Annotated in this window: 46 protein-coding genes, 1 pseudogene and 1 riboswitch (2 of these 48 only partly in view); of the genes and pseudogenes, 23 read left to right on the forward strand and 24 right to left on the reverse strand. The window is 62.0% G+C overall.

Features of this window, described 5'->3' with window-relative positions:
- On the forward strand, nucleotides 1–188 hold the final stretch of the coding sequence (locus tag ACJ8J5_RS15015) for a quinone oxidoreductase (protein WP_173889856.1). Its footprint begins 796 nt before the window's first position; 188 of the gene's 984 nt are visible here — the last part of the coding sequence; its start codon lies off the left edge, out of view; it ends in the stop codon at nucleotides 186–188.
- Between the two features lie 299 nt (nucleotides 189–487).
- On the opposite strand, the gene pspG is transcribed toward ACJ8J5_RS15015, so the two are convergent.
- Together pspG and dusA are read right to left on the reverse strand one after the other, a co-directional pair.
- The gene (gene pspG, locus ACJ8J5_RS15020) at nucleotides 488–706 is read right to left on the reverse strand and encodes an envelope stress response protein PspG (protein ID WP_033644411.1); all 219 of its coding nucleotides are present in this window, start codon (nucleotides 704–706) and stop codon (nucleotides 488–490) included.
- Between the two features lie 157 nt (nucleotides 707–863).
- Nucleotides 864–1874 carry a tRNA dihydrouridine(20/20a) synthase DusA gene (gene dusA / locus ACJ8J5_RS15025; RefSeq protein ID WP_042785464.1) on the reverse strand — a complete coding sequence of 337 codons (1011 nt, stop codon included), beginning with the start codon at nucleotides 1872–1874 and terminating at the stop codon, nucleotides 864–866.
- A gap of 202 nt (nucleotides 1875–2076) precedes the next feature.
- On the opposite strand from dusA, the gene ACJ8J5_RS15030 reads away from it, so the two are divergent.
- Together ACJ8J5_RS15030 and ACJ8J5_RS15035 are read left to right on the forward strand one after the other, a co-directional pair.
- Nucleotides 2077–2610: a tetratricopeptide repeat protein gene (locus tag ACJ8J5_RS15030; RefSeq protein ID WP_197770346.1), complete on the forward strand. Its 534-nt coding sequence runs from the start codon at nucleotides 2077–2079 to the stop codon at nucleotides 2608–2610.
- A gap of 18 nt (nucleotides 2611–2628) precedes the next feature.
- Nucleotides 2629–3174: pseudogene (locus ACJ8J5_RS15035) on the forward strand (RNA polymerase sigma factor).
- A 4-nt stretch (nucleotides 3175–3178) separates the two neighbouring features.
- On the opposite strand, the gene ACJ8J5_RS15040 reads toward ACJ8J5_RS15035, so the two are convergent.
- Nucleotides 3179–3751 carry a sugar O-acetyltransferase gene (locus tag ACJ8J5_RS15040; RefSeq protein ID WP_025304451.1) on the reverse strand — a complete coding sequence of 191 codons (573 nt, stop codon included), beginning with the start codon at nucleotides 3749–3751 and terminating at the stop codon, nucleotides 3179–3181.
- A gap of 245 nt (nucleotides 3752–3996) precedes the next feature.
- Here ACJ8J5_RS15040 and zur point away from each other — a divergent pair, with 245 nt between their 5' ends.
- Nucleotides 3997–4509: a zinc uptake transcriptional repressor Zur gene (zur, locus tag ACJ8J5_RS15045; protein WP_414104550.1), complete on the forward strand. Its 513-nt coding sequence runs from the start codon at nucleotides 3997–3999 to the stop codon at nucleotides 4507–4509.
- 102 nt (nucleotides 4510–4611) lie between these two features.
- On the opposite strand, the gene ACJ8J5_RS15050 is transcribed toward zur, so the two are convergent.
- From ACJ8J5_RS15050 to ACJ8J5_RS15065, 4 genes are all read right to left on the reverse strand, one after another.
- Nucleotides 4612–4821 (reverse strand): CsbD family protein, encoded by a 210-nt coding sequence (locus tag ACJ8J5_RS15050; protein WP_004936743.1) that lies wholly within the window; start codon nucleotides 4819–4821, stop codon nucleotides 4612–4614.
- A 315-nt stretch (nucleotides 4822–5136) separates the two neighbouring features.
- Nucleotides 5137–6474 carry an MATE family efflux transporter DinF gene (gene dinF, locus ACJ8J5_RS15055; protein WP_025304452.1) on the reverse strand — a complete coding sequence of 446 codons (1338 nt, stop codon included), beginning with the start codon at nucleotides 6472–6474 and terminating at the stop codon, nucleotides 5137–5139.
- A gap of 103 nt (nucleotides 6475–6577) precedes the next feature.
- Nucleotides 6578–7186, reverse strand: a complete 609-nt coding sequence (lexA, locus tag ACJ8J5_RS15060) for a transcriptional repressor LexA (protein ID WP_025304453.1) — start codon at nucleotides 7184–7186, stop codon at nucleotides 6578–6580.
- 102 nt (nucleotides 7187–7288) lie between these two features.
- The gene (locus tag ACJ8J5_RS15065) at nucleotides 7289–7657 is read right to left on the reverse strand and encodes a diacylglycerol kinase (RefSeq protein ID WP_015379225.1); all 369 of its coding nucleotides are present in this window, start codon (nucleotides 7655–7657) and stop codon (nucleotides 7289–7291) included.
- 148 nt (nucleotides 7658–7805) lie between these two features.
- Between ACJ8J5_RS15065 and plsB the strand changes: the two genes are divergently transcribed.
- Nucleotides 7806–10271 carry a glycerol-3-phosphate 1-O-acyltransferase PlsB gene (gene plsB / locus ACJ8J5_RS15070; protein WP_060434712.1) on the forward strand — a complete coding sequence of 822 codons (2466 nt, stop codon included), beginning with the start codon at nucleotides 7806–7808 and terminating at the stop codon, nucleotides 10269–10271.
- Between the two features lie 66 nt (nucleotides 10272–10337).
- Here the strand turns inward: plsB and ubiA are convergent, their stop codons facing one another.
- Complete coding sequence (ubiA, locus tag ACJ8J5_RS15075; protein ID WP_025304455.1) at nucleotides 10338–11210, reverse strand: 4-hydroxybenzoate octaprenyltransferase; 873 nt, start codon at nucleotides 11208–11210, stop codon at nucleotides 10338–10340.
- Nucleotides 11211–11228: 18 nt separating this feature from the next.
- Nucleotides 11229–11744, reverse strand: coding sequence for a chorismate lyase (gene ubiC, locus ACJ8J5_RS15080; RefSeq protein ID WP_025304456.1), 516 nt, complete (start codon nucleotides 11742–11744; stop codon nucleotides 11229–11231).
- A 392-nt stretch (nucleotides 11745–12136) separates the two neighbouring features.
- On the opposite strand from ubiC, the gene ACJ8J5_RS15085 reads away from it, so the two are divergent.
- From ACJ8J5_RS15085 to ACJ8J5_RS15095, 3 genes are read left to right on the forward strand one after another with little or no spacing between them, the layout of a single operon-like run.
- Complete coding sequence (locus ACJ8J5_RS15085) at nucleotides 12137–13519, forward strand: MFS transporter (RefSeq protein WP_414104551.1); 1383 nt, start codon at nucleotides 12137–12139, stop codon at nucleotides 13517–13519.
- Nucleotides 13520–13543: 24 nt separating this feature from the next.
- Nucleotides 13544–14545, forward strand: coding sequence for a LacI family DNA-binding transcriptional regulator (locus ACJ8J5_RS15090; RefSeq protein ID WP_025304458.1), 1002 nt, complete (start codon nucleotides 13544–13546; stop codon nucleotides 14543–14545).
- Nucleotides 14546–14566: 21 nt separating this feature from the next.
- On the forward strand, nucleotides 14567–15550 hold the full coding sequence (locus tag ACJ8J5_RS15095; protein WP_414104552.1) for a nucleoside hydrolase: 984 nt from the start codon (nucleotides 14567–14569) through the stop codon (nucleotides 15548–15550).
- A gap of 55 nt (nucleotides 15551–15605) precedes the next feature.
- On the opposite strand, the gene malM is transcribed toward ACJ8J5_RS15095, so the two are convergent.
- From malM to ACJ8J5_RS15115, 4 genes are all read right to left on the reverse strand, one after another.
- Nucleotides 15606–16511 carry a maltose operon protein MalM gene (gene malM / locus ACJ8J5_RS15100; RefSeq protein ID WP_025304460.1) on the reverse strand — a complete coding sequence of 302 codons (906 nt, stop codon included), beginning with the start codon at nucleotides 16509–16511 and terminating at the stop codon, nucleotides 15606–15608.
- Nucleotides 16512–16611: 100 nt separating this feature from the next.
- A complete protein-coding gene (locus ACJ8J5_RS15105) occupies nucleotides 16612–17901 on the reverse strand; it encodes a maltoporin (protein ID WP_414104559.1) in 1290 nt (429 codons plus the stop codon).
- Nucleotides 17902–17933: 32 nt separating this feature from the next.
- Nucleotides 17934–19043 carry a maltose/maltodextrin ABC transporter ATP-binding protein MalK gene (malK, locus tag ACJ8J5_RS15110; protein WP_025304462.1) on the reverse strand — a complete coding sequence of 370 codons (1110 nt, stop codon included), beginning with the start codon at nucleotides 19041–19043 and terminating at the stop codon, nucleotides 17934–17936.
- A complete protein-coding gene (locus ACJ8J5_RS15115; protein WP_414104553.1) occupies nucleotides 19036–20007 on the reverse strand; it encodes an alpha-amylase family glycosyl hydrolase in 972 nt (323 codons plus the stop codon). Before ACJ8J5_RS15115 ends, malK begins: the two co-directional genes overlap by 8 nt.
- A 358-nt stretch (nucleotides 20008–20365) precedes the next feature.
- Here ACJ8J5_RS15115 and malE point away from each other — a divergent pair, with 358 nt between their 5' ends.
- The 3 genes from malE to malG are packed head-to-tail and all read left to right on the forward strand — an operon-like array spanning nucleotide 20366 to nucleotide 24096.
- On the forward strand, nucleotides 20366–21559 hold the full coding sequence (malE, locus tag ACJ8J5_RS15120) for a maltose/maltodextrin ABC transporter substrate-binding protein MalE (RefSeq protein ID WP_025304464.1): 1194 nt from the start codon (nucleotides 20366–20368) through the stop codon (nucleotides 21557–21559).
- Nucleotides 21560–21616: 57 nt separating this feature from the next.
- Nucleotides 21617–23194, forward strand: coding sequence for a maltose ABC transporter permease MalF (gene malF, locus ACJ8J5_RS15125; protein ID WP_025304465.1), 1578 nt, complete (start codon nucleotides 21617–21619; stop codon nucleotides 23192–23194).
- A gap of 11 nt (nucleotides 23195–23205) precedes the next feature.
- Complete coding sequence (gene malG / locus ACJ8J5_RS15130) at nucleotides 23206–24096, forward strand: maltose ABC transporter permease MalG (RefSeq protein WP_025304466.1); 891 nt, start codon at nucleotides 23206–23208, stop codon at nucleotides 24094–24096.
- An 85-nt stretch (nucleotides 24097–24181) separates the two neighbouring features.
- On the opposite strand, the gene psiE is transcribed toward malG, so the two are convergent.
- Complete coding sequence (gene psiE / locus ACJ8J5_RS15135) at nucleotides 24182–24589, reverse strand: phosphate-starvation-inducible protein PsiE (protein ID WP_015379238.1); 408 nt, start codon at nucleotides 24587–24589, stop codon at nucleotides 24182–24184.
- Nucleotides 24590–24814: 225 nt separating this feature from the next.
- Here psiE and ACJ8J5_RS15140 point away from each other — a divergent pair, with 225 nt between their 5' ends.
- Nucleotides 24815–26251, forward strand: coding sequence for a capsule assembly Wzi family protein (locus ACJ8J5_RS15140; protein WP_025304467.1), 1437 nt, complete (start codon nucleotides 24815–24817; stop codon nucleotides 26249–26251).
- Nucleotides 26252–26312: 61 nt separating this feature from the next.
- Here ACJ8J5_RS15140 and pgi read toward each other — a convergent pair whose 3' ends face one another.
- The gene (pgi, locus tag ACJ8J5_RS15145) at nucleotides 26313–27959 is read right to left on the reverse strand and encodes a glucose-6-phosphate isomerase (protein WP_004936690.1); all 1647 of its coding nucleotides are present in this window, start codon (nucleotides 27957–27959) and stop codon (nucleotides 26313–26315) included.
- Nucleotides 27960–28188: 229 nt separating this feature from the next.
- Between pgi and ACJ8J5_RS15150 the strand changes: the two genes are divergently transcribed.
- From ACJ8J5_RS15150 to ACJ8J5_RS15170, 5 genes are all read left to right on the forward strand, one after another.
- Nucleotides 28189–29997 carry a cation:proton antiporter gene (locus tag ACJ8J5_RS15150; RefSeq protein ID WP_414104554.1) on the forward strand — a complete coding sequence of 603 codons (1809 nt, stop codon included), beginning with the start codon at nucleotides 28189–28191 and terminating at the stop codon, nucleotides 29995–29997.
- A 52-nt stretch (nucleotides 29998–30049) separates the two neighbouring features.
- Nucleotides 30050–30244: riboswitch (Lysine riboswitch) on the forward strand.
- 108 nt (nucleotides 30245–30352) lie between these two features.
- Nucleotides 30353–31720, forward strand: coding sequence for a lysine-sensitive aspartokinase 3 (gene lysC, locus ACJ8J5_RS15155; RefSeq protein ID WP_060434723.1), 1368 nt, complete (start codon nucleotides 30353–30355; stop codon nucleotides 31718–31720).
- 142 nt (nucleotides 31721–31862) lie between these two features.
- Nucleotides 31863–32780 (forward strand): ketopantoate/pantoate/pantothenate transporter PanS, encoded by a 918-nt coding sequence (gene panS / locus ACJ8J5_RS15160; protein ID WP_043139645.1) that lies wholly within the window; start codon nucleotides 31863–31865, stop codon nucleotides 32778–32780.
- 384 nt (nucleotides 32781–33164) lie between these two features.
- Complete coding sequence (locus tag ACJ8J5_RS15165; RefSeq protein WP_043139641.1) at nucleotides 33165–34844, forward strand: ShlB/FhaC/HecB family hemolysin secretion/activation protein; 1680 nt, start codon at nucleotides 33165–33167, stop codon at nucleotides 34842–34844.
- A gap of 45 nt (nucleotides 34845–34889) precedes the next feature.
- Nucleotides 34890–39716: a hemagglutinin repeat-containing protein gene (locus ACJ8J5_RS15170; RefSeq protein ID WP_414104555.1), complete on the forward strand. Its 4827-nt coding sequence runs from the start codon at nucleotides 34890–34892 to the stop codon at nucleotides 39714–39716.
- Between the two features lie 47 nt (nucleotides 39717–39763).
- On the opposite strand, the gene ACJ8J5_RS15175 is transcribed toward ACJ8J5_RS15170, so the two are convergent.
- The 6 genes from ACJ8J5_RS15175 to ACJ8J5_RS15200 all read right to left on the reverse strand — a co-directional run bounded on the left by ACJ8J5_RS15175 (nucleotide 39764) and on the right by ACJ8J5_RS15200 (nucleotide 46145).
- On the reverse strand, nucleotides 39764–41413 hold the full coding sequence (locus tag ACJ8J5_RS15175) for a Na/Pi cotransporter family protein (protein WP_016930295.1): 1650 nt from the start codon (nucleotides 41411–41413) through the stop codon (nucleotides 39764–39766).
- A 207-nt stretch (nucleotides 41414–41620) separates the two neighbouring features.
- Nucleotides 41621–42613, reverse strand: a complete 993-nt coding sequence (locus ACJ8J5_RS15180; protein ID WP_149570348.1) for an ABC transporter ATP-binding protein — start codon at nucleotides 42611–42613, stop codon at nucleotides 41621–41623.
- Between the two features lie 4 nt (nucleotides 42614–42617).
- Nucleotides 42618–43403, reverse strand: coding sequence for an ABC transporter permease (locus tag ACJ8J5_RS15185; RefSeq protein WP_025304475.1), 786 nt, complete (start codon nucleotides 43401–43403; stop codon nucleotides 42618–42620).
- Nucleotides 43404–43420: 17 nt separating this feature from the next.
- Nucleotides 43421–44266 (reverse strand): ABC transporter permease, encoded by an 846-nt coding sequence (locus tag ACJ8J5_RS15190; RefSeq protein WP_147823546.1) that lies wholly within the window; start codon nucleotides 44264–44266, stop codon nucleotides 43421–43423.
- Nucleotides 44263–45072: an alkaline phosphatase family protein gene (locus ACJ8J5_RS15195; RefSeq protein WP_043139627.1), complete on the reverse strand. Its 810-nt coding sequence runs from the start codon at nucleotides 45070–45072 to the stop codon at nucleotides 44263–44265. The genes ACJ8J5_RS15190 and ACJ8J5_RS15195 overlap by 4 nt, the downstream gene beginning before the upstream one ends.
- A gap of 11 nt (nucleotides 45073–45083) precedes the next feature.
- Nucleotides 45084–46145 carry an ABC transporter substrate-binding protein gene (locus ACJ8J5_RS15200; RefSeq protein ID WP_004936660.1) on the reverse strand — a complete coding sequence of 354 codons (1062 nt, stop codon included), beginning with the start codon at nucleotides 46143–46145 and terminating at the stop codon, nucleotides 45084–45086.
- Between the two features lie 193 nt (nucleotides 46146–46338).
- Here ACJ8J5_RS15200 and ACJ8J5_RS15205 point away from each other — a divergent pair, with 193 nt between their 5' ends.
- Nucleotides 46339–47049 carry a UTRA domain-containing protein gene (locus tag ACJ8J5_RS15205; protein ID WP_197811473.1) on the forward strand — a complete coding sequence of 237 codons (711 nt, stop codon included), beginning with the start codon at nucleotides 46339–46341 and terminating at the stop codon, nucleotides 47047–47049.
- A 38-nt stretch (nucleotides 47050–47087) separates the two neighbouring features.
- Here ACJ8J5_RS15205 and metH read toward each other — a convergent pair whose 3' ends face one another.
- Together metH and ACJ8J5_RS15215 are read right to left on the reverse strand one after the other, a co-directional pair.
- Nucleotides 47088–50783, reverse strand: coding sequence for a methionine synthase (metH, locus tag ACJ8J5_RS15210; RefSeq protein WP_414104556.1), 3696 nt, complete (start codon nucleotides 50781–50783; stop codon nucleotides 47088–47090).
- A gap of 42 nt (nucleotides 50784–50825) precedes the next feature.
- Entirely contained in the window at nucleotides 50826–50981 is a 156-nt protein-coding gene (locus ACJ8J5_RS15215; RefSeq protein ID WP_197800524.1) for a hypothetical protein, read from the reverse strand.
- Between ACJ8J5_RS15215 and iclR the strand changes: the two genes are divergently transcribed.
- From iclR to ACJ8J5_RS15240, 5 genes are all read left to right on the forward strand, one after another.
- Nucleotides 50980–51810: a glyoxylate bypass operon transcriptional repressor IclR gene (gene iclR / locus ACJ8J5_RS15220; RefSeq protein WP_004936648.1), complete on the forward strand. Its 831-nt coding sequence runs from the start codon at nucleotides 50980–50982 to the stop codon at nucleotides 51808–51810. The genes ACJ8J5_RS15215 and iclR overlap by 2 nt on opposite strands.
- Nucleotides 51811–52062: 252 nt before the next feature.
- On the forward strand, nucleotides 52063–52602 hold the full coding sequence (gene gntK / locus ACJ8J5_RS15225; protein WP_004936645.1) for a gluconokinase: 540 nt from the start codon (nucleotides 52063–52065) through the stop codon (nucleotides 52600–52602).
- Complete coding sequence (gntU, locus tag ACJ8J5_RS15230; RefSeq protein ID WP_025304479.1) at nucleotides 52599–53936, forward strand: gluconate transporter; 1338 nt, start codon at nucleotides 52599–52601, stop codon at nucleotides 53934–53936. Before gntK ends, gntU begins: the two co-directional genes overlap by 4 nt.
- A 98-nt stretch (nucleotides 53937–54034) precedes the next feature.
- The gene (gene edd / locus ACJ8J5_RS15235; RefSeq protein ID WP_406902974.1) at nucleotides 54035–55849 is read left to right on the forward strand and encodes a phosphogluconate dehydratase; all 1815 of its coding nucleotides are present in this window, start codon (nucleotides 54035–54037) and stop codon (nucleotides 55847–55849) included.
- Nucleotides 55850–55903: 54 nt separating this feature from the next.
- On the forward strand, nucleotides 55904–56545 hold the full coding sequence (locus ACJ8J5_RS15240; RefSeq protein ID WP_414104557.1) for a bifunctional 4-hydroxy-2-oxoglutarate aldolase/2-dehydro-3-deoxy-phosphogluconate aldolase: 642 nt from the start codon (nucleotides 55904–55906) through the stop codon (nucleotides 56543–56545).
- A gap of 1 nt (nucleotide 56546) precedes the next feature.
- On the opposite strand, the gene aceK is transcribed toward ACJ8J5_RS15240, so the two are convergent.
- A protein-coding gene (gene aceK / locus ACJ8J5_RS15245) for a bifunctional isocitrate dehydrogenase kinase/phosphatase (protein WP_049296302.1) crosses the window boundary here: on the reverse strand, nucleotides 56547–57671 show its 3' portion. The gene runs 630 nt beyond the window's last position; 1125 of the gene's 1755 nt are visible here — the last part of the coding sequence; its start codon lies beyond the right edge, outside the window — the gene reads right to left on this strand; it ends in the stop codon at nucleotides 56547–56549.

Raw genomic sequence — 57671 nt, forward strand, 5'->3', positions numbered from 1 at the left:
TCAACGGCTACATCACCAACCGCGCCGAGCTGCAGTACGCCAGCAACGAGCTGTTCTCGCTGATCGGCAGCGGCGCCATTCGGGTGGAGGTGAGAGACGATCAGAAATTCGCGCTGGCCGACGCCCAGCGTGCGCACCAGGTGCTGGAAAGCCGCAGCACCAGTGGCTCCAGCCTGCTGATCCCCTGATTGCGGCCAAAGAAAAGGGCTCCTTGCGGAGCCCTTTCTGTTACTGCGTTTTGTAGGGGTAGAGCAGGGTCCGCCAGAGACAGGGGTTGCTTTAGCAACACGAATTTTAGGTGTCTCTCACGGTGATGAAATCGGTCGCATCACTGCATCGCCCCACATCCTAACAGCCCCGTCCGGCAAAAAACACGCTTTATGTGCCACATCGCCGGGGAAAACTGCCAAGCTGTGATCGCTGCCGCATTAGCGTGGCGGGCAGTTATGCAAGTTTCATCGCGACTGACTGATTATTCAGCAAAAAATCAGTAACGCCGGATCTGGGGTTTCTGCATTGAACGGTAAATCCATACCCCAACCACCGCCAAAATCAGCCACGGCAGCAGCTTAATGACCACCGCGAACAGCCCGCCCAACAGCATGAATGCCGCCGCCACCAACAGCGCAGCGAAGATCCCCAGCAGCGAGATGCCGGTCACCATCAGCATCACCACAAAGCCAATGAGAAAGAAGATTTCCAACATGATTGCTCCTTTGCAATACAACGTATCTGCAGAGTGGATTACAAGAAGCGTGCCAGAACGGCGGATGGGCTAACCCATTGAAAACAGAGGACAGGCATCCGGTAACGCACCGAACGCCTGGCGAAAAAGACTAATTGTTGGTCAAATTTTTTGTGGATTACGCCATTTCGACGCGCGGCTGACGCACCAGCGCCAGCGCCTGCTCCACCACCCGCGCATCGGCGCCCGGCTTGTGGGCGTTCTCGCTCAGGTGGCGACGCCACTGGCGCGCGCCCGGCACGCCCTGGAACAAACCGAGGATGTGACGGGTGATGTGGCCGAGATAGGTGCCGTTGGACAGCTCGCGCTCGATATACGGATACAGCGCTTCGACGATCGCCACGCTGTCCGGCACCGCGGTCTGCGCGCCGAACAGTTCGCTGTCGACCCGCGCCAGGATACCCGGATTCTGATACGCCTCGCGCCCCATCATCACACCGTCCAGATGCTGCAGATGCTGCCGCGCCTCTTCCAGCGTTTTCACCCCGCCGTTAATGGCGATGGTCAGCGCCGGGAAATCCCGCTTCAGCTGATAAACGCGCGGGTAGTCCAGCGGCGGCACTTCGCGGTTCTCTTTCGGGCTGAGGCCGGAGAGCCAGGCTTTGCGAGCGTGGATAGTGAACATGTCGCACTCGCCGCGCCCGGCGACGGTCTGGATAAAGTCGCACAGGAAGGCGTAGCTGTCCTGATCGTCGATGCCGATGCGGGTCTTCACCGTCACCGGGATCGACACCACGTCGCGCATCGCCTTGATGCAATCGGCGACCAGCGCCGCCTGGCCCATCAGACAGGCGCCGAACATGCCGTTTTGCACGCGATCGGACGGGCAGCCGACGTTGAGGTTAATCTCGTCGTAACCGCGCTGCTCCGCCAGCTTGGCGCAATGCGCCAGCGCGGCCGGATCGCTGCCGCCCAGCTGCAGCGCCACCGGATGCTCTTCTTCGCTGTAGGCCAGATAGTCGCCCTTGCCGTGGATGATCGCGCCGGTGGTCACCATTTCGGTGTACAGCAGCGTTTCCTTGGTCAGCAGGCGGTGGAAGTAACGGCAATGACGATCGGTCCAGTCGAGCATCGGCGCGATGGAGAAACGATTGGCGGCGTAGGTTGGGGCGTGGTTGTCTTTCGTCATGCTGAGTTACTGGCTACCTGAGTCTGTCTGGGTTCAACGAACGGCGCGCGGCCGCAAACGGCTATTATAACGACAATCGGCGCCGTTGGGAAAACCCGCTTGCCGCCGGCAAAAATAAGCGGAGACAAGGCGAATAAACCCACTCGTTCAGGTGTTATCTCATTACGGGCGCGCACGGCGCCTCTGCCTTGAGGACACAACCATGAACAGCTTCATTAAACGCCTGCTGGCATCGGCCATTGCCGGCTGCCTGCTGTTTTCCGGCGCGGCGCTGGCGATGGGCGGCGACGGCAGCAGCCAAACCCCGCCGACCTGCCCGAAAGGCCAGGTCTACGACAGCAAAACTCAGACCTGCATGGTGGATAAAAGCGGCAAGGTCGACGACGTCGACCGCACTCACTACGCCTATGCGCTGGCGAAAAGCGGCCGCTATCAGGAAGCGCTCGATATGCTCAACACGCTGAAAGATCCCAACACCGCCGTTGCGCTGAACTATCGCGGCTACGCCACGCGCAAACTTGGCCGCACCGATGAGGGTATCGGCTATTATTTAAAATCAGTAGCCCTCGATCCGAAATACCCTAAAGTGCGCGAGTACCTGGGGGAAGCCTACATGCTGAAAGGCCGACCCGATCTGGCGCGCCAGCAGCTGCAGGTGATCCAGTCGCTGTGCGGCACCAAATGCGAGGAGTACCGCGATTTGGCGGCGGCCATCGACCGCCACCCGGAATCTTGATCCGACGCGCCTGCGGAGGTGACTATCAGCGGCGATGCGATACGCGATGAACTCGGCCACTATCTCTCCCGCCTGTGGCGCTATGCGCTGGTGCTCTCGCACCGGCGGGATGTCGCCGACGATCTGGTGCAGGCCACCTGCCTGCGTGCGCTGGAGCGCGCCGCGCAATTCACCCCCGGTTCGCACCTGGATCGCTGGCTGTTTTCCATCCTGCACTCCATCTGGCTCAATGAAGTTCGCGCCCAACATCTTCGCCAGGGGCAAGGCTGCATGGCGGCGGAAGAGCTGGGCGATGCGGACAACGGCGAACAGCCGGTCTGGCTCCATGAAGTGATGCGGCGCGTCAGCCGGCTGCCGACGGCCCAGCCAACGCGCTGTTTCTGGTGTATATCGAAGGGCTATCCTATCGGGAGGCCGCGAAAGTGCTGGCGGTGCCAATCGGCACCGTCATGAGCCGCCTGGCGGCCGCACGCTTGGCGTTGGCCGATGACCGCTCGTTGGCAAACGACGGCCCGCACCGCAAAGAGAGCCATCCCGCCCCCCTTGCCTCCTGCTCGTCGATAACGCCCTATTCCAACGAGCGGATAACCCGGCATGGCTGCCCCAGCGCCAGCACGTTGGCCGGGATGTCGCCGGTGACGATGCTGCCCGCGCCGATGGTCGTGCCGTCGCCGATGGTCACTCCCGGCAGGATCACTACGTTGCCGCCGATCCAGACGTTGTTGCCAATGGACACCGGCTGCGCCGAGGTGCGGAAAGGGAAATCCGGATCGCCGGTGAAGCGCTCTGCGGCCTTCAGCGGGTGGCTCGGCGTATAGATTTGCACGTTGGGGCCGATCAGCGTGTTGTCGCCGATGGTGATGGTATTACAATCGAGGAACACCGCATTGACGTTGATAAAACAGTTTTTACCGATGCGGACATGCTGCCCGTAGTCGCACCAGAATGGCGTTTCAATCCAACTCGCCTTCCCCCAGGCGCCAAACAGCTCGCCGAGCAGGCGGTTTTTCTCGTCCGCCTGATGCGAGTCCAGCGCCCCCAAGCTTTTGGTCAACGCCCTCGCCCGATGGTACAGGGCGATCAGTTCTTCATCGCGGCTGTTGTACTCCAGGCCGCTTAACAGCTTCTCTCTTTCCGTCATCACACAGGGCTCCTGCTCATCACGCGGGTGAAAGGCGTTATACCGCTCTCGTCCCCCGCTCTCCAGCGCTAAAACCGGCAACGTTGATTTGCCGCCCGACGGCGGGGAAAAGTTGTGATGCAACTCTCTTTTCGCGCGATCGGCGCGCCTTTCCCTGCGCTATCCTCAGGGGAAAAGGGGGCAACTCTCGGCGATTCGCCGTAATCATGGTAAAATCGGCTTTTTTACGTACCGGGATATTTGCGATGAACTCAACCACCCAGGAAAAGCTGCTGGCGCAGGCTGAACGCCTCTGCCAGCAACGCAATGTGCGATTGACGCCGCAACGGCTGGAAGTGCTGCGTCTGATGACTCAGCAACCCGGTGCAATCAGCGCATATGACCTGCTCGATCTGCTGCGCGTCGCCGAACCGCAGGCCAAGCCGCCGACGGTCTACCGCGCGCTGGATTTTCTGCTGGAGCAAGGGTTTATCCATAGAGTGGAATCGGCCAACAGCTACGTGCTGTGCCACCATTTCGAACAGCCGATGCATACGTCCGCGCTGTTTATCTGCGACCGCTGCGGCCAGGTGACCGAACGCACCACCGAAGGCGTGGAAGAAACGCTGCAGAAGCTGGCGCAGGAAGCCGGATTTGCGCTGCGGCACAGCGTGGTGGAAGCGCGCGGTCTGTGCGCCGGTTGCGTTGAAGTTGAGGCTTGTGACAGCAAGCATGACTGCGCCGAACACGATCACAGCATCGCCATCAAGAAGAAGTAAGACGAAGTCAGGTACTTCCCTGTACCTGCAGCCGGGGCGCCAGAGGATGGAGCGACGCCGGCCTGCGCTGTTGCCGGCCGCCGTCAGTGGCGGCCCTGCGTGTTACCAGCGGTGTTTGGTGTGATCTTCCCAGGCTTTCACCTCTTTCTCGGCCGCCTCTTTCTGGTAACCGTAGCGCTCCTGGATTTTACCGACTAGCTGTTCGCGTTTCCCTTCGATGACCGTCAGATCGTCATCGGTCAGCTTGCCCCATTTTTCCTTCACTTTGCCTTTCAGCTGCTTCCAGTTACCGTCGGCTTGATCTTTATTCATAGTCTCTCCGTTAACCTGTGGTGAATCAGTGATCCCTGTCGCCGGCCGGGGTTAAACAGAAGTTTTTCTGGTTGATACTCCCTTCACCTTAAGAAGCACCGCTCCCCTTCATTCACCAGCCACATGATTCATTCTAGTTAAACACGGAAATAAAAAAGCCAAATATCAGAATAAAAAACCATTAAAAAGAAAAATAAACACAAAAAACGCTAACAAACAACGAACTAAACCGGAAATATTCAGGCTGAAAACATGTAAGCAAACATGAATAAAAACATAAGATAAATTAATAATTAACCCAACAAAGCGTCCGGTCTAACGTGCAGCAAACCAGCTGCCGCGCACCTGATGACGGTGCCAAATCCAACCCAGCGCCACGCCACGCAACGTCAGAAACACCGCCAGCGCCAGCCAGAGCCCGTGGTTGCCTAGCAGCGGCACGCTGAACAGCGTCAGACCATATCCTGCCGCGGCCACCGCCATACTGTTACGCATCTCGGCGCCGCGCGTGGCACCGATAAACATGCCGTCCAGCAAATAGCACCACACCCCGACCAGCGGCAGAATGACCTGCCACGGTAAATAGTGGGCGGCCAACGCACGCAGCTCCGGCAAGGAGGTCAACGCCGCCACGATCTGCTGGCCGGTAACGGCATACGCCAGGCCGAAAGCCAACGCGACCAGCCCAGCCTGCCTGCAGGCCGCGTGCCACACCTTACGCAGTTGGCTGCCGTCCCGGGCACCGTAGGCGTGGCCGGAATGGGCCTCCACCGCATAAGCGAAGCCGTCGAGCGCATAGGCGGTAAACGTCAGCAGGTTCATCAACACCGCGTTAACCGCCACCACATCGCTCCCCAGGCGAGCGCCGAAAATGGTCAGCGACGCAAAACACAGCTGCAGCAGCAATGAGCGCAACATGATGTCGCGATTGAGCGCCAGCAGGCGGCGCAGATCGCCACGCCAGGCCTGACGCAGCATCGCCAGGGTAATACCGCGCAGACGCATCACTCGCCACGCCAGCCACAGGCCGAGCAATAGCGTGGCATATTCGGCGATGGCGGTGGCCGCCGCCGCCCCTCGTACGTTCCAGCCCAGGCCCATCACCAGCCAGATATCCAGCACGATGTTCAGCAGGTTGCCGACGATCAGCAGGATCACCGGCGCACGCACGTACTGCACGCCGAGCAGCCAGCCCAGCAGCACCAGGTTGGCCAGCGCCGCCGGTGCGCTCAACCAGCGGATCTCAAGAAAACGCCGCGCCTGCTCCAGCACCTCGCCATCGCCGCCGACGATCCGCAGCGCCAGTTCAATCAGCGGGTAGCGCAACAGGACGATCGCCCCCCCGGCCAACAACGCCAGCAGCAGCGGTTGCATAAAGGCGCGCGCCAGCGCCTGCGGGTTCTTCGCTCCCAGCGCCTGCGCCGCGAGGCCGGTGGTGCTCATGCGCAGGAACAGCAGCAGCATGAACAGGAAGCTGGTCGCCACCGCGCCGATCGCCACGCCTCCCAAATAGATCGGGCTGTCGAGGTGGCCGATCACCGCGGTGTCCACCAGCCCGAGCAGCGGCACGGTGATATTGGAGAAAATCATCGGCAGGGCGAGGCGCCACAGGGCTTTATCGGTGTCGCTGGTGAAGGCGGAAATCAGGCGCATGATGGGATGTTCCTGTGACAGAGTGACGAAGGGCGAGGTCAGAAACAAAAACGCCCCAAAACAGGGGCGATTGATACAGGGAGCGGCGGTGATGGCGCGGCGATTAAATCCAGTCGCCGTTGCGGATCACGCCGACCGCCAGCCCTTCGATCGTGAAATTCTGCTGGCGCAGATCGACCACGATCGGTTGGAATTCATTGTTCTCCGGCAGCAGCTCAACCATGTTACCGTGCTTTTTCAAGCGCTTGACCGTCACTTCGTCTTCGATGCGCGCGACCACGACCTGGCCGTTGCGCACGTCTTGCGTTTTGTGCACCGCCAGCAGATCGCCGTCCAGAATGCCGATGTCGCGCATCGACATGCCGTTCACCCGCAACAGGAAATCGGCGCTCGGTTTAAACAGGGAAGGATCCACCTGGTAGTGCCCTTCGATGTGCTGCTGCGCCAGCAGCGGTTCGCCGGCGGCGACGCGACCGATCAGCGGCAGCCCTTCTTCTTCTTCCATCAACAGGCGGATACCGCGCGACGCACCGGAGACGATTTCGATCACGCCTTTGCGTGCCAGCGCCTTCAGGTGCTCTTCGGCGGCGTTAGGCGAACGGAACCCCAGACGCATCGCGATCTCGGCACGCGTTGGCGGCATGCCCGTTTGCGAAATATGATCGCGAATCAGATCGTAGACCTCTTGCTGTCTGGTAGTTAGTGCTTTCATTCCGCCCCCTGTTTGTTTATACAGTCTTGCTGTGAGTATATACAGGTAAGCGCGGATTGGGAACCGAAGAATAAATAAAAATCAGTCAGTAGGCGACTTTCGTCAGCCAAAATGCTGCCACAAGACCGTGCCCCATACGAACAGCGCCAGCACGATCGCCAGCGACACCGCCGCCGATCCCATGTCCTTGGCCCGCCCGGACAGCTCATGGTGTTCGCTGCCGATGCGATCCACCACCGCCTCGATCGCGCTGTTCAGGATCTCGACGATCATCACCAGCGCCACCGATCCGATCAATAAAATGCGCGCTATCGCACCCACGTCCAGCCAGACAGCCAGTATGATAGCCAGGAGGGTCACCACCAGTTCCTGGCGGAACGCCGCCTCGTGTTGCCAGGCGGCGGAAAGCCCTTTATAAGAATAGCCGGCGGCCTTGATGATGCGGGTCAATCCGGTTGCTTGGTTTGCCATGTTTTCGTGCCTTTCTCAGAGGTCGGTCATAATAAAAAGAGTCTAGAACAGTCCGCGCTGACGGCTCTCGGTTTTCGAACACCACAGATCTGCTACCCGGTTTCTGGTATGCTTGCGGCGCATTGCTAACAAGAGGCTTCACGTTGTTATGTCAGGTTGGCGTAAAATTTATTATAAAATATTGAATTTACCACTTAAATTGTTGGTAAGAAGTAAGGTCATCCCTTCAGATCCGGTTACCGAGCTAGGGTTGGATCCCTCACGGCCGATTTTGTATGTTTTACCTTACAATTCCAAGGCGGATTTGCTGACGCTGCGCACCCAGTGCCTGGCGCAGGATCTGCCCGATCCGCTCAACGCGCTGGAGATCGACGGCACCGTGCTGCCGAGCTACGTGTTCATTCACGACGGCCCGCGCGTGTTCCGCTACTACACCCCGAAAGAAGAGTCGGTAAAGCTGTTCCACGACTATCTGGATCTGCATCGCAGCAATCCGGATCTCGACATTCAGATGCTGCCGGTTTCGGTCATGTTCGGCCGTTCGCCGGGCCGCGAAGGTCACGGCACGCCACACCTGCGTCTGTTGAACGGCGTGCAGAAATTCTTCGCCGTACTGTGGCTCGGCCGCGACAGCTTCGTGCGTTTCTCCAACACCGTTTCGCTGCGCCGCATGGCCACCGAGCACGGCACGGATAAAACCATCGCGCAGAAACTGGCACGCGTGGCGCGCATGCACTTCTCGCGTCAGCGCCTGGCCGCGGTAGGCCCGAGCCTGCCGGCCCGTCAGGACCTGTTCAACAAGCTGTTGGCGTCCAAAGCGATCGAAAAAGCAGTCGAGGACGAAGCGCGCAGCAAGAAGATCTCGCACGAGAAGGCCCAGCAGAACGCCATCGCGCTGATGGAAGAGATCGCCGCCGATTTCTCCTACGAAACCGTGCGTCTGTCCGACCGCGTGCTGAGCTGGACCTGGAACCGGCTGTATCAGGGCATCAACGTCACCAACGCCGAGCGCGTGCGCCAGCTGGCGCAGGACGGCCACGAGATCGTCTACGTGCCCTGCCACCGCAGCCACATGGACTATCTGCTGCTGTCCTACGTGCTGTATCACCAGGGCCTGGTGCCGCCGCACATCGCCGCGGGCATCAACCTCAACTTCTGGCCGGCCGGCCCGATCTTCCGTCGCCTGGGCGCGTTCTTCATCCGCCGCACCTTCAAGGGCAACAAGCTTTACTCGACGGTGTTCCGCGAATACCTCGGCGAGCTGTTCACCCGCGGTTACTCGGTGGAATACTTCGTGGAAGGCGGCCGCTCCCGCACCGGGCGCTTGCTGGAGCCGAAGACCGGCACCCTGTCGATGACCATCCAGGCGATGCTGCGCGGCGGCACCCGTCCGATCACGCTGGTGCCGATCTACATCGGCTACGAGCACGTGATGGAAGTGGGTACCTACGCCAAAGAGCTGCGCGGCGCCACCAAGGAAAAAGAGAGCCTGCTGCAGATGCTGCGCGGCCTGCGCAAGCTGCGTAACCTGGGCCAGGGTTACGTCAACTTCGGCGAACCGCTGCCGTTGACAGCTTACCTCAACCAGCACGTGCCGCAGTGGCGCGAGTCGATCGATCCGATCGAAGCTCAGCGCCCAAGCTGGCTGACGCCGACGGTCAACGATCTCGCCGGCCAGATCATGGTGCGCATCAACAACGCCGCCGCGGCCAACGCCATGAACCTGTGTTCCACCGCGCTGCTGGCCTCGCGCCAGCGTTCGCTGACCCGCGAACAATTGCTCGAGCAGCTCGAGTGCTACCTGCAGCTGATGCGCAACGCGCCTTACGCCCATGACGTCACCGTACCATCGCAGACGCCGGACGAGCTGCTGGATCACGCGCTGAACATGAACAAGTTCGAGGTGGAAAAGGACAACATCGGCGACATCATCATCCTGCCGCGCGAGCAGGCGGTGCTGATGACCTATTACCGCAACAACATCCACCACCTGCTGGTGTTGCCGTCGCTGATCGCCAGCATCGTCATGCATCATCGCCGGGTATCGCGCGCCGAACTGCTGCGCCAGATTGGCATGATTTACCCGATGCTGAAAGCCGAGCTGTTCCTGCATAACGACAAGGAGCAGCTGCCGGACGTGCTGCGGCCGATGATCGACGAGCTGATCCGTCAACAGCTTATCTGCGACAAAGGCGACGAGCTGGTGCTGAACCCGGCGCGCATTCGCCCGCTGCAGCTGCTGGCCGCCGGGGTGCGCGAAACCCTGCAACGCTACGCCATCACCATGTCGATCCTCAGCGCCAACCCGAGCATCAACCGCGGCGCGCTGGAGAAAGAGAGCCGCATCATGGCGCAGCGTCTGTCGGTGCTGCACGGCATCAACGCGCCGGAGTTCTTCGACAAGGCGGTATTCTCCACCCTGGTGGCGACGCTGCGCGAAGAAGGCTATATCAACGACAGCGGCGATGCGATCCGCGAGCACACCCTCGAGGTGTACAACATGCTGAGCGATCTGATCACGCCGGAAATCAAGCTGACCATCGAAAGCGTCAACATGCCGGAAGAGACCACCATCCTGCCGCAAACCGATGCGGGAGAAGAGCAAGACGAGTGATTTCGCCCGGCGCAGAAACACAAAAGGCACCCCGAGAGGTGCCTTTTTTCTTGCTGCAGGAAACCGTTACGCCGGCAGATAGCTCAGCGCGATGCCGATAAATACCACCAGCCCGACATAATTGTTCTGCAGGAAGGCCTTGAAGCAGGCTTCGCGCTCGCGCCCGGCAATCTGCTTCTGCTGGTGAATGAACAGCGCGCCCGCCAGCAACAGCGACCAGTAAAACGCGCCGCCGAGCTGCGCCAGATAACCGACCCACACCAGCAGCAACAGCGTCGCGAACTGCAACAGCCCGACGATCAGCTTGTCATAACGCCCGAACAGGATAGCGGTGGACTTGATGCCTATTTTCAGATCATCGTCGCGATCGACCATCGCATACAGCGTGTCGTAGGCCACCGTCCAGCAGATGTTCGCCAGCAGCAGCAGCCAGCAGCTGAGCGGCAGCGATTCGCTGACCGCCGCATAGCCCATCGGAATGCCCCAGCCGAACGCGGCACCCAGCACGAACTGCGGCAGGTTGGTCACCCGCTTCATAAACGGATACACCCAGGCTAGCGCCAGCGCCGCCAGCGACAGCCAGATGGTCATCGCATTCAGCGTCAATACCAGGCAGAAGGAGATCAGCACCAGCACCACGAACAGCACCTTGGCCTCTTTCGCGCTCACCCGGCCGCTCGGCATCGGCCGCCCGGCGGTGCGCTTTACGTAGCCGTCCACCGCGCGATCGGCGTAGTCATTCACCACGCAACCGGCGGCGCGCATCAGGAACACGCCGAGCACGAACACCACCAGAATCGAGAGCGGCGGCACGCCTTTCCCGGCCAGCCACAGCGCCCACAGCGTCGGCCACAACAGCAACAGCGTGCCGATCGGTTTATCAATGCGCATCAAATGGCTGTAAGCCCGCCATTTACTTTGAGTCACGCTTCCCTCCAACGTCTTGCTCTCCTCTCTTTATGCGGGGACCGCTGAATACAGCGGTGAAGCCGGTAAAAACAGTTCGGTCAGCAGCAGCGGCTTGCCCGCCAACCGCAGCCGTGAACGACGCGCCCACAGCGCATCCTGCCGGCCGATATGGATATAGTCGCGCGTCAGCTCGCCGCTGCTGAACAGGTAGCGCCCCAGCGGCAGCGTCCCCAGATCCACCAGCGCCTGGTCGGGGCCGGTCAGCGTATGTTCCGGGATCACCGTGCGCCCCAGCAGCCAGGGCTGGTCGTCGCCCAGCAGCACCACTTCGCGCAGCCAGTAGCGCGGGCTGTCGGGCAGGTGGTTCGCCTCGTCGCCCAGCGCCTCGCGCGTGACGAAGCATTCGCGCTGCGGTTCAACGCGCACCTGGGCGCAATGGCGTTCAAATCGGCGGGTCATGGAGCCTAACTCCATCAGCCAGTCGCTGACGGCGGCGGGCGCCGGAGGATCCTGTTCGGACAACCACTCCAGCGGCGGCAGGATGGAATCCCTGATGCCAGACATTGTTTTACTCCTCGCCTGAACCGCGGCCGGTGTGGCGCGCCAGACGATACAAACTGTTAACAGGCCCCCATTGTAGCGCAGAAATGCGAAAGCGGCAGGCTGATTCGTGGCGAAAACGGCAGGTCTGTCGGCCGGAAAAACCGGGGTTCTGTCATCTTTTTGCCATCCGCCTTCTCTATCTTCATTTCCCGGCGCGCTGACGATTCTGTGATCGCCCGCAAAGTTTCAGCCTCCTCGCGTTGTGTTATCTACGCGCGTAGATACCCTGATACGGCAGCGTTGAATCGCCATGCGTCCGACATGATTTGTCGGCACACCTTTGTTGCCGGCACCAGGGAAACCATCTTTAACCGCGCCCCTCCAGGCGCAGAACAAAAGAGGATAGCACTGCCATGAGCGAAACAACGCTTGCCCCTTCACAGACCGCCGACGCCGCGCTGGCGGCCGATGAACGCCTGGCAACCAAAGAGGGGCGCAGCCAATTTTGGCGCGCCACCTTCTCCTGCTGGCTCGGCACCGCCATGGAATACGTCGACTTCGCGCTGTACGGCCTGGCGGCCGGCATGGTGTTCGGCGACGTGTTCTTCCCGGAAGCCACGCCGCTGGTGGCGCTGCTGGCCAGTTTCGCCACCTACTCCGTCGGCTTCGTCGCGCGGCCGATCGGCGCGCTGGTGTTCGGCTGGATCGGCGACCGCAAAGGCCGCCGCGTGGTGCTGATCACCACCGTGGCGCTGATGGGCCTCTCCACCACATTGATCGGTCTGATCCCGCCCTATGCGCAAATCGGCGTCTGGGCGCCCACCTGCCTAGTGATCCTGCGCTTCGCGCAGGGGTTCGGTGCCGGTGCGGAACTGTCCGGCGGCGCGGTGATGCTGGCGGAATACGCGCCGGCCAAACGGCGCGGGCTGGTGGCGTCGATCATCGCCATCGGCTCGAACAGCGGCACCCTGCTGGCGTCGCTGGTATGGCTGCTGGTGCTGCAGCTGGACAAGGAAGATCTGATGAGCTGGGGCTGGCGCATTCCGTTCCTCGCCAGCATTCTGATCGCCGGTGCGGCGCTGTACCTGCGTCGCCACGTGCGGGAAACGCCGGTCTTCGAACGCGAGCTACAGCAAAACCACCAGCGCATGCTGGACGCCGCCCAGGCCGCGCCGGATACGCGCAGCTACCTGCAGCGCACCAAGGCGTTCTGGGTGATGCTCGGCCTGCGCATCGGCGAAAACGGCCCTTCCTACCTGTGCCAGGGCTTTATCGTCGGCTATGTCGCCAAGGTGCTGATGGTCGATAAATCGGTGCCGGCGCTGGCGGTGTTGATCGCCTCGCTGTGCGGTTTTCTGGTGATCCCGCTGGCCGGCTGGCTGTCCGATCGCTTCGGCCGCCGCATCACCTACCGCTGGTTCTGCCTGCTGCTGGTGCTGTACGCCTTCCCGGCGTTCTGGCTGCTCGACAGCCGTGAACCGGCGATCGTCATCTCGGTGATCGTGGTCGGCATGTGCATCGCATCGCTGGGGATCTTCGGCGTGCAGGCGGCCTACGGCGTCGAACTGTTCGGCGTGAAGAATCGCTACTCCAAGATGGCGTTCGCCAAGGAGCTCGGTTCGATCCTCTCCGGCGGCACCGCGCCGCTGATCGCCACCGCGCTGCTGTCCGGTTTCGGTCACTGGTGGCCTGTCGCCTGCTATTTTGTTGTAATGGCGGCCATCGGCTTAATCACCACCTTCTTTGCTCCCGAAACCCGCGGCCGCGATCTCAACCTGCCGCAGGATGCCGCGTAGCGAGAAGGCGAACAGGAACCCAATTTGGATAATCACTCCGCGCGACGCGTTACCCGCGCCGACGTGGCCCGCGTAGCGGGCACCTCCGTCGCCGTGGTCAGCTATGTGATCAACAACGGCCCGCGCCCGGTGGCGGAAGCCACCCGGCTGCGCGTGCTGGCGGCGATCGAGCAGACCGGCTACCGGCCTAACGACATCGCGCGGGCATTGGCCTCCGGCAGCACGCAAACCTACGGGCTGGTGGTGCCGGATATTTCCAACCCTTTCTTCGCCACGCTGGCGCGGGCGCTGCAGCAAGAGGCCTTCAGCCGCGGCCGCGTGCTGCTGCTGGGTGACGCCGGCGATGACCGGCAGCGTGAGTATGAGCTGATCAACAACCTGCTGCGCCGCCAGGTCGACGGCCTGCTGTACACCAGCGTCGATCGCCATCCGTGGTTCGAGCTGATCCGCGCCTCCGGCACGCCCTGCGTGATGATAGACACTATCGACAGCCAGGCTGGCGTCTGCGCCATCCGCGTCGACGAGCGCGACGCCGCCTGCCAGGCGACCCGCCATCTGCTGCAGCACGGCTATCGCGACATCGGCATTTTCATCGGTCCGCTAACCATGCTCAACGCGCAGGATCGCCTGAACGGCTGGCGCGATGCGCTGCTGGAGGCGGGCATTGCGCCGCGCGACGAGTGGATTTTCGAGGTGCCCTACACCCGCCAAGGCGGCTACCAGGCCACCCAGTGCCTGGTGCAAGGCCCACGCCCACGCGCCGTTTTCACCTCCAACGAACAGCAGGCGCTCGGCTGCCTGTCGGCGCTGGCAGAGCATGGGTTGCGCGCACCGGACGATCTGGCGCTGATTTGTTTTAACGGCACGCAGCAATCCGAATTCAGCGTGCCGCCGCTCAGCGCGGTCGAGCAGCCGATCGACGCCATGGCCAAGCGGGCCATCGCCATGCTGGCCGCCGGTGCCGCGCCCGCCGAGCTGCATGAATTCGCTTTTCAACTGCGCATCCGCCATTCATGCGGCTGTTAGCGGGTTTTCAGGACACCTTCTATGCGTTTAATCATTGATTGCGATCCCGGCAATGGCGTCCCCGGCGCCAACGTCGACGACGGGCTGGCGCTGGCCCTGGCGCTGGCGGCCAAACCGCAGCTGCAGCTGGAGCTGATCAGCATCGTGGCCGGCAACACCCCGCGCGAAGTGGGCTTCGCCGTCGCCACCGATCTGCTGGCGCAGAGCGGCTATCAGGTTCCTGTCGCCCTCGGCGCGGCGCGCGCCCTGAGTGAGCCGCCGGAGCCGTGGCGCGCGCATCTGGACTGCCCGATCGCCGATCCCAAGCTGGCAGCGCTGTGGCGCGACCTGCCCGCGCCCTCACTCGCCAACGCGCCCGCACCGGACGCCGCCATCGCCATCGGCGAGCTGATCTGCCGCCATCCCGGCGAGATCACGCTGGCGGCGATCGGCCCGCTGACCAACGTTGCGCACGCCATGCAGCTTTACCCGCAGATGGCGCAGGCGGTGAAAGAGATCGTAATCATGGGTGGCGTATTCAACGTCGACGGGTACATCAAGGACACCAATTTCGGCCTGGATCCGGAAGCGGCACGGCTGGTGCTGAACAGCGGCGCCGCTATCACGCTGGCGCCGCTGGATGTCACCACCCAGACCATGCTGACCCAGGCGGATCTGGCCGCACTGACGCAGCCGGATACGCCGCTGTGCCGCTATTTGCGCGCCACCACGCAGCCGTGGATCGACTATTCGCGCCATACGCGGCGCCTGCCGGGCTGCTGGATCCATGATGCACTGGTGATCGCCTGGCTGCTGGAACCGCAGCTGGTCACGACCGAAATGTTCCATGTGGATGTGGCGCTGGAAGGGGCGTTGACGCGCGGCAGCTCACGCCGTTGGCGGCCGGACAGCCTACGCCTGACGGTCGGCATGCCGCCGCCGCAGGGCAAGCCGGTGCGCATCATGCAGCAGGTGGACAACGCCCGTCTACTGGCGTTGATCGGCGCAACGCTGGCGCGCGGATGAAAAAAGGTGCGCCAAGGCGCACCAATCATCGAGCCAGCATCGGCAGCGCCGGGTGTTACCCCTTGCCTTTAACGCTGCTGATAAACGTTTTACGCGCAGTGGTCGAGCCCAACTTCTCGGCCTCATTCATCAGTTTCAGCGCCTTGTCGATATCGCCCGCCTTCACCGCCTGCTTGATGCCATTATTGAAGTAACTTTCGGTATCGTTGAGCATCGGCTCCGCCGGTTTCTCCGGGGTCGGTGCCGGCGCCGCCACGGCGGCCGGTGCGGTTGATCCTACCACCACCGGCGCCACGGTCGGCGCAGGCTGCAGCATACCGATCATCACGTTGCCGGTGCCCTGTTCCGCGGTCACCTTGAGCTTCAGCGTGCCGCTCGTCGCGTGGCCGGCGATTGGATCCGGGATATCCGGCACCGCGTTGCCCACGCCCTGCGCATAGGCCTTGGCCGGGTTGGTCAACTGCGTGGTTTTCGCCAAGTCCTGCCGAGTGGTGTACACCAGCAGGTAAATCTGTTTTTGACCAAGCGCCGGCGTCAGTTTCAACGTGCCTTCGAGGCGATCGGAGGACATTGCTCCCGGCGGCTGGTAAGGGAAATAGCTGCTCGGGTAATACGCCGCCGGGCGCAGATGCTCATCCAGCACCAGCACGCTCGGCGCGTACAGCGAATTGTTTTTAGCGAGGCTGCTCAGCGTCACCTCCAGCGAGCCGCGATCGGCCGGCAGCGTATAGGCGGCGATCGCCCCCTGAATCTCGCCCTGATTGAGTTGCGGACTGACGGCGTCGAGCTTCACCTCTTGCGACACCGGCGGTTGCAGCGGCTGCCACGGCAGGCTTTGCAGCGTGGCGGCGCTGATGGCCGGGGCGACGGAAACGTTAGCCGGCGTCTCGGCGTTGGCCGCCAGAGGCGCGCCGACGGTCAGCGCCAGCGACAGGCAGAGTGACAGCAGATTCTTTTTCATCGTTATATCCTCTTTCAGCGCCGCGGCGGATCAGGCAAGAGATCCGGCCGCGGCGAATGCGGTTGGGGGAGAGCCAGCGGCCCTCCCCGTCCTGTCGTCGTTACCACCAAATTTCCATCTGGGCGCCGAAGGTGACTTCGTCATCCTTGCCGCGGCTGAAGGTATGCATGCTGGTGTCGTTGTAAGCGGTGCCAGCGTTATACCCGGTGTCATCGCCGGTGGCGTAGCCCCACTTCTCATCCCACTTGGCGTAGGTGGCGAACAGGCGGATGGCCGGACGCGACCAGATGCTGTTGCCCGCCTGCCATTGCTGCGCCAGGGTCACTTTATACTGGCCGTTGCGATCGCCGGTGCGCTGGGATTTGACGTTGTCATAGCCCGCCTCCAGCAAGGTGCTCATGATCGGCGTCCATTTGTACATCGGGCGCACGCCCACGGTGTACCAGGTGGTGCCGTTGTTGTTGTCGCGGTCGATGTCCTGGAACATGGCGACGTACATCAGTGCCCACTGATCGTTGAAGTCGATGGCGCCGTGATCCAACACGCGGATCATCTTGCCGTTGTTATCAATGGTGGCGCCTTCGTTGCGGCCGTTGTTCTGCGAGGTCATCGAGTCGGTGGCGTACTGCAGCACGAACTTGTTGTAACCGTTCAGGATACTCTGCGTGTGTTCGGCGGTGAACATCCAGCCGTCTTTGCTGGCGCCGTCGGCCAGGCGGTAGTTATCCTGCGCATTGGCGCGGCCGTAGTCCACGCCCAGCTCCAGGGTGCCGCCCGGGTTCAGCTCCAGCCCGGCCAAGCGCACGTCGAAGGTGTCGTTGACGGTTGGACGCTGTTTCCATTCGTTATCCAGGTAGCCGTAAGAGCCGCCGGACTCCGAGTTGCGGGTCACGGCAGCGGACAGCTTGCCGAAGCCCAGATCGATGTTTTCCAGACCGGCGCCCGGGCCGGAGATATCCCAGTAGTAGAAGTCGATCATGTGAACGTCATGACGCTGATAGAAGCGCTTACCGGCCCACAGCGTGGAGCCCGGCAGCCACTCGATCAGGTTTTTACCCTGCACGTTGACTTCGCGGAAGCCCGGGGTCACATCTTCCCAGTCGGAACGCTGCGAGACCGAATAGGCCAGGTTAGTGTCGAAATAGAAGCTCTTGTCGCCTTCTTTCCACACTTCCTGCCCCAGTTTCAGTTCGGCGTAGGTTTCGCATTCGTTGCCGAGACGGTATTTACTCGCGGCGCCGGTGGCCTTGAAGCACTGTTGCTCACCGCCGCTGCCGGTCCAGCCGATGCCGGAACGGGCATAACCGTGGAAATCCACGGCCATCGCCTGAGTAGAGAGAACACCGGCGGCGACAGCCAGTGCCAGAGGAAGTTTGCGCAGAGTAGTCATCATTATTCTCCTGTTATACCGACTTTGATGCTTTAAACGCCCGGCTCCTGGTGCAGCCGTTTACATGCCGTACCGTCTTCACGGAACAGGTGGCAGCGGTGAGGCGGCAGGCCGATGGCGAATGTGGCACCTTCTTCTACCAGCACCACGTCATTCTGGCGGTACACCAGGTTTTGACGGATGGCCGGGATTTGGATGTGGATTTGCGTCTCGTTGCCGAGCTGCTCCACCACCTGTACGTCGCCGGTAAGCCGCACTTCTGAGGCTTCGCCGGGCAGCAGATGTTCAGGGCGAATGCCCAGTGACAGGTTGGCGCCGGGTTGAACGCCCGCGCCTTCCACCGGCAGCCAGACCAGCTGGCGGTTGGGCAGTTCGACCTGCACCTGTTGCGGCTCCGCCGCGGTCACCTTGACCGGCAGGAAGTTCATCTTCGGCGAGCCGATAAACCCGGCGACGAAGCGGTTGGCCGGGTAGTGATACAGTTCCAGCGGCTTGCCGACCTGCGCCACGCGACCGGCGTCGAGCACCACGATCTTGTCGGCCAGCGTCATCGCTTCGACCTGATCGTGGGTGACGTAAATCATGGTGCGCTGCAGGCGCTTGTGCAGACGGGAGATCTCGATGCGCATCTGCACCCGCAGCGCGGCGTCGAGGTTGGACAGCGGTTCGTCAAGCAGGAATACGTCCGGCTCGGCCACCAGCGTGCGGCCGATCGCCACGCGCTGACGCTGCCCGCCGGACAGCGCCTTCGGCCGCCGGTCGAGCAGGTGCGCCAGTTGCAGCACCTCGGAGACCTGGTTCACCCGTTGATTGATTTCCGCTTTCTTGGCGCCGGCCAGCTTCAGGCCGAACGACATGTTGTCCGCCACCGACAGGTGCGGATACAGCGCATAGGATTGGAACACCATGCCGATGCCGCGCTCGGAAGGCGGCACCTCATTCATACGTTTCTCGCCGATCAGCAGCTCGCCGGAGGTGATGTCCTCCAGCCCGGCGATCATGCGCAGCAGCGTCGATTTACCGCAGCCCGAAGGCCCGACAAACACCACAAACTCGCCGTCTTCGATGGTCAGATTGACGTCTTTGGAAATCACGGCCTCACCGAAGGCCTTATAAACGCTGCGCAGTGTCACGCTAGCCATGCGTTACTCCCCTGCTTTCGCAGTTAACATGTCGTGTGAAAATGGCGGAGGCAAAGCCCGCCAAAACCCATTGATGACCCTCTTGCTGCGCGCCGTGCTGCCATGCCAACGGCAAGGTCGCCTCAGACGGCGCGGCCGCCTGAGTATAAGGCTGCAGGTTTATCAGCGCTTCAAGGCATTGATCCTGATGGGTAATAAGTAAGCGCACCACGCCATCGCGCTGGCTGACCGCGCTCAGTTCGCCGTGCTGGATGAGCGGCGAACGACGCAGGGCCAACAGCGCCTGGCAGTAACGTAAGGTGGAGTGGCTGTCGTGCTGTTGGCGGCTGATGGCCAATGCGCGGTGTTCGATCGCCACCTGTTGATACCAGCTGATTTCGCCGGCGGTGACCTGTTCGGGGGCTTCGTGCCACGGCATCGGCGTTTGCGCGCCGCGCGGATCTTGCAGGCCGGCGGCATGCGGCAGCCCCAGCTCCTCGCCCTGATACAGGCAGATTGGCGCCGGTAGCATCGCCAGCAGCGTCAGAAAGGCGGCGGCGGAACGCAGGTCGCCCTGCCCCCAGCGGCTGACCACCCGGGGCTGATCGGCGTCCCCGGTGCTCCACAGGCTGTCCGCCAATGTGGTACGACGGGCGTGCAGCACCGCCACCAGCTTCTCCGCGCTGAACGGCATCACGTCCAGCGCCAGCGCACCGTGGGCGAACCGCCGCGGCGCGACGGCATTGCGAACGCGGTTGGCTTCATCGCCGTACCACAGCGTCAGCCCTTCGCCCGTCACCGTCGCCTCGGCCCCCGGCGCCAGCGTCTGCGGCAGCAACAGGCCGTCGATCGACAGCGCTTTCAGATACGGCAGCGCCGCCAGCATGCCGTGCGCGTCGCCCACGCCGTCCCCGTTTCCGTCACGGAAACTGGCCGGATGGATCCGGTACAGGGTGGGCTGAGTAGCGATAGGCGTTGACGACATAAATCCGGTATCCCTGCTGCGCGTAGCGTTGAAAATCAATGGGCCGATAGTGCGGGAGTCGCCGGAAAGGGTAATCATCCGTAACAAGATTTTTCATGGGGGAGGAGGCGGGAGGATGAGAGAACGACCGCGGCGATGAGAAGTTCCGCGCTTAAGGCAATTCTGTGATCCGGCTGGCAAAAATCGCCCCCCTATTTTGTGCCTGACGCCACAGAATAGAGCGCAACGTTAACTGGATCACACTCCTCATCTCAGGGGCGTAGAGGGGGGGAGGATGAGAATATGTCGCGTTGTGACCCACTATTACCGCGAAACGTCTCTCCTTGATTTATGTGCCCACAAAAAGAAGGACTGGATTATGACTCGCAGCATTACCCTCGCCCGCACGCTGGCGCTCTCGGCACTGGCCACCCTGGTGCTCTCTTCTTCCGCCTTCGCCAAGATCGAGGAAGGCAAACTGGTTATCTGGATCAACGGCGACAAGGGCTATAACGGCCTGGCCGAAGTCGGCAAGAAATTCGAAAAAGACACCGGCATCAAAGTCACCGTCGAGCACCCGGACAAGCTGGAAGAGAAATACCCGCAGGTGGCCGCCACCGGCGACGGCCCTGACATCATCTTCTGGGCCCACGACCGCTTCGGCGGCTATGCGCAGTCCGGCCTGCTGGCCGAAATCCACCCGTCCAAAGCCTTCCAGGACAAGCTGTTCCCGTTCACCTGGGACGCCGTGCGCTATGACGGCAAGCTGATCGGCTACCCGATCGCCGTCGAAGCGCTGTCGCTAATTTATAACAAAGACCTGGTCAAACAGCCGCCGAAGACCTGGGAAGAAATCCCGGCGCTGGACAAACAGCTGCGCGCCAACGGCAAGAGCGCCATCATGTGGAACCTGCAGGAACCCTACTTCACCTGGCCTATCATCGCCGCCGACGGCGGTTATGCCTTCAAGTATGAAAACGGCAAATACAACATCAAGGATGTCGGCGTCGCCAATGCCGGTTCGCAGGCCGGTCTGCAGTTCATCGTCGATCTGGTGAAAAACAAACACATCAACGCCGATACCGACTACTCGATCGCCGAAGCCGCGTTCAACAAAGGCCAGACCGCGATGACCATCAACGGGCCGTGGGCCTGGAACAACATCGAGCAGAGCAAAATCAACTACGGCGTGACGCTGTTGCCGACCTTCAAAGGCAAGCCGTCCAAGCCGTTCGTCGGCGTGCTGACTGCCGGCATCAACGCCGCCAGCCCGAATAAAGAGCTGGCGACCGAGTTCCTCGAGAACTACCTGCTGACCAACGAAGGACTGGCGGACGTCAACAAAGACAAACCGCTGGGCGCGGTGGCGCTGAAGTCCTATCAGGAAGCGCTGGCCAAAGATCCGAAGATCGCCGCCACCATGCAGAACTCGCAAAACGGGGAAATCATGCCGAACATCCCGCAGATGAGCGCCTTCTGGTACGCCGAACGCAGCGCGGTGATCAACGCCGTCAGCGGCCGTCAGACGGTGAAAGCCGCGCTGGACGACGTGCAGACCCGTATCACCAAGTAACGACGTCGTGCGGGGTGCCACGGTGCCCCGCCGTTGCTTCACAGAAAGGAACGCCCTATGCAATTCGCTCACGCCGGGACGCCCGCGCGTAAAAAATCGAAGTGGTGGCAAAGCGACGCGCTGAAATGGCTGGTGGTCGGCCTGTTCAGCCTGGTGACCTGCTACCTGATTGTGTTGATGTATGCACAGGGTGAATACCTGTTCGCCATCCTGACGCTGATCCTGGTCAGCGCCGGGCTTTACGTCTTCGCCAACCGCCGCGCCTACGCCTGGCGCTATGTGTATCCCGGCGTCGCCGGCATGGGGCTGTTCGTCCTGTTCCCGCTGATTTGCACCATCGCCATCGCTTTCACCAACTACAGCAGCACCAACCAGCTGACTTTTGAACGCGCGCAATCGGTGCTGATGCAGCGCCAGTTCCAGAGCGGCCAAACCTTTACCTTTGGCCTCTACCCGGCGGAAAACCAGCAGTGGCGCCTGCAGCTGACGCCACCGGACAGTGAACAGCCGCTGATCTCCGAGCCTTTCCGCCTCGACGCCGCCGCGCCGCAAACCCTGAAACTGACGGCGCAGAACGCCGCGCCGCAGGGCGAACGCGCCACGCTGCGGGTGATTACCCAGAACCGGCAGGCGCTGAGCCAGCTGGTGGCGCAACTGCCCGACGGCGGGGAATTGCGCATGAGCTCCCTGCGCCAGTTCTCCGGCACCCGCCCGCTGTATGCGCTGGACAAAGACGGCAGCACGCTGACCAACAACCAGACCCAGGTACGCTACCGGCCAAACGGCGACACCGGCTTCTATCAGGCGATCAACGCCGACGGCGGCTGGGCGCAGGAAACCCTGAGCCCGGGTTATACCGTCACCACCGGCTGGAAAAACTTCCTGCGGGTGCTGCAGGACGAGGGCATTAAGAAACCGTTCGTGTCGATCTTCATCTGGACCATCGTGTTCTCGGTGATGACGGTGATCCTCACCGTGGCGGTCGGCATGGTGCTGGCCTGCGTGGTGCAGTGGGAGGCGCTGAAAGGCAAGGCGATCTACCGCGTGCTGCTGATCCTGCCCTATGCGGTGCCGTCATTCATCTCGATCCTGATCTTCAAAGGCTTGTTCAACCAGAGCTTCGGCGAGATCAACATGATGCTCAGCCATCTGTTCGGCATCAAACCGGCCTGGTTCAGCGATCCGCTCACCGCCAAGAGCATGATCCTTATCGTCAACACCTGGCTCGGCTACCCCTACATGATGATCCTGTGCATGGGGCTGCTGAAGGCGATCCCGGACGATCTGTACGAAGCCTCGGCGATGGACGGCGCCAACCCGTGGCAAAACTTCTTCCGCATCACCTTACCGCTGCTGATCAAGCCGCTGACGCCGCTGATGATCGCCAGCTTCGCCTTCAACTTTAACAACTTCGTGCTGATCCAACTGCTGACCAACGGCGGCCCGGACATGATCGGCACCACCACGCCGGCCGGCTATACCGATCTGCTGGTCAGCTACACCTACCGCATCGCCTTCGAAGGCGGCGGCGGGCAAGACTTCGGGCTGGCGGCCGCCATCGCCACGCTGATCTTCCTGTTGGTGGGCGCGCTGGCGATCCTGAATTTGAAAGCCAGCAAGATGAACTTCGATTAGGGAGAATAACGATGGCCATGGTTCAACCCAAGTCCCAGCGCCTGCGCCTGTGGATCACCCATATTTTGATGCTGTGCTTTATCGCCCTGATCATGTTCCCGCTGCTGATGGTGGTCGCCATCTCGCTGCGCGCCGGCAACTTCGCCACCGGCAGCCTGATACCGGAAACCCTCTCCTGGGATCACTGGCGGCTGGCGCTCGGCTTCAGCGTCACCCACGCCGACGGCAGCGTGACGCCGCCGCCGTTCCCGGTGCTGCTGTGGCTGTGGAACTCCATCAAGATCGCGGCGATCACCGCCATCGGCATCGTGACGCTGTCCACCACCTGTGCCTACGCCTTCGCCCGCATGCGTTTTCGCGGCAAGAGCACGTTGCTGAAAAGCATGCTGATCTTCCAGATGTTCCCGGCAGTGTTGTCGCTGGTGGCGCTGTACGCCCTGTTCGATCGCCTGGGCCAGTACATTCCGTTTATCGGCCTGAACACCCACGGCGGCGTGATCTTCGCCTACATGGGCGGCATCGCGCTGCACGTCTGGACCATCAAGGGCTATTTCGAAACCATCGACAACTCGCTGGAAGAAGCGGCAGCGCTGGACGGCGCCACGCCGTGGCAGGCATTCCGTCTGGTGCTGCTGCCGCTGTCGGTACCGATTCTGGCGGTGGTGTTCATTCTGTCGTTTATCGCCGCCATCACCGAAGTGCCGGTCGCGTCGCTGCTGCTGCGCGATGTGAACAGCTACACGCTGGCGGTGGGGATGCAGCAATATCTCAACCCGCAGAACTATCTGTGGGGCGACTTCGCCGCCGCCGCGGTGCTGTCAGCGATACCGATTACCGCCGTGTTCCTGCTGGCGCAGCGTTGGCTGGTGGGCGGCCTGACGGCCGGCGGCGTGAAGGGGTAATTTGTGCCACTGCAGTGCGTTTGATGTTTTTCCGCGATAGCGGTAATCCTGTGTCTTTGGCGGCCTTTGGCCGCCATTTTTATCGCTACTCCCGTTTCAGCCGGTCGGTATTGGCCAGATAGAGCGTCACCACCAGCACCAATATCGCCGCGGCGTAGATCAGGGTATCGATGGGGTTTTTGTGGTCCACGATAATCAAACGAATAATCGCGGTAATGCCAATGTAAATAAAATAGCGCAACGGGAAATGATAACCCGACTCAAAATACTTGACGATCAAGGCGATAAATTCAAAGTACAGGAAATAAATCACGATACCTTCAATCAACAGGTAAGAAGACGACTCTTCGCTGTTGATAAATAACACCTTCGCCAGATGGATGGTTTCCTTGACCAGAAACACCACCAGAATTGCCGCCAGCAGCAACAAGCCCACGTTCAGCACTCGCTGCAGTCCTTTCGCTATCATTATCGAACGCGACGTTTTTGCCATAAAACCTCTCTCTGAATACCGCTTATATGATTCAACCGTGCCAATATAGGCATTGTCTTAAAAATTATGCCCCGCGCGAAAGCACTTTAAACCCCATTTAATTCATAAAGTTATAATAAGATGTTTCTGGCTTATAGATTTGTAGCAAATCGAAATGTCAACTATCATGGGTCACAGAGATCTTTACATAAAACCAATAACCTCGAATTAACAAGGGAATTCTTTATGCGCGCTAAACTTAACGGACTGGTCGCTGCGGGCCTGTTTACCTGTGCATTGTCCGGCCACGCCGCCGGCCTGGTAGCCCCTGACAACGATCTGCGTAACGATCTCGCCTGGTTGTCTGACCGCGGCGTTATCAACGTCAGCCTGTCCACCTGGCCGCTGAGTCAAGAAGAGATCAGTTCCGTTATCGCGCAGGCCAAGCCGGTGACCAACACCGAGAAAAACGTCATTGACCGCGTACAACGTCGTGTCGATGCCCTGAAAGCCAACATCCGCGTCAGCGGTTACGCGTCGACCGATAAACCCGGCACCCCGCAGGGCTTCGGCCAAAACGAGTACGCCGACGATCGCCTGACCATCGGCGCCGGCGCCAACGGCGAGTTCTGGGACGTGCGTCTGCAGGGCTCGGTGGAAGGCGATCAGCGCGTCAGCGACGGTTCCAAATTCAATATGAACGGCTCCTACGGCGCGGTGAAAATCTGGAATCAGTGGCTCTCCTTCGGCGAGGTTTCCCAGTGGTGGGGCCCGGGTTACGACGGCAGCCTGATCCGCTCCGACGCCGCGCGCCCGGTGGCCGGCTTTATGCTGCAGCGCGCCGACCAATCACCGTTTGAAACCCCGTGGCTGTCGTGGATCGGCCGCTGGCAATATCAATTGTCCGCCGGCCAGCTGTCGCAGTACAGTTCTGTACCGCACACCAAACTGATCGGCGGCCGTTTCACCATGATGCCGACCGACTTCCTGGAATTGGGGGCGTCGCGTATCATGATGTGGGGTGGTGAAGGCCGTCCGCAGTCATGGAGCTCGTTCTGGGATGGATTTACCGGCAAAGATAACGATGATTCAGGTAAAGGCAACGATCCGGGCAACCAGCTCGCCGGTTTCGACTTCAAGCTGAAAATGCAGCCGCTGATCGGCCTGCCGGTTAGCCTGTACGGTCAGTTGGTGGGTGAAGATGAGGCGGGCTATCTGCCGTCGCAAAATACCTATCTGCTCGGTCTGGAAGGCCACCCGGAATGGGGCCCGACCACCATCAACTGGTATATCGAAGGGTCAGACACCCGTTCGGATATGAGCCGTAAAAACTATGTGTACACTCACTACACTTACAAAGGCGGCTACTACCAACAGGGTTACCCGCTGGGGCATGCGATGGGCGGCGACGGCCAGATGTTGTCCGGCCGCGTCGAGCTAGTGCTGGACGACAGCCAGCGTTGGAGCACCCGCGTAGTTTACGCCAAGGTGAACCCGCTGAGCCAAAGCATTAACCAGGCCTTCCCGAAATCCGATACGCTGAAAGGCATTCAGGTCGGCTGGGGTTACACCTTCCCGTCTCAGGTTAAGTTTGATACTAGCCTGTGGTACACCGACAACGATCACAGCACCGCCGATGACGTGGGTGCAGGCGTCAGCTTCGAAGTGCCGATCAACCTGTAATTTTTTGCAGACGTAAAAAAACCCGCCGCGGCGGGTTTTTTATTGGCTTCAGCTCAGGCGCTTAGCGCCATTCCTTGAAGCGGTTGATCAGCGCATTGGTCGAGCTGTCGTGACTGCTGATTTTCTCGCTGCCCGCCAGCTCCGGCAGGATGCGGTTAGCCAGCTGTTTGCCCAGCTCCACGCCCCACTGATCGAAGGTGAAGATGTTCAGGATCGCGCCCTGAGTAAAGATCTTGTGCTCGTACAGCGCGATCAGGCTGCCCAGGCTGAACGGGGTGATTTCACGCAGCAGGATCGAGTTGGTCGGACGGTTGCCTTCAAACACTTTGAACGGCGCCACGTGTTTAACCTGCTCAGGGGTTTTACCCTGCGCCGCGAACTCCGCCTCCACCACTTCCAGCGACTTGCCGAACGCCAGGGCCTCGGTCTGCGCGAAGAAGTTGGACAGCAGTTTGGCGTGGTGATCGCCCAGCGGGTTATGGCTGATGGCCGGCGCGATGAAATCGCACGGCACCAGCTTGGTGCCCTGGTGGATCAACTGGTAGAACGCATGCTGGCCGTTGGTGCCCGGCTCGCCCCAGATGATCGGGCCGGTCTGGTAATCCACCGGATTGCCGTTGCGGTCGACGTACTTGCCGTTGGATTCCATGTTGCCCTGCTGGAAGTAAGCGGCAAAACGGTGCATGTACTGATCGTACGGCAGAATGGCTTCGGTTTCGGCGCCGAAGAAGTTGTTGTACCAAATACCGATCAGCGCCAGCAGCACCGGCAGGTTTTTCTCCGCCGGCGTTTCGGCGAAGTGCTTATCCATGGCGTGCGCGCCGCTCAGCAGCTGCTCGAAGTTGTCGTAACCGATGGACAGCGCAATCGACAGACCGATCGCCGACCACAGGGAGTAACGGCCCCCTACCCAGTCCCAGAACTCGAACATGTTGTCGGTATCGATGCCGAACTCGGCCACCGCTTTGCCGTTGGTGGACAACGCAGCGAAGTGCTTGGCCACGTGCTGTTGATCGGCGGCGCTGCTCAGGAACCAGTCGCGCGCGCTGTGGGCGTTGGTCATGGTTTCCTGAGTAGTGAAGGTTTTGGACGCCACCAGGAACAGCGTAGTTTCCGGATTCAGCGGCTGCAGCGTTTCGGCGATGTGGGTACCGTCAACGTTGGAGACGAAGTGCATGTTCAGGTGGTTTTTATACGGGCGCAGCGCTTCGGTCACCATGTAAGGGCCGAGATCCGAACCGCCGATGCCGATGTTCACCACGTCGGTAATCGGCTTGCCGGTGTAGCCTTTCCACTCGCCGCCGATGACGCGCGCGCAGAACTGTTTGATCTTGGCCAGCACCGCGTTCACTTCCGGCATCACGTCTTTGCCGTCGACCAGGATCGGGCTGTTGCTGCGGTTGCGCAGGGCAATATGCAGCACCGCGCGATCTTCGGTGCGGTTGATCTTTTCACCGGCGAACATCGATTTGATGGCGCCTTGCAGATCGGTTTCTTTCGCCAGCGCCTGCAGCTTCTCCAGGGTTTCCTGCGTGATGCGATTCTTGGAATAGTCCACCAACATTTGATCGTTGAAGGTCGCGGAGAACCGGGAGAAACGATCGCTGTCCTCGGCGAACAGGTCGGCGATCCGTACGTCTTTCATCTGTGCATAATGTTGCTGCAGGGCTTGCCAAGCAGCGGTTTGACTAGGATTGATATTTTTCATAGCAACACTCTTAGGCTTGAGAATAAAAATGACGCGTTTGTCCGATTGTAGCCTGTTCGACTGTGATTATGATCGCTTTTCTTGCGATAGGCGCTAACTGTCAACGCATTGCCGCCTCGTTTCAGCTTTCACTCTATACTTTTGGCTAACGGCCTGTTATCGGGGTTGCCGAATTGTCATCAGGCTGTGTCATCGTTACTTATTTCGTCATTTGAAAGGGATCTCGCTTATGGAATTATCCGCCCCGCTTATGTTGGTGCTTATCGGCCTGGCGTCGCTGCTGGCGCAGTGGCTGGCCTGGCTGCTGCGTCTGCCGGCCATTTTGCCGCTGCTGCTGTTCGGCATCGTGCTCGGCCCGACGGTGCATCTGGTGCAGCCGGATCTGCTGTTCGGCGATCTGCTGTTTCCACTGGTGTCGCTGTCGGTGGCGATCATCCTGTTCGAGGGGGCGCTGACGCTGCGCTTCGAGGAGATACGCGGCCTCGGCGGCGTGGTGCGTAATCTGGTCACCGTCGGCATGCTGGTCACCTTTCTGGTCATCAGCCTCGCCAGCTGGTGGTTGCTGGATTTCCCGCCGGAGCTGGCGGCGCTGATCGGCGCGGTGACGGTGGTGACCGGGCCGACGGTGATCGCTCCGCTGATGCGCGTGGTGCGACCGAACGCCAACATTAACCAGGTGTTGCGTTGGGAAGGGATCGTCATCGATCCGGTTGGCGCCATCTTCACCCTGCTGGTGTTCGAGTTCATCGTACTGAAGCAGAATGCGGAGTCCTATACCCACCTGTTTTGGACGCTGGGCGTCACCGCCACCGTCGGCCTGATCGCCGGCGCGCTGTTCGGCTACCTGCTCGGCCTGGCGCTGCGCCGCGTCTGGCTGCCACGCTACCTGCAGAACCTGGCGGTGCTGGCGATCATGCTGACCGCCTTCGGCGTTTCCAACGCCATCGCCGACGAATCCGGCCTGTTGACCGTCACGGTGATGGGCATCTGGCTGGCCAACATGCGCGACGTCGATACCAGCGATATTCTGGCGTTCAAAGAAGAACTGTCGGCGATCCTGATCTCGGCGCTGTTCATCATTCTGGCGGCGCGGCTCGACATCCAGGCGCTGTGGAACATGGGCTGGCCGCTGCTGCTGCTGCTGCTGGCGGTGCAGTTTATCGCCCGGCCGCTGTGCATCGCGGTCTCGACCTGGCGCTCTTCCCTGCATTGGCGCGATCGGCTGCTGCTGTGCTGGATCGCCCCGCGCGGCATCGTGGCCGCGGCGGTCAGCTCGCTGTTCGCGCTGACGCTGCAGCGCAGCGGCTATCAGGGCGCCGACCGGCTGGTGACCGTGGTGTTCGCCATCATCATCGGTACCGTGGTGTTGCAAAGCCTGACCAGCGGCATGATGGCGCGCTGGCTGCGGGTGCAGCAGCAAAAGCCGCGCGGCGTACTGATCGTCGGCGCCAACAGCGTGGCGCGCATGCTGGCGCAGGCGCTGATCAAGCTGAACGTGCCGGTGATCGTCACCGACAGCAGTTGGGAATACTACCGTCAGGCGCGTATGGACGGCATTCCGGCCTACTATGGCCACGCCTACTCCGAACACGCCGAGAACTACCTCGATCTGAGCAATATCGCCCAGGTGTTGGCGCTGTCGCCCAATCGCCACCAGAACGCGCTGGCGGTCTACCACTTCGGCCATCTCTTCGGCGAGGATCACGTGTTTGCCATCCGTTCGGGGGCGCCGCTGAAAGGGCGCGGCGCCAGCGCGGAAAGTTCGCGTTTCCGCCGGCATGAAATTTTATTTAATCAGGAAGCCACCTACGGCCGCCTGAGCAGCCTGCTCGCCAGGGGGGCCACCATCAAAGCGACCAAATTGAACGAAAATTTCGGTTGGCTGGAGTATTTGGAGAAACATCAGGGCGTTATCCCGCTATTCAGCCAAAAGGAAGACTGTTCTCTGCAACCGATTGGCGCCGGTTCCACGCCCGCGATGCCCTGTACGCTTATCGCGCTGGTACAAGATGAAAATCCCTCACCGTCCGTACGTTGACAGAATGGCAATAACCGGCTATTCCTAACAGCCTACTTGCGCACCCGGTGCGCAAGCCAGAAGAGGCGCGTCGCCCAGGTAGAGTGTCAGAGGAGCCGTTTCTCCGTTGACGGCACCCGAGGGGGAGCGACGCCGAGGTACGATAATGGCCGGCCATTATCGTATCGACTACAGGGGCTGAATCCCCTGGGTTGTCACCAGGGGATCGCCCACAGGGCGATCGACAAGGTGGGGCGCTTCTGGGTGTATCGTAGCCTGACCTCTACGCCTGCCCCCTGTTTACCGCTCTCCCCTTGTGCCAAGGCTATGGAATTACAGTGCCCCCAAACGGGCATCCCTGACACGAGGTTTCTACATGAACCAAGCAGTACCCCAGAATTCCACCGTGGTAGCCAAGTTCGGCGGCACCAGCGTCGCCGACTTTGAAGCCATGAACCGCAGCGCCGACGTCGTGCTGGCCAACCCGCAGGTCCGCCTGGTGGTGTTGTCCGCCTCGGCGGGCGTCACCAACCTGTTGGTCGCCCTGGCCGAAGGCTGCGAGGCCGACAAGCGCAACTACCAGCTTGATGAAATTCGTCGCATCCAGTACGCCATCCTCGATCGCCTCGCGGCGCCTGCGGTGATCCGCGACGAGATAGACCGCCTGCTGGAAAACATCGCCATGCTGTCGGAGGCCGCGTCGCTGGCCACCTCGACGGCGTTGACCGACGAGCTGGTCAGCCATGGGGAGCTGATGTCCACCCTGCTGTTCGTGGAAATCCTGCGCGCCCGCAACGTGCAGGCCGAATGGTTCGACGTGCGTAAAGTGATGCGCACCGACGATCACTTTGGCCGCGCCGTGCCGGACAGCGCCGCGCTCAGCGAACTGGCCCGATCGCAGTTGCAGCCACGCCTGCAGGAAGCGCTGGTGGTCACCCAGGGCTTTATCGGCAGCGAGCCGAAAGGCCGCACTACCACGCTCGGCCGCGGCGGCAGCGACTATACCGCCGCGCTGCTCGGCGAGGCGCTCGGCGCTGGCCGGGTAGATATCTGGACCGACGTGCCGGGCATCTACACCACCGATCCGCGGGTGGTGCCGGCGGCCAAGCGCATCGACAAAATCGGTTTCGAAGAGGCGGCGGAAATGGCCACCTTCGGCGCCAAAGTACTGCATCCGGCCACCCTGCTGCCGGCGGTGCGCAGCGACATTCCGGTGTTCGTCGGCTCTAGCAAGGATCCGGCGGCCGGCGGCACGCTGGTGTGCAACACCACCGAGAATCCGCCGCTGTTCCGCGCGCTGGCGCTGCGCCGCAAGCAAACGCTGCTGACGCTGCACAGCCTGAACATGCTGCACGCGCGCGGTTTCCTGGCCGAGGTGTTCAACATCCTGGCGCGCCATAATGTCTCCGTCGATCTGATCACCACTTCGGAAGTCAGCATCGCGCTGACCATGGACACCACCGGCGCCACCTCCGTCGGCGGCAGCCTGCTGACCACCTCACTGCTGACCGAACTGTCGTCGCTGTGCCGGGTGGAAGTGGAAGAAAACCTGGCGCTGGTGGCGATCATCGGTAACCAGCTGTCGCGCGCCTGCGGCGTGGGCAAAGAGGTGTTCGGCGTGCTCGATCCGTTCAATATCCGCCTGATCTGCTACGGTGCCAGCAGCTATAACCTGTGCTTCCTGGTGCCGGGCGAAGAAGCCGAACAGGTGGTGCGTACCCTGCATCACAACCTGTTCGAATAAGTCATTATCCCTGATTGCGGGCGCAGCATGCTGCGCCCCTGCGTCTAAAAAATCCGTTCAAAACCTGCAGGGGTTCAGCCTGTTGAACCCGCAAAAAACACAACCACACCCATCGTTCTCAATCTGGCTAAGGAAAACCTGCATGTTGGCTCTACTCACGCGTTTATTCCCCCTGTGGGCGATACTGCTGTCCGTCGCCGCCTATTACACGCCGACCACCTTTACCGGCATCGGCCCCTACGTCAGCCCGCTGCTGATGCTGATCATGTTCGCCATGGGCGTCACGCTACGACTGGACGACTTCAAACGCGTGCTGGCGCGCCCCGGCCCGGTGGCGGCCGGCATCTTCCTGCACTATCTGATCATGCCGCTGGCGGCCTGGATCCTGGCGATGCTGTTTCGCATGCCGCCGGATCTGTCCGCCGGCATGGTGCTGGTGGGCAGCGTGGCCAGCGGCACCGCCTCCAACGTGATGATCTATCTGGCCAAGGGCGACGTGGCGCTGTCGGTAACCATCTCGGCGGTCTCAACGCTGGTGGGGGTGTTCGCCACGCCGCTGCTGACCCGTCTGTACGTCGACGCCAAAATCAGCGTCGATATCATGGGCATGCTGTTGAGCATTCTGCAGATCGTGGTGATACCGATCGGCCTGGGTCTGATCGTCCACCATACCCTGACCAAAACGGTGAAGCGCATCGAGCCGCTGCTGCCGGCGCTGTCGATGGTGTGCATTCTGGCCATCATCAGCGCGGTGGTGGCGGGCAGCCAAAGCCATATCGCCTCGGTCGGTCTGGTGGTGATCGTCGCGGTGATACTGCACAACGGCATCGGTCTGCTGAGCGGCTACTGGGGCGGCAAACTGTTCGGCTTCGACGAGTCCACCTGCCGCACGCTGGCGATCGAAGTCGGGATGCAGAACTCCGGGCTGGCGGCCACGCTGGGCAAAATCTACTTCTCGCCGCTGGCCGCGCTGCCGGGCGCACTGTTCTCGGTCTGGCACAACCTCTCCGGTTCACTGCTGGCAGGGTATTGGTCCGGCCGCCCTATCAAGAAAAAATAAACCCCTGGAGGGACGCAAACAATTGCGTCCCGTTTCTTCCCTGCGAAATTTCGTATTTCCCACTGGTCGGATTGTCATAATTCCCCTCATCCCCTATCATCCGTGAAAAATAAAAATTCAGATTCTTCCTATCCATGCCGATAATGTTGGCAAGAGGAAGAGACGTTCTACTTTTTTTAATTAATTAAGTCACCAGGGTTGCCCGCCATAAAAGAAGCAGCCTAATTATTATTTAGATATATACCCACCGTCTTATTTGCTGCGGCAAATCAAGATACCTCGCAATGTGCATGTCGCTCATTATTTCGGGCCGGCCCTCGGCCGCCCGTGGTTAACCTCATGGATTGGGCTGGCTGCCCCGGCGGCCTCTCATAATGGATTACAATGATAAAAAAAATCACCGCCTTGACGCTGTTGGTCAGCACGGCCCTTTCCGCCGAAACCCTGCCGGATGCCCACATGATGCGGGATATGTCGATGGGCGAGTCGCGCCGCGCGCTGCAAGACAGCACGCGTGAAGTCAACCAGTTGATTGAGCAACGCCGTTACCAGCAGCTGAAGCAGCAACGCCTGCTGGCGGAGCCGGAGCCGGCCGCGCCCGCCCTGCCGCAGTCCGCGCAGTGCCTGCCGATCGCCGGCGTTTATCTGCAGGGCGTCACCCTGCTCTCGCCGAGCGATTTATCCGCCCTGAGCGCGTTGCCGGAACAGTGCATCAGCAGCAACGATATCAATCGCCTGACCCGTGAATTAACGCGTCTTTATGTGCAAAAGGGCTATATCACCGCGCGTGTGCAAATTGTTCGCCCTAATTCACAAGGAGAATTGGGGTTAAGCGTCACCGAAGGATTTATCGAGAAAATAGAAGGCGGCGATCGCTGGGTCAACAGTCGTTTATTATTTCCGGGGCTGGAAGGCAAGCCGTTGAAATTAACCGAACTCGACCAGGGATTGGATCAGGCCAACCGTTTGCAATCGAATACCACCAAGCTGGATATATTGCCCGGCCATCAGGTTGGCGGTTCGGTCATTCGTTTGCGCAACCAGCATGCCAAGCCCTGGCTGATTACCGCCGGCACGGATAATTACGGCCAAAAAAGCACCGGCCAGTGGCTGGCACGTGCCACCGCCACACTGGACAGCCCGTTCGGCCTGTCGGACTTCGTCAGCCTGAACGCCAACAGCACGCTGGAAAACCCGGCCCACCGCTATAATCGCGCCTATACCCTGCTCTATTCGCTGCCGTACGGCGCGTTCACCTTCAGCGGGTTCGCCAGCTTCTCGTCCTATGAGAACCACCAGCAGCTGCCGCACAACGTGGTCAAACTGCACGGCCAGACCCAACAGTACGGTCTGCGCAGCGACTACGTGTTTTACCGCGATCACGATCAGATAGACAGCCTGAGCGGACAGCTGACCTACAAGCGCATCGATAACTACTTCGAAAGCGTGCGCCTCGAGGTCAGCAGCCCCACGCTGACCCTGGCCGAGCTGAGCGCCAGCCACCTGCAGATTCTGCCCAACGGGGTGTTCAGCGCCAACCTCAGCGTCGAACAGGGCCTGCCATGGCTGGGCGCCGATCGCCACCCGAGCTCGGTGCACCTCGACAGCCAGTTCACCAAAGGCAAGCTGTTCGCCAACCTCAGCCAGCGTCTCAAGCTGGGTGACGCCACCTATCAGCTCAACAACCTGTTCTATGGCCAGTACAGCCGCGACCCGCTGCCCGGCGTGGAGTGGCTGAGCCTCACCGATCGCAGCGCCGTACGCGGCTTCAGCCGCAGTACCCAGTCCGGCGACAACGGCTGGTATCTGCAGAATACGCTGTCGCGCAGCTTCAATTTAGGCGCCGCCACGCTGACGCCGCGCCTTGGCGCCGACGTCGGCCGCATTTTGCCGCGTCAGGATAACTCGGGCTGGCGCAGCAGCGCCGGGCTGAGCAGCGGCGCCACGTTACGCTACCGCCAGGCGCTGGTCGATCTGGAGGTCAGCCGCGGCTGGATCTTGTCGAACCACGCCACGCCCGAGGATCCCGTTCAGGTGCTGGCGCGCTTTTCTTACACCTTTTAATCAGCAGTTTTGCAGGACCCCACGGCAATATATGGAGATACATGGATGAAAAATAATAACTTCAGACTTTCGGCGGCAGGCAAACTGGCCGCCGCGCTGGCGATAATTCTCGCCGCTTCCGCCGGCGCCTACGCCGGAGAGATCGTCGCGGCCAACGGCGCCAACGGCCCCGGCGTTTCCACCGCCGCCACCGGCGCCCAGGTGGTCGACATCGTCGCGCCGAACGGCAGCGGGCTGTCGCATAACCAATACCAGGACTTCAACGTCAACCAACCCGGCGCGGTGCTGAACAACTCTCGCGAGGCGGGGCTGTCGCAGCTGGCCGGGCAACTGGGTGCCAACCCGAATCTGGGCGGACGCGAAGCCAGTGTGATCCTTAATGAAGTGATCGGCCGCAACCCGTCGCTGCTGCACGGCCAGCAAGAGATCTTCGGCATGGCGGCCGACTACGTGCTGGCCAACCCGAACGGCATCAGCTGCCAGGGCTGCGGGTTCATCAACACCAGCCGCTCCTCGCTGGTGGTCGGCAACCCGCTGGTGGAAAACGGCCTGTTGCAGGGCTACAGCACCCTGGGCAACCGCAATACCCTGAGCCTCAACGGCACCCTGAACGCCAGCGGCGTGCTGGATCTGATCGCACCGAAGATAGACAGCCGCGGCGACGTGATCGTACAAGACTTCACCCACCGCAACGGCAAAGTGACGCCGGCGGCGATCAACGCCATCAGCGGCCTTAACCGCGTGGCGCGCGACGGCAAGGTGCTGGCCAGCGAACAGCCGACGACCGCGCTGGACAGCTACTACCTCGGCAGCATGCAGGCCGGGCGCATCAACATCATCAACACCGCGCAAGGCAGCGGCGTGAAGCTGGCCGGCACGCTGGCTGCCGGCGACGAACTCAAGGTGAAAGCCTACGATATTCGCAGCGAAAGCCGCATTGAAGATGCCAGCAGCAACAAAAACGGCGGCGATAACTATCAAAATTACCGTGGCGGCATCTACGTCAACGATCGCAGCAGCAGCCAGAAGCTGACCCGCACCGAGCTGAAAGGCAAGAACATCAGCCTGGTGGCGGATAACCACGCGCACCTCACCGCCACCGATATTCGCGGCGAAGACATCACCCTGCAGGGCGGCAAGCTGACGCTCGACGGCCAGCAGTTGAAGCAAACTCAAGGTCACACCGACGACCGCTGGTTCTATTCCTGGCAATACGACGTCACCCGCGAACGCGAGCAACTGCAGCAGGCGGGCAGCAACGTCGCCGCCAGCGGCAACGCCAAACTCGTCAGTACTCGGGAAGACGTGAACCTGTTGGGCGCCAGCGTCAGCGCCGACCGGGCGTTGAGCGTCAAAGCGGCTCGCGATGTGCACCTCGCCGGGCTGGTGGAGAAAGATAAGTCCAGCGAACGCGGCTATCAGCGCAACCACACCTCCAGCCTGCGCACCGGCAGTTGGAGCAGCAGCGACGAAAGCGAAAGCCTGAAGGCCAGTGAACTGCGCAGCCAGGGCGAACTGACGGTGAAAGCTGGCCGCAATGTCTCGACTCAGGGTGCCAAGGTCCACGCCCAGCGCGATCTGACGATCGACGCAGATAACCAAATCCAGGTCGGGGTGCAGAAAACCGCCAACGCCAAAGCGGTGCGCGATGACAAAACCTCCTGGGGCGGCATCGGCGGCGGCGACAACAAGAACAACAGCAATCGCCGCGAAGTCAGCCACGCTTCCGAATTGACCAGCGGCGGCACCCTGCGCCTGAACGGTCAGCAAGGCGTCACCATTACCGGCAGCAAGGCGCGCGGCCAGAAAGGCGGCGAAGTCACCGCCACCCACGGCGGCCTGCGCATCGACAACGCGCTGAGCACCACCGTGGACAAAATCGACGCGCGTACCGGCACCGCCTTCAACATCACCAGCAGTTCGCACAAGGCCGATAACAGTTATCAGAGCAGCACCGCCAGCGAGCTGAAGTCCGACACCAACCTGAAGCTGGTCAGCCGTAAGGACACCGACGTGATCGGCAGCCAGGTCGCCAGCGGCGGCGAGCTGAGCGTCACGTCGCAGACCGGCAATATCAACGTCAAGGCCGCCGAGCAGCAGCAGAACATCGACGAGCAGAGAACCGCGCTCACCGTCAACGGCTACGCCAAAGAAGCCGGCGACAAGCAATACCGCGCCGGTTTACGCATCGAACACACCCGCGACAGCGAGAAAACCACCCGCACCGAGAACCGCGGCGCCACCCTCAGCGGCGGCAGCGTGAAACTCGACGCGGATAAGGACGTGACCTTCAGCGGATCCAAATTGGTCGCCGACAAAGGCGACGCCAGCGTCAGCGGCAATAAGGTTTCGTTCCTGGCGGCGGACGACAAAACCACCTCGAATACCGAGCAGACCAAGGTCGGCGGTGGTTTCTACTACACCGGCGGCATCGACAAGCTCGGCAGCGGTGTGGAGGCCGGCTACGAGAACAGCAAAACACAGGCGCAGAGCAGCAAGGCCGTCACCTCCGGCAGCGACGTCAAAGGCAACCTGACTGTCAACGCCCGTGACAAGCTGACCCAGCAAGGTGCGCAGCACAGCGTCGGCGGCACCTATCAAGAAAACGCCGCGGACGTCGATCACCTGGCCGCTGCCGACACCACCAGCAGCAACACCACCAAAACCGACGTCGGCGTGAACATCGGTGCCAACGTCGATTACAGCGCCGTGACCCGTCCGGTCGAGCGTGCGGTCGGCAAGGCGGCCAAGCTGGACGCCACCGGCGTCATCAACGACATCGGCGGCATCGGCGCGCCTAACGTCGGCCTGGATATCGGCGCACAGGGCGGCAGCAGCGAAAAACGCAGCAGCAGCTCGCAGGCGGTCGTCAGCTCGGTGAAAGCCGGCAGCATCGACATCAACGCCAAAGGCAAAGTGCGCGATCAGGGCACGCAATATCAAGCCAACAAAGGCGCGGTCACGCTGACGGCGGACAGCCACCGCAGCGAAGCTGCGACAAATCGTCAGGAAGAGCAGAGCCGCGATACCCGCGGCAGCGCCGGCGTGCGCGTCTACACCTCCACCGGCAGCGATCTGACCGTGGACGCCAAGGGCGAAGGCGGCACCCAGCGCAGCAACAGCAGCGCCAGCCAGGCGGTGACCGGCTCGATCGACGCGGCCAACGGCATCAACGTCAACGTGAAAAAAGACGCGGTCTATCAGGGCACCGCGCTGAACGGCGGCAGCGGTAAAACCGCCGTCAACGCCGGCGGCGATATCCGCCTTGATCAGGCCAGCGACAAGCAGAGCGAAAGCCACAGCGGCTTTAACGTCAAAGCCTCCGCCAAGGGCGGTTTCACCGCCGACAGTAAAAACTTCGGCGCCGGGTTCGGCGGCGGCACCCACAACGGCGAAAGCAGCAGCAGCACCGCGCAGGTCGGCAACGTCAGTGGCCAACAGGGCGTTGAGCTGAAGGCGGGCCGCGATCTGACGCTGCAGGGCACCAACGTCAAGAGCCAGGGCGACGTCAGCCTGAGCGCGGGTAACAAGGTCGCACTGCAGGCGGCGGAATCGACCCAAACGCGTAAGGAAAGCAAGCTGTCCGGCAATATCGATCTGGGCGCCGGCAGCAGCGACAGCAAGGAAAAAACCGGCGGCAACCTCTCCGCCGGCGGCGCCTTCGACATCGCCAAGGTGAATGAGTCCACGACCGAGCGTCAGGGCGCCACTATCGCCTCAGACGGCAAGGTCACCCTGTCCGCCAACGGCAAAGGCGATGACGCGCTGCATCTGCAGGGGGCCAAAGTCAGCGGCGGCAGCACCGCGCTCGAGGCGAAAAACGGCGGCATCCTGCTGGAGTCCGCCAAAAACGAGCAGCATAAGGACAACTGGAGCCTGGGCATCAAAGCCAACGCCAAAGGCGGCCAAACCTTCAACAAGGACGCCGGCGGCAAGGTCGACCCGAACACTGGCAAAGATACCCACACGCTGGGCGCCGGTCTGAAGGTCGGCGTGGAACAGCAGGATAAAACCACCCACGCCAACACCGGTATCACCGCAGGCGACGTGACACTCAACAGCGGCAAAGACACCCGTCTCGCCGGCGCGCGTGTCGATGCCGACAGCGTACAAGGCAAGGTGGGCGGCAATCTGCACGTTGAAAGCCGCAAAGACGTTGAGAACGGTGTGAAGGTCGATGTGGATGCCGGCCTGAGCCACAGCAACGATCCGGGCAGCAGCATCACCTCCAAGCTGTCGAAGGTCGGCACACCGCGTTACGCCGGTAAGGTGAAAGAGAAACTGGAGGCCGGAGTGAACAAAGTGGCCGACGCCACCACCGACAAGTACAACAGCGTGGCGCGTCGCCTCGATCCGCAGCAGGACACCACCGGCGCGGTCAGCTTCAGCAAGGCCGAAGGCAAAGTCACGCTGCCGGCAACGCCGACCGGCGAAAAACCGCAAGGCCCGCTGTGGGATCGCGGCGCACGCACCGTCGGCGGCGCGGTGAAAGACAGCATCACCGGTCCGGCCGGTCGCCAGGGGCACCTCAAGGTCAATGCCGACGTGGTGAACAACAACGCGGTCGGCGAGCAATCGGCGATCACCGGTAAGAACGGCGTGGCGCTGCAGGTTGGCGGCCAAACCCAACTGACCGGCGGCGAGATCCGCAGCCAGCAAGGCAAGGTGGAACTGGGCGGTAGCCAGGTCAGCCAGCAGGACGTCAACGGCCAACGCTATCAGGGCGGCGGCCGCGTCGATGCGGCGGCCACGGTTGGCGGCCTGGCCGCCGGTGCGGCGAAACAGGGCGTTGACGGCAACGTGCCGTTCGTCAGCGGCCATGCCTCAACAAAACAGGCGGATGCCAAAGCCGGCGTGTTCAGCGGCAAATAACGCGCCTTTCCTGCACAACGCCCCCGGTTAAAACCGGGGGCGTTTTTTTACAGCGTGCTCGGGGTGTCTTCCCAGTCGCGATCGTCGTCCTTGGCATCCTGGTCCAACACGTTGTAAGCCACCGCGCAGAACAGCGAGTTCAGGCGCTTCATGTCCCCCAACAATCCCAAATGCAACGAACTGGTCTCGATGCTCTGCACGTTTTGCTGGTGCAAACGATCGACGTGCGCGTGCGCGTAGCGGCGATCCAGAATGCGGAAGCGGTGCTTGGAACGGCGCAGGCGTTTGGCGCTGGTGACGTCGCCGGACAGGAACACCGACAGCCCCAGGCGCAGGTTGCCGATCAGCCGTTCGTGCAGCCCGTCCAGCTCCGCCAACCCTTCCGCCGAGAAGGCGCGGCGCGCGGCGTGCGACTTGGCGCCCACGTCGCCGGCCATGCGCTCGATGATGTCGCCCGCCTGTTCCAGGTTGAGCGCCATTTCGATGATCTCCGCCCAGCGGCGCGAGTCTTCCTCGCCCAGATCTTCCTTCTGGATCTGCGCCAGATACAGCTTGATGGCGGTGTACAGCACGTCGACGTCATCGTCGAGGCGCCGCACCTCTTTATCAACCCCCTGCTTACCGTGCAGCACTTCACGTTGCAGGATCATCATGTGTTCCACCACGTCGCCCATGCGCAGCGTTTCACGCGCCGCATTGGCCAGCGCCAGCGTCGGCGTGTCCAGCGCGCTGGCGTCCAGATGGCGCGGCCGCATGCGCGGATCGTCGGCCGCTTCGTCGACGATCAGCCGCTCGCACAGCGTCGCCATCGGCCCGGCCAGTGGGATCATCACCAGGCAGCGGATCAGGTTGTAGAACACGTGGAAATAGATCACCAGCTCTTCGCTGCCGCCCGGCAGCTGAGCCATCAAATCCGCCAGATAGGAGACGAACGGCAGCACCAGTATGCAGCCCACCAGCTTGAACAGCAGGCTGCCGAGCGCTACGCGCCGCCCGGCGGCGTTCTGCCCGCTGGCGTTGATCATCGCCAGCAGGCCGCTGCCGAGGTTGGCGCCGATCACCAGACAGAGCGCCACCTTCAGCGAAATCACGCCGGTGGCGGTCAGGGTGGCGGTCAGCAGCACCGCCGCCAGGCTGGAATAGCTGACGATGGCGAACAGCGCGCCGGTCAGGGCGTCCAGCATCACGTCGCCGGTCAGCGACGAGAACAGCACTTTCACCCCGGCCGCCTGGGTGATCGGCGTGGCGGCGGCGACGATCAGCTCCAGCGCCAGCACGATCAGCCCAAGGCCGATCAGGACGCGTCCGATCTGGCCGATCCGCATTTGCTTGCGGCTGAGGAACAGGAAGACGCCGACCAGGATCAGCAGCGGCGACAACCAGGAAAGATCGAAGGTCAGCACGCGCGCCATCAGCGCGGTGCCGACGTCGGCGCCCAGCATGATCACCAGCGCAGGCGCCAGCCCCACCAGCCCCTGCGCGACGAAAGAGGTCACCAGCAGCGCGGTGGCGTTGCTGCTTTGCACCAGCGCGGTCACGCCGATGCCGGAAACGAACGCCAGCGGTTTTTTCTCAACGCTGTCGCTCAACACGCGCCGCAGATTGGCGCCGTAAACCCGCATGATCCCGGTGCGCACGATGTGGGTGCCCCACACCAACAGCGCCACGGACGAAAGCAGGTGAAGAAGGGTCAGCACGGAAGATACGCTCCATTAACGCCCGGCCAAAGGAGGCTGATACCCGATGCTTGTCACGCGACGCAGAGAGGCGAGCCAAAGGATGACGGGTACAGTGCGCGGTCCCGCCTGCCGGGCGTGGGTCTGGCAGGACAGCGGGCGGGCGGCAGACCGCAGAAGAGAAGGGTTAATGCGGCGGCGGGAAGGCCCCGGCGCCGCGCTGCGAAGTCATGCAACTTCCCGCAATACAACAGGTTCCAAGTGTAGCCCAATTTCCGCGCCGTCGGGCCGCAGGTCGGCCACCGAACGGTTGAGCACGTCAACCAGCAATTCTATCTCGCAAACCTGAATCCGATACCGTACCACATTCCCGAGCAAACTGTGACCCAGGATCACCCCGCCGATCCCCTGTCCGGCCGGCAACAGGCCGATCGACTCGGGGCGGATCGCCACCTTGCCGACATAGCTGCGCCCGGTCAAGCGGCCGGCCTGTTCGGCGCTCAGCAGGTTGTAGTTGCCGATAAAACCGGCGGCGAAGGCATCCGCCGGCTGGGTATACAGGGTTTCCGCATCGCCGCTCTGCACGATCTGCCCCTTGTTCATCAGCACGATGCGATCCGACAAGGTTAGCGCCTCTTCCTGATCGTGGGTGACGAAGATCGCCGTCAGGTTCAGCTCGCGCTGAATGCGCCGGATCTGCTCGCGCAGGTGTTTGCGAATACGCGCATCCAGCGCCGACAGCGGTTCGTCGAGCAGCAGCAGACGCGGGCGAGTGACCAGCGATCGCGCCAGCGCCACGCGCTGACACTGGCCGCCCGACAGCTGATGCGGATAGCGCTTCGCCAGATCGCTCAGCTCCACCAGCGCCAGCACCTCCTGCACCCGCTGGCCGATCTGCCCGGCCGCCAGCTTCTGCATTTTCAGGCCGAATGCCACGTTGCCTTCCACCGTCATATTGGGGAACAGCGCATAACTTTGGAACACCATGCCGATGCCGCGCTTTTGCGGCGCCAGCGGTACCAGATCCTGGCCCTGCAATAAAATTTGCCCGCTGTCGACCGGGGTCAGGCCGGCCAGGCAGCGCAGCAGCGTCGATTTGCCGCAGCCGCTCGGCCCCAGCAGGGTGACGAACTCCCCCTCTTCGGCGGTGAAATCGATATCCTGAAACACCTGGGTCTGGCCATAGTGTTTGTTCAGGCGGGTGACGTTGAGATAAGCCATCGGGTTAACCCTTGTTTTTATTCAGCAGGTTCGCCAGCCAGGTGACGAGCAGCACCACGGCGAAATAGGAGATGACCAGCGCGCTGGTGAAATGCCCGCTGCCGTTGCGCATGTTGAACAGGTAGACCTGCAGCGTTTCATACTGGCTGCCCACCAGCAGGTTGGCGAACACGAACTCACCGATCAGGAACGAGAATGACAGTAACACGGCGATCGTTCCGCCCTTGCGCAGGTTCGGCAGCACCACCCACAGCGCCGCCTGCCAGGTACTGGCGCCGAGCAGGTGGGCGGCGTCCATCAGATCGCGCAGGTTGATCGCCTGCATGTTGTTGCTGATGGCGCGGTAGATAAACGGCAGCGCGATGGTGAAATAGCAGCCGACTAAAATCCAGGGGGTGCCGAGCAGCGGCAGCGGATCGGCGGCGAACAGCTGCATCAGCCCCACCGCCGACACCACCGGCGGCACGGCGAACGGCAGCAGGATCAGCACGTTCATCACCGCGTCCAGCTTGGGAAAATAGTAAGCAATCACAAACATCGCCGGCAGGATCACCACCACCGACAGCAGCAGCGTGCCGAAGCAGATCAGCAGCGAATGCCACAGCGCCTGCAAAAAGCGCGGGTCGCTCCACAGCGCCGTCAGCCACTTCAGGGTAAAACCGTCCGGTAAAATGGTGGCGCCCCACTGGGTGGCCAGCGCATAAATCAGCGTCGCCGCCAGCGGCAGCAGCAGGATCAGCAGCAGCAGGCCGGTCACCGTGCGATGATAGAGGCGTTCAGCACGCGACATGAGCATTCTCCATCCGATTATGAGCGCGCATTGAGGTAGCTCCTGCGCAGCATCCATTGGTGGATTACCGTGATAAACGCCATCATCACCACCAGCAGCATCGCCAGCGCGCTGGCCAGGTTCGGATCGAGGGAGATGTCCCCCGCCACCAACGCCGAGATGCGGATCGGGATCACGTTGAAGTTGCCGGTGGTCAGCGCGTACACCGTGGCGTAGGCGCCCAGCGCGTTGGCCAGCAGGATGACGAAGGTGCCCATCAGCGCCGGCGCCAGCACCGGCAGGCCGATATGCCGCCAGTAGCGCCAGGGGCCGGCGCCGAGCAGCGCCGCCGACTCACGCCAATCGGCGCGCAGCGCATCGAACGCCGGATACAGCAACAGCACGCCCAACGGGATCTGGAAGTAGGTATACAGCACGATCAGGCCGCTCTTCGAATAGAGGTTGAAGCTCTCCATCAAACCGTATTTGCGCAGCAGCAGCGTCAGGCAGCCGTTCAACCCCAACAGAATGACGAAGGCGAACGCCAGCGGCACCCCGGCGAAGTTGCTGGTCATGTTGGTGAACGACATCACGAAGTCATGAAAGCGGGTCTGGCCGAGCTGGCGAAGTGAGTAACTGCCCACTAATGCAATCAGCAAGCCGTAGACGCTCGACCACAGCGAGATCTCCAGCGAGAACTGAAAGGCCTGCAGGTAGAACGGCGACGTGAGGATATCGACATAGTTGCCCCATCCCCAGCTGCTGGTCTCGCTGAAAAAGCTGTGAACCGCGATCCACACCAGCGGGGCGATCTGAAACGCGCCGAACAGCACGATAAACGGCAGCAGGCACAGTGCGGCGATCCATTTGGTTTTGCTGTTCATCGCGCATCCTGCGCCAGCAGCGCCCGGCAGCGCGGCTTGTCATGCGCCGCCTGCAGCAGATCGCAGATCGTGCCGCACAGCTCGGTTTGCTGCGGATCGGCGTCGTCCAGGCTGAAGCCCGCGCCGAACACGAACAGCGGCACCTGGCGCTCTTCCGGCAACACCCCGCCGTGGCTGCGATCGTCGTTCATGCCGTGGTCGGCAGTGACCAGCACCTGATAACCGGCCGCCAGCCACTCGGGCAGGTAGCGCGACAGCGAGCCGTCGGCGCGCCGCGCCGCGTTGCGGTACTGCGGCGAAGAGAGGCCGAAGCGGTGCCCGGCGTCGTCGATGTTCATCGGGTGGATCAGCAGGAAATCCGGCTGATGACGCTGGCGCAGGCTTTCGGCGTCGTCGAACAGATGGCTGTCGGGATAGCCGTCGTCGTAATAGAAATGGCCGTGCTGAATCGGCAGCTCGGGAGCGTCGGTGTGGCGGTCGCGCGCGGCGTCGAACGGCGTGCGGTTATACAATTCGCTGAACCAATGATACGCGGCGGCGGCGGTGGTCAGCCCGGCGGCGCGCGCGTAATGAAACACGCTTTGTTGATGAGAAAGGCGCGAGACGTGGTTGTGCACCACGCCGCTCTCCACCGGCGTGACGCCGGTGAGGATGCATTCATACAGCGGCCGGGAGAGCGAGGGCAACTCGCTCTCCAGCAGGTACAACCGCCCGCGTCCCGCCGCACATTCGGCCTGCAGATACCCCATGGCGTCATGCGCCACCCGGTAGTTGAGGCCGTCCAGCAGCACGAGGATCGTTTTCATGGTGCGTTAACTCACTGCTGCATAAACATAATGACGTTTTCCTGCCACAGGCGCGGCAGCGCTTTGGCGCTCTGTTCCCAGGCCGCCGGATCGGCGATCGGGTGCGCATTCTTGTACTGCTCGGCCGGCAGCAGCTTGGCCTTGACGTCGTCCGGCAGCGTCAGATGTTCGGCGCGGATCGGGCGGGCATAGCCGCGCGCCAGGTTGATCTGGCCGGCGTCGGAGAAGATGTATTCGCGCGCCAGCTTGGCGGCGTTCGGGTGCTTGGCGTATTTATTGATGATGGTGGTGTAGCCGGAGGTGATCGAGCCGTCCGACGGGATCAGCACTTCAAAACGGGTTTTGTCGATCTGATCGCGGTAGTTCAGGCCGTTGAAGTCCCACACCACGCCAACCTGCACTTCCCCTTTCTCCAGCGATGCGATCACCGGGTTACTCAGGCTCAGGCGGCCGGCCTTGGCCAGCTTGCCGAAGAATTCCAGGCCCGGCTTGAGGTTTTTCTCGTTGCCGCCCATGGCGTAGGTGGCGGCCAGCACGCCGCTGGCCGCCTGCGACGCGGTGCCGACGTCGCCGATGGTGACCTGATAGCTGCCCTTGAGCAGATCGGCCCAGCTGTGCGGGATGTCTTTCACCTGCTGTTTATTGATGATAAAGGCGATGGTGCCGGTGTAAGCCAGCGCCCAGTGCCCGTCTTTGTCTTTCGCCCAGTCCGGCACCTGATCCCAGGTAGAGGGTTTGTAGGGCTGCGTTACGCCCTTCTGCACCGCCACCGGGCCAAAGGCCGCGCCGACGTCACCGATGTCCGCCGTAGCGTTGTTCTTTTCCGCATCGAATTTGGCGATCTCCTGCGCGGAGCTCATGTCGGTATCGACATGCTTCAGGCCGTACTTGCTCAACAGATCTTGCCAGGTGCCTTTCCAGTTGGCCCAGCTGTCCGGCATGCCGACGCTGTTGACTTCGCCTTCTTTCTTCGCGGCCTGCTCCAGCGCCGCCAGATCGGTATCCGCGGCCCAGCTCATCTGGCTGGATAACACGATGGCACTGGTTAACACAGAAGCGCACAAACGTTTCATAACTGATGCTCCAGGTGGTAGTGTGGGGATGGCTGGACTAGTCCAGCAAGGACCAAACCAATCTAACGGACGAATGTGATAATTATATGTCAGCTTAAAAAAGCGACAGTTTTATCACCCATTGCAACGGCGAAAACGCGACGCTGGTCTACCTTAAGGAAGGCCAAACGCACTGAAACGGGACACCCGCTGTATGAGTGAAGCACCGACGACCGTCGCCACCATCTGCCAAACGCTGAGCGCCCGCATCACCGCCGGCGAGTTCGCCGTGGACGGCAAGCTGCCCTCCGAACGCGCCCTGAGCGAGCAATTCGCCACCACCCGCATTACCTTGCAGGAGGCGCTCGGCCAGTTGGAGGCGCAGGGCGTCATCTACCGCCAGGTGCGGCGCGGCTGGTTCATCTCGCCGCCACGTTTGATCTACAACCCGCTGCAGCGCAGCCATTTTCACGCCATGGCGCAGCAGCAGGGGCGCGCCGCGCATACCGAAGCGATCGACAGCGCGGTCGTCACGCTCGACGCGCCGCTGGCCGGCCGTCTGGCGCTGCCCCCCGGCGCCGAGGCCTATCGCATTCGCCGACTGCGCTACATCGACGGGCGCGCGGTGCTGTACTGCGAGCACTACCTCAATCCGTCCTATTTCCCCGGCATTCTGGACGAAGATCTGACCCAGTCGCTGACCGCGCTGTACGCCGCGCGCTACGGCATTCACTACGGCCGGGTGCGTTTCGACATGCTGCCCACCCTGCTGCCGCAGCAGGCCGCCGCCATGCTGAAGGTGACCTACGGCAGCCCGGCGCTGTTCATTACGCGGGTGAATCGCGATCAGCACGACAGGGTGATCGATTGTGACCTGGAGTATTGGCGGTACGACGCGCTGCACATCGATGTGGAAGCGCTGTAAATGACAAGGGCGCATCGCTGCGCCCTTAAAGAGGAAAGTCAGTCGGCGTCGTAGCCGAGGTTTGGCGCCAGCCAGCGCTCGACCTCGCTCACGCTCATCCCTTTACGCGCCGCGTAGTCTTCCACCTGATCGCGCTGGATCTGCGCCACCGCGAAGTACTTGCTCTCAGGATGGCTGAAGTACCAGCCGGATACCGCCGCTCCCGGCCACATAGCGAAGGACTCCGTCAGTTCCATGCCGGTGTGGCGGTTGACGTCCAGCAGCTGCCAGATGGTCGCTTTTTCGGTGTGCTCCGGGCAGGCCGGGTAGCCCGGCGCCGGCCGGATGCCCTGATAGTTCTCGCGGATCAGTTCCTCGTTGCTCAGGCTCTCGTCGGCGGCATAGCCCCAGTGTAACTTGCGCACCTGCTCATGCAGGTATTCGGCGAAGGCCTCCGCCAAACGATCCGCCAACGCCTTGACCATGATTTTGTTGTAATCGTCGTGCTGCGCGTCGTACGCCGCCGCCAGCGCGTCTTCCTCCAGCCCGCCGGTCACCGCGAAGGCGCCGAAGTAGTCGGCCTTGCCGCTGCTTTTCGGCGCCACGAAGTCCGCCAGGCAGTAGTTCGGGAAGTCGGTTTTTTCCGTCTGCTGACGCAGATGGCGGCTCACCGCCAGCACCTCGCCGCGCCGTTCGTCGCGGTACACTTCCACGTCGTCGCCGACGCGGTTGGCCGGGAACAGGCCGTAAACGCCACGCGGGTTGAGGCTGCGCTCGGCGGCCAGCCGATCCAGCATCTGATTGGCGTCGTGGAACAGGCGCTTGGCCTCTTCCCCCACCACCTCATCCTCCAGGATGCGCGGGTATTTGCCCGCCAGCGACCAGGTCATGAAGAACGGCGTCCAGTCGATGTAGTGGCGCAGCGTCTCGATGCCGGCCGCCACCGGAAACACGCCGAGCTGCCGCGGCGCCGGCGGCTGATAATCGGCCCAGTCCAGCGCCATGGCGTTGGCGCGCGCCTTCTGCAAATCGACCGGCGGCGTGCGCGGTTTTTTGCGCGCGTGCTGAATGCGCACCGTTTCATATTCTTTGCGGGTGCGCACCACAAACTCGTCGCGCTGGGTGGCGGACAGCAGTGCCGACACCACGCCCACGGTGCGCGAGGCGTTCTGCACGTAGGTGGTCGGGCCGCTGTAGTTCTGCTCGATTTTCACCGCGGTGTGCGCCTTGGAGGTGGTGGCGCCGCCGATCAGCAGCGGCAGCGTAAAGCCCTGGCGCTCCATCTCTTTGGCCACGTTGACCATCTCGTCCAGCGACGGCGTGATCAGCCCCGACAGGCCGATGATGTCGACGTTCTCCTCGCGCGCGGTGCGCAGGATTTTCTCCGTCGGTACCATCACGCCAAGATCGACGATTTCATAATTGTTGCACTGCAGCACCACGCCGACGATGTTCTTGCCGATGTCGTGCACGTCGCCCTTCACCGTCGCCAACAGGATTTTCCCCGCGGAGGTGCCTTGCTGCTTGCTGGCCTCGATGTACGGTTCCAGGTAGGCCACCGCCTGCTTCATCACGCGGGCGGATTTCACCACCTGCGGCAGGAACATCTTGCCCTCGCCAAACAGATCGCCGACCACGTTCATCCCGGCCATCAGCGGCCCTTCGATCACTTCGATTGGGCGTTCGGCCTGCTGCCGCGCTTCTTCGGTGTCCAGCTCGATAAACTCGGTGATGCCCTTCACCAGCGAGTATTCCAGCCGCTTCTCCACCGGCCAGCCGCGCCACTCCGCCTGCTGCACCGCCGCTTCGCCGTCTTTGCTGCCGCGGTACTTTTCCGCCAGCTCCAGCAGGCGTTCGGTGCCGTCCTCGCGACGGTTGAGGATCACGTCTTCTACCGCCTCGCGCAGCTCAGTAGGCAGATCGTCGTAAATCGCCAACTGCCCGGCGTTGACGATGCCCATGTCCATGCCGTTGCGAATGGCGTGATACAGGAACACCGCATGGATCGCTTCACGCACCGGATCGTTGCCGCGGAACGAGAACGACACGTTGGACACCCCGCCGGAGATCATCGCGTGCGGCAGGTGGGTTTTAATGTCGGCGCAGGCTTCGATAAAGTCGACGGCGTAGTTGTTGTGCTCTTCGATGCCGGTGGCGACGGCGAAGATGTTCGGGTCGAAAATGATGTCTTCCGGCGGGAAGCCAACGCGTTCGGTCAAAATTTTATAGGCGCGGCGGCAGATCTCGAACTTGCGCTCGCGGGTGTCCGCCTGGCCCACTTCGTCGAACGCCATCACCACCACCGCGGCGCCGTAGCGGCGCACCAGTTTGGCGTGATGGATAAAGGCTTCTTCGCCCTCCTTCATCGAGATCGAGTTGACGATGCCCTTGCCCTGAATGCACTTCAGGCCTTTCTCGATAACGGACCACTTGGAGGAGTCGATCATGATCGGCACCCGAGCGATATCCGGCTCGCCGGCGATCAGGTTGAGGAAGCGCACCATCGCCGCTTCGGCGTCGAGCATCCCCTCGTCCATGTTGATGTCGATGATCTGCGCGCCGCTCTCGACCTGCTGACGCGCCACGTCGAGCGCCTCGTTGTATTTCTCTTCTTTGATCAGGCGTTTGAAACGCGCCGAACCGGTGACGTTGGTGCGCTCGCCGACGTTGACGAACAGGGTGTTGGCGTCGATGGTCAACGGCTCCAGACCGGCCAGGCGGCAGGCGACCGGGATATCCGGCAGCCGGCGCGGCGGCACGCCCTCGACCGCCTTGGCCATCGCGGCGATATGTTCCGGCGTGGTGCCGCAGCATCCGCCGATGATATTGAGAAAGCCGGCCTGCGCCCACTCCCCGACCTGGCGCGCCATCTCGGCCGCATCCAGATCGTATTCGCCGAAGGCATTCGGCAAACCGGCGTTCGGGTGCGCGGTGACGTAGGTCTCCGAGATGCGCGCCAGCTCGGCGACGTACTGGCGCAGCTCGTCCGGGCCCAGGGCGCAGTTCAGGCCGAAGGTCAGCGGCTTGACGTGGCGCAGCGAATTGTAAAACGCTTCGGTGGTCTGGCCGGATAAGGTGCGGCCGGAGGCGTCGGTGATGGTGCCGGAAATCATGATCGGCAGTTCCACCCCCAGCGCTTCGAATTCGGTTTCCACCGCAAAAGCGGCGGCCTTGGCGTTCAGGGTGTCGAAGATGGTTTCGATCATGATCAGATCGACGCCGCCTTCCACCAGCGCGCGGGTCGATTCGCGGTAAGCCGCCACCAGTTCATCGAACGAGATGTTGCGGAACGCCGGATCGTTGACGTTCGGCGAGATGGACGCGGTGCGGTTGGTCGGCCCCAACACCCCGGCGACGTAGCGCGGTTTTTCCGGCGTGCGCGCCGTCCATTCGTCGGCGCAGGCGCGCGCCAGGCAGGCGGCCTGATAGTTAATCTCGGCGGACAGCGACTCCATATGGTAGTCGGCCATGGCGATGGAGGTGGAGTTGAAGGTATTGGTCTCAAGGATATCGGCGCCCGCCTCGAGATAGGCGTAATGAATGGCGGTGATCACTTCCGGCTTGGTCAGCACCAGCAGATCGTTATTGCCTTTCAGATCGCTGCGCCAGTCGGCGAAACGCTCACCGCGGAAATCGCGCTCATCCAGACGGTAGCTCTGGATCATGGTGCCCATGCCGCCGTCCAACACCAAAATGCGCTGCGCTAACTGGCGGCGCAGTTGTTCTACTCGATTCGTCACTGTAACCCCTTCCATTGCCATCCAGCCCATTGCTCAACTGCCGCAAAAACCAACGAGTCATCCTAGCACAGCTTGTAAGGACAAAGGGCCAGGCGACAATTGAGAGTTTTTCAGGTTGTGCGCCAACACCTCCGATGAGCTGACGGCGGCTTGCAATTCATCGACAAAAAACGAAAATGAATTCCATAATACGGAAAAAGGAATCTCACCCATGGCCACCCCTGCTCCCGCCAAGCGCGGCAAGAAGCCCCGCGCAGCAGCCCCCGCCGCCAGTGCGGCGACCGGTCAGGTACAATCGTTGACCCGTGGCCTGAAACTGTTGGAATACATTTCGGAAGCCCAGGGCAACGTGGCGCTGACCGATCTGGCCCAGCAGGCCGGCCTGCCGAATTCCACTACTCACCGCCTGCTCACCACCATGCAGCAGCAGGGATTCGTGCGCCAGGTCGGCGATCTCGGCCTGTGGACCATCGGCTCGCACGCCTTTGTGGTCGGCAGCAGCTTCCTGCAAAGCCGCAACCTGCTGGCGATGGTGCATCCGACGCTGCGCCGCCTGATGGAGGAGTCCGGCGAAACCGTCAACCTGGCGGTGCTGGATACCAGCGAGTACCAGGCGATCATCATCGATCAGGTGCAGTGCACGGCGCTGATGCGCATGTCGGCGCCGATCGGCGGCAAACTGCCAATGCACGCCTCCGGCGCCGGCAAAGCGTTCCTCGCCACCCTGCCGGACGATCAGGTGACCAAACTGCTGCACAAGAAAGGCATGCACACCTACACGCCGCATACCCTGACGCCACACAACCTGAAAGAGGGGCTGGCGCAGATCCGCAAACAGGGCTTCTCCTTTGACGACGAAGAGCACGCGCTCGGCCTGCGCTGCGTGGCGGCCTGCATCTTCGACGAGCACCGCGAAGCCTTCGCCGCCATTTCCATCTCCGGCCCGGTGTCGCGCATCACCGACGATCGCGTGATCGAGCTGGGCGCGCTGGTGATCCACGCGGCGAAAGAGATCAGCCTGGCCTACGGCGGCGTGCGCTGATCCAGCCCATCCGAGGGGCGCCCCAGCGCGCCCCTGCTCCCCTGCCATGCTCTGTTGTCAGCATGTAACAGGCTGTCGGCATCCTGTTTAGCGCACAGGAAAAAAGCTTGAAGCCGATCACAGTTAACGATCCTCACGGCGAAAGCCCATTGCAACCGCTCAAACTTCCTTCGACAATGTTACCGATAACATGTTACCGGTAACAACCAGGCTAAACGAAGGTAACGTCACCCGGTGTTTTGGAGCCAAGCCATGACCAACAATCAAAATCGCATTTACGTCGTTATGGGCGTTTCCGGCAGCGGCAAGTCCGCCGTCGCCGCCGCTGCGGCCCGCCAACTCTCCGCCGGCTTCCTCGACGGCGACTTCCTGCACCCGCGCAGCAATATCCTGAAGATGGCCGCCGGCGAGGCGTTGAACGACGACGATCGCGCGCCGTGGCTGGCCGCGCTCAACGACGCCGCCTTCGCCATGCAGCGCACCAACAACGTGTCGATCATCGTCTGTTCGGCGTTGAAAAAGCAGTATCGCGACCGCCTGCGCGCCGGCAACGGCAACCTGTCATTCATCTATCTGCACGGTGAGTTCCCGGTGATCGAATCCCGCCTGGCGGCGCGCAACGGCCACTTCTTCAAGCCGCAGATGCTGGTCACCCAGTTCGCCGCGCTGGAGCAACCGGGCGCCGACGAGAACGACGTGATGGCGATCGACATCAATCAGCCGCTGGACGCGGTGATCGCCGATACCGTGCGCCATATCCAGAGCTTCCTGCCGCAGGACGTGTGCGCGTGAGTACCGTAACGCTGGTCGGTACCGCAGTCGGCTCGGTTTTACTGCTGTTATTCCTGGTGATGAAGGCGCGCATGCACGCCTTCGTCGCGCTGATGCTGGTGTCCATCGCCGCCGGCATTTTCTCCGGCATGCCGCTGGAACACATCGCCGACACCATGCAAAAAGGCATGGGCGACACGCTGGGCTTCCTGGCGATCGTGGTGGCGCTCGGGGCGATGTTCGGCAAGATCCTGCATGAGGTCGGCGCGCTCGATCAAATTGCGGCGCAATTGCTGAAACGATTCGGACAAAGCAAGGCGCACTACGCGCTCGGCATCGCCGGCCTGATCTGCGCGCTGCCGCTGTTCTTCGACGTGGCGGTGGTGCTGCTGATCGGCATCGTGTTCGCCGTGGCGCGCCGCACCGACGGCAATATCGTCAAGCTGGCCATCCCGCTGTTCGCCGGTGTGGCCGCTGCCGCCTCCTTCCTGCTGCCGGGGCCGGTGCCAATGCTGCTGGCATCGCAGATGAAGGCCGATTTCGGCTGGATGATCGCCATCGGCCTGGTGGCGGCCGTGATCGGCATGCTGATCGCCGGCCCGCTGTACGGCAGCTTTATCAGCCGCTTCGTCAACTGGCCAATGCCGCCGGAAGAGAACGAGCCGACGCTGACCAAGGGCAATCTGCCGTCGTTCGGCTTCAGCCTGGCGCTGGTGCTGTGCCCGCTGGTACTGGTCGGCATGAAGACTATCGGCGCGCGGCTGGTCACTCCCGGCTCGCAGCTGCAGCAGTGGCTGGAGTTTATCGGCCACCCGTTCACCGCCATTCTGCTGGCCTGCCTGATCGTGATTTACGGTCTGGCGAAACCGCGCGGCATGAGCAACGAACAGACCCTGGCCATCTGCTCCGCCGCCGTGCAGCCGGCCGGAATCATCCTGCTGATGACCGGCGCCGGCGGGGTGTTCAAGCAGATCCTGGTGGATTCCGGTGTAGGGCCAGCGCTGGGTGACGCCATGATCGGCGCCGGCCTGCCGATCGCCGTGGCAGCGTTCGCGTTGTCCGCCATGGTGCGGGTGATCCAGGGCTCGGCCACCGTCGCCTGCCTGACCACCGTCGGCCTGGTGCTGCCGGTCACCAGCCAGCTCGGGCTGAACGGCGGGCAGTTGGCCGCGCTGGCCATCTGCATCGCCGGTGGCTCCATCGTGCTGAGCCACGTCAACGACGCCGGTTTCTGGCTGTTCGGCAAATTCACCGGCGCCAACGAACTGCAAACGCTGAAAACCTGGACGGTGATGGAAACCATTCTGGGCAGCGTCGGCGGCGCCATCGGCATGATTGCATTCACGATGTTTTAAATCCTGAATCGCCCCCGGCCTTGCACACCAGGGCTGCAAATCACCCCCGGGGGCACCGCCACAGGCGGCGACTATAACAACAGCAATGTGAGGAAGGCATGATTAATCCAACCTTGTCCCGTGTCACACAGCGCATCATCGACCGTTCCCAGGCCAGCCGCGCCGCCTATCTGGCGCGTATCGAGGCGGCCCGCGCCCAAACCGTCCACCGCGCGCAGCTCGCCTGCGGCAACCTGGCCCACGGCTTCGCCGCCTGTCAGCCTGATGACAAGGCGTCGCTGAAAAACATGGTGCGCAGCGATATCGCCATCATCACCGCCTATAACGACATGCTGTCGGCCCACCAGCCCTACGAACACTACCCGCAGCGGCTGAAGCAGGCGCTGAAAGCGGTCGGCGCCGTAGGCCAGGTGGCCGGCGGCGTGCCGGCGATGTGCGACGGCGTGACGCAGGGGCAGGACGGCATGGAGCTGTCGCTGATGAGCCGTGACGTGATCGCCATGTCGGCCGCCGTCGGCCTGTCGCACAATATGTTCGACGGCGCGCTGTTCCTCGGCATCTGCGACAAGATCGTGCCGGGGCTGGTGATGGCCGCCCTCTCCTTCGGCCACCTGCCCGCGCTGTTCGTGCCGGCCGGCCCGATGAGCAGCGGCCTGCCGAACAAGGAAAAAGTGCGCGTGCGCCAGCTGTACGCCGAGGGCAAGGCCGACCGTTTGGCACTGCTGGAGGCCGAGGCGGCCTCTTATCACGGCATCGGCACCTGCACCTTCTATGGCACCGCCAACACCAACCAGATGGTGATGGAAGTGATGGGTCTGCATCTGCCGGGCGCCTCCTTCGTCCATCCGGACACGCCGCTGCGCGACGCGCTGAACGACGCCGCCGCGCGCCAGGTGACCCGACTGACCGATACCGCCGGCAACTACCTGCCGATCGGCCGCCTGGTGGACGAGAAAGTGGTGGTGAACGGCATCGTCTCGCTGCTGGCCACCGGTGGCTCCACCAACCTGACCATGCATCTGGTGGCGATGGCGCGGGCGGCGGGCATCATCATCACCTGGGACGATTTCTCGGAGCTGTCGGAGGCGGTGCCGCTGCTGTGCCGCATCTACCCGAACGGCCCGGCCGATATCAACCAATTCCAGGCCGCCGGCGGCGTGCCGCTGGTGGTGCGCGAGCTGCTGCAACATGGCCTGCTGCACGAAGACGTGCACACCGTGGCCGGTTTCGGCCTGCGCCGCTACACCCAGGAACCGTGGCTGGACAACGGCCAATTGGTATGGCGCGAAGGCGTGGCCGGCTCGCTCGACGCCAGCGTGATCGCCAGCGTCGCTCAGCCGTTCGAACATCATGGCGGCACCAAAGTGATGGCCGGCAATCTGGGCCGCGCGGTGATGAAAACCTCGGCGGTGCCCGCCGATAACCAGATCATCGAAGCGCCGGCGGTGGTGTTCGACAGCCAGCACGATATCGTGCCGGCGTTCGAAGCCGGCAAGCTGGATCGCGATTGCGTGGTGGTGGTGCGCTTCCAGGGGCCGCAGGCCAACGGCATGCCGGAGCTGCACAAGCTGATGCCGCCGCTGGGCGTGTTGATGGATCGCGGCTTCAAAGTGGCGCTGGTGACCGACGGCCGCCTGTCCGGCGCCTCCGGCAAGGTGCCTTCCGCCATTCACGTCACCCCGGAAGCCTATACCGGCGGCCTGCTGGCGAAAGTGCGCGACGGCGATCCGATCCGCGTCAACGGCCGCAGCGGCGAGCTGCAGATGCTGGTCGACGCCGACGAGTTGGCCCAGCGCGCGCCATGCCAGCCCGATCTGAGCGCCGAACACATCGGCTGCGGCCGCGAGCTGTTCGGCGCGTTGCGCAGCCAGCTGTCAGGCGCCGAGCAGGGCGCCTGCTGCATCAAATTTTAATCGATAGCCTGGCCGCATCGCCGCCTGGCGGCGGCCACAGAGGAGAACGTCAGCATGAACAAGTGGACAACAAGCGCCGAGCAGATCCTGACGGCGGGGCCGGTGGTGCCGGTCATCGTTGTCAACAAGCTGGAACATGCGGTGCCGTTGGCGAAAGCGCTGGTCGCCGGCGGCGTACGGGTGCTGGAGGTGACGCTGCGCACCGCCTGCGCCATGGACGCCATTCGCGCCATCGCTCAAGAGGTGCCGGAAGCGATCATCGGCGCCGGTACGGTGATCAATCCGCAGCAGCTGCGGGAAGTGACCGAAGCCGGCGCGCAATTCGCCATCAGCCCAGGATTGACCGACGAGCTGCTCAAGGCGGCCACCGCCGGGTCCATTCCGCTGATTCCGGGCATCAGCACCGTTTCCGAACTGATGCAGGGCATGGATTACGGCCTGCGCGAGTTTAAATTCTTCCCGGCGGAAGCCAACGGCGGCGTAAAAGCGCTGCAGGCGATCGGCGGCCCGTTCCCGCAGGTGCGTTTCTGCCCGACCGGCGGCATCTCGCCGGACAATTACCGCAGCTATCTGGCGCTGAAAAGCGTGCTGTGCATCGGCGGCTCCTGGCTGGTGCCGGCGGACGCACTCGAAAGCGGCGACTACGCTCGCATTACCGAACTGGCGCGCGCCGCCGTCGCGGGCGCCCAGGCCTGATTTACATCGCAGCGGTGGCGGCCGGCAGCGCCGCCCCGCTGCGCTGGCTGAACCGCTGCTTCTTGCGATAAGCAAATACGTCTTCCACATGCCCTTCGCGGATGCGCTGCTGCAACCCGCGCCAATACTCCGCGGTAAACAGATCGCTGTGCAACTCTTCAAACACCTGCCGAATGCGCCGATCGCCGCACAGGAAGTGGCGGAACTCTTCCGGGAACACATCGTTGGGCGCGATGCTGTACCACGGCTCGCTGGCCAGCTCGTCCTCCGGATAACGCGGCGGCGGAATGTCGCGGAAGTTGACCTCGGTCATGTAGCAAATTTCGTCGTAGTCGTAGAACACCACCCGCCCGTGGCGCGTCACGCCGAAGTTCTTGAACAGCATATCGCCGGGGAAGATATTGGCGGCGGCCAACTGCTTGATCGCATTGCCGTACTCTTCAATCGCATCGCGCATCTGCTGGTCGTTGGCCTGCTCCAGATACAGGTTCAGCGGCGTCATGCGCCGTTCCATATACAAATGTTTGATCACGATGCGATCGCCGAGATCTTCCAGCTTGCCCGGCACTTCACGCCGCAACTCCGCCAACAGCTCAGGGCTGAGACGCGCCTTGTCGACGACGAAATTTTCGTACTCCTGGGTATCCGCCATGCGCCCGACGCGATCGTGCTCTTTCACCAGCTGATAGCAAGCCATCACCTGCGCCTGCGTCACCTCTTTTTGCGGGGCGAACTCATCCTTGATCACTTTAAACACCCGATCGAAGGACGGCAGGGTGAACACCAGCATCACCATGCCTTTCACGCCCGGCGCGATGATGAACTGTTCCTGTGAGTGCGCCATAAAGGTCAGGTATTCGCGATAGCATTCGGTTTTACCGTGCTTCTGGCAGCCGATCGCCATGTACAGCTCGGCGGTGGTCTTGCCCGGCAGGATCTCGCGCAGCCACTCCACCATCGCCGCCGGCAGCGGCGCGTAGACCATGAAATAAGAGCGGGCGAAGCCGAAGACAATGCTGGCCTCGGCCTTGCCGGTCAGGCAGGCATCGATAAACAGCGCGCCCGACTCGCTGTGGTGGATCGGGAGCAAGAACGGATAAACACCGTCGGCCAGGCGCAGCTTGCC

It is taken from the genome of Serratia sp. CY43202, from assembly GCF_052168755.1.
In the GTDB taxonomy this organism is placed as follows: domain Bacteria; phylum Pseudomonadota; class Gammaproteobacteria; order Enterobacterales; family Enterobacteriaceae; genus Serratia; species Serratia bockelmannii.

Bases quoted from the DNA above. Each gene is read 5' to 3' on its own strand.
- malK (WP_025304462.1), bottom strand. From the start codon at position 19,043: ATGGCTAGCGTGACACTGCGCAGCGTTTATAAGGCCTTCGGTGAGGCC.
- pgi (WP_004936690.1), bottom strand. From the start codon at position 27,959: ATGAAAAATATCAATCCTAGTCAAACCGCTGCTTGGCAAGCCCTGCAG.
- ACJ8J5_RS15030 (WP_197770346.1), top strand. From the start codon at position 2,077: ATGAACAGCTTCATTAAACGCCTGCTGGCATCGGCCATTGCCGGCTGC.
- psiE (WP_015379238.1), bottom strand. From the start codon at position 24,589: ATGGCAAAAACGTCGCGTTCGATAATGATAGCGAAAGGACTGCAGCGA.
- ubiC (WP_025304456.1), bottom strand. From the start codon at position 11,744: ATGTCTGGCATCAGGGATTCCATCCTGCCGCCGCTGGAGTGGTTGTCC.
- ACJ8J5_RS15195 (WP_043139627.1), bottom strand. From the start codon at position 45,072: ATGAAAACGATCCTCGTGCTGCTGGACGGCCTCAACTACCGGGTGGCG.
- ACJ8J5_RS15065 (WP_015379225.1), bottom strand. From the start codon at position 7,657: ATGGCAAACCAAGCAACCGGATTGACCCGCATCATCAAGGCCGCCGGC.
- ACJ8J5_RS15165 (WP_043139641.1), top strand. From the start codon at position 33,165: ATGATAAAAAAAATCACCGCCTTGACGCTGTTGGTCAGCACGGCCCTT.
- ACJ8J5_RS15050 (WP_004936743.1), bottom strand. From the start codon at position 4,821: ATGAATAAAGATCAAGCCGACGGTAACTGGAAGCAGCTGAAAGGCAAA.
- ACJ8J5_RS15040 (WP_025304451.1), bottom strand. From the start codon at position 3,751: ATGACGGAAAGAGAGAAGCTGTTAAGCGGCCTGGAGTACAACAGCCGC.
- ACJ8J5_RS15095 (WP_414104552.1), top strand. From the start codon at position 14,567: ATGCGTTTAATCATTGATTGCGATCCCGGCAATGGCGTCCCCGGCGCC.
- lysC (WP_060434723.1), top strand. From the start codon at position 30,353: ATGAACCAAGCAGTACCCCAGAATTCCACCGTGGTAGCCAAGTTCGGC.
- ACJ8J5_RS15215 (WP_197800524.1), bottom strand. From the start codon at position 50,981: ATGGGTGAGATTCCTTTTTCCGTATTATGGAATTCATTTTCGTTTTTT.
- ACJ8J5_RS15105 (WP_414104559.1), bottom strand. From the start codon at position 17,901: ATGACTACTCTGCGCAAACTTCCTCTGGCACTGGCTGTCGCCGCCGGT.
- ACJ8J5_RS15140 (WP_025304467.1), top strand. From the start codon at position 24,815: ATGCGCGCTAAACTTAACGGACTGGTCGCTGCGGGCCTGTTTACCTGT.
- iclR (WP_004936648.1), top strand. From the start codon at position 50,980: ATGGCCACCCCTGCTCCCGCCAAGCGCGGCAAGAAGCCCCGCGCAGCA.
- zur (WP_414104550.1), top strand. From the start codon at position 3,997: ATGAACTCAACCACCCAGGAAAAGCTGCTGGCGCAGGCTGAACGCCTC.
- panS (WP_043139645.1), top strand. From the start codon at position 31,863: ATGTTGGCTCTACTCACGCGTTTATTCCCCCTGTGGGCGATACTGCTG.
- ACJ8J5_RS15205 (WP_197811473.1), top strand. From the start codon at position 46,339: ATGAGTGAAGCACCGACGACCGTCGCCACCATCTGCCAAACGCTGAGC.
- ACJ8J5_RS15170 (WP_414104555.1), top strand. From the start codon at position 34,890: ATGAAAAATAATAACTTCAGACTTTCGGCGGCAGGCAAACTGGCCGCC.
- ACJ8J5_RS15200 (WP_004936660.1), bottom strand. From the start codon at position 46,145: ATGAAACGTTTGTGCGCTTCTGTGTTAACCAGTGCCATCGTGTTATCC.
- malE (WP_025304464.1), top strand. From the start codon at position 20,366: ATGACTCGCAGCATTACCCTCGCCCGCACGCTGGCGCTCTCGGCACTG.
- ACJ8J5_RS15150 (WP_414104554.1), top strand. From the start codon at position 28,189: ATGGAATTATCCGCCCCGCTTATGTTGGTGCTTATCGGCCTGGCGTCG.
- plsB (WP_060434712.1), top strand. From the start codon at position 7,806: ATGTCAGGTTGGCGTAAAATTTATTATAAAATATTGAATTTACCACTT.
- ACJ8J5_RS15115 (WP_414104553.1), bottom strand. From the start codon at position 20,007: ATGTCGTCAACGCCTATCGCTACTCAGCCCACCCTGTACCGGATCCAT.
- ACJ8J5_RS15190 (WP_147823546.1), bottom strand. From the start codon at position 44,266: ATGAACAGCAAAACCAAATGGATCGCCGCACTGTGCCTGCTGCCGTTT.
- dinF (WP_025304452.1), bottom strand. From the start codon at position 6,474: ATGCGCCTGATTTCCGCCTTCACCAGCGACACCGATAAAGCCCTGTGG.
- edd (WP_406902974.1), top strand. From the start codon at position 54,035: ATGATTAATCCAACCTTGTCCCGTGTCACACAGCGCATCATCGACCGT.
- ACJ8J5_RS15180 (WP_149570348.1), bottom strand. From the start codon at position 42,613: ATGGCTTATCTCAACGTCACCCGCCTGAACAAACACTATGGCCAGACC.
- gntK (WP_004936645.1), top strand. From the start codon at position 52,063: ATGACCAACAATCAAAATCGCATTTACGTCGTTATGGGCGTTTCCGGC.
- lexA (WP_025304453.1), bottom strand. From the start codon at position 7,186: ATGAAAGCACTAACTACCAGACAGCAAGAGGTCTACGATCTGATTCGC.
- malM (WP_025304460.1), bottom strand. From the start codon at position 16,511: ATGAAAAAGAATCTGCTGTCACTCTGCCTGTCGCTGGCGCTGACCGTC.
- malG (WP_025304466.1), top strand. From the start codon at position 23,206: ATGGCCATGGTTCAACCCAAGTCCCAGCGCCTGCGCCTGTGGATCACC.
- ACJ8J5_RS15240 (WP_414104557.1), top strand. From the start codon at position 55,904: ATGAACAAGTGGACAACAAGCGCCGAGCAGATCCTGACGGCGGGGCCG.
- metH (WP_414104556.1), bottom strand. From the start codon at position 50,783: ATGGAAGGGGTTACAGTGACGAATCGAGTAGAACAACTGCGCCGCCAG.
- malF (WP_025304465.1), top strand. From the start codon at position 21,617: ATGCAATTCGCTCACGCCGGGACGCCCGCGCGTAAAAAATCGAAGTGG.
- ACJ8J5_RS15185 (WP_025304475.1), bottom strand. From the start codon at position 43,403: ATGTCGCGTGCTGAACGCCTCTATCATCGCACGGTGACCGGCCTGCTG.
- pspG (WP_033644411.1), bottom strand. From the start codon at position 706: ATGTTGGAAATCTTCTTTCTCATTGGCTTTGTGGTGATGCTGATGGTG.
- ACJ8J5_RS15085 (WP_414104551.1), top strand. From the start codon at position 12,137: ATGAGCGAAACAACGCTTGCCCCTTCACAGACCGCCGACGCCGCGCTG.
- dusA (WP_042785464.1), bottom strand. From the start codon at position 1,874: ATGACGAAAGACAACCACGCCCCAACCTACGCCGCCAATCGTTTCTCC.